The 52,830-nt window shown below is 60.0% G+C and carries 48 protein-coding genes, 3 tRNA genes and 1 pseudogene; 18 read left to right on the top strand and 34 right to left on the bottom strand.

All coding sequences use genetic code 11. From position 1 onward, the window contains the following. The 16 genes from VF285_RS01130 to VF285_RS01205 all read right to left on the bottom strand — a co-directional run. On the bottom strand, positions 1-813 hold an 813-nt coding region (locus tag VF285_RS01130), incomplete at its 3' end, for an elongation factor Tu (RefSeq protein ID WP_346950774.1). A gap of 42 nt (positions 814-855) precedes the next feature. Beyond that, positions 856-930: transfer RNA gene (locus VF285_RS01135), tRNA-Thr, on the bottom strand. Between the two features lie 34 nt (positions 931-964). Further along, positions 965-1,038 (bottom strand) — tRNA-Gly (locus VF285_RS01140). Positions 1,039-1,082: 44 nt separating this feature from the next. Next, positions 1,083-1,169, bottom strand: a tRNA-Tyr gene (locus tag VF285_RS01145). Between the two features lie 130 nt (positions 1,170-1,299). Continuing rightward, positions 1,300-2,064 (bottom strand): GntR family transcriptional regulator, encoded by a 765-nt coding sequence (locus VF285_RS01150; protein ID WP_346950775.1) that lies wholly within the window; start codon positions 2,062-2,064, stop codon positions 1,300-1,302. Positions 2,065-2,142: 78 nt separating this feature from the next. Then, positions 2,143-3,198, bottom strand: a complete 1,056-nt coding sequence (locus tag VF285_RS01155) for a PdxA family dehydrogenase (protein WP_346950776.1) — start codon at positions 3,196-3,198, stop codon at positions 2,143-2,145. 5 nt (positions 3,199-3,203) lie between these two features. After that, positions 3,204-4,595, bottom strand: coding sequence for an amidase (locus VF285_RS01160; RefSeq protein ID WP_346950777.1), 1,392 nt, complete (start codon positions 4,593-4,595; stop codon positions 3,204-3,206). Positions 4,596-4,636: 41 nt separating this feature from the next. Further along, positions 4,637-5,917 (bottom strand): TRAP transporter large permease, encoded by a 1,281-nt coding sequence (locus VF285_RS01165; RefSeq protein ID WP_346950778.1) that lies wholly within the window; start codon positions 5,915-5,917, stop codon positions 4,637-4,639. 70 nt (positions 5,918-5,987) lie between these two features. Continuing rightward, positions 5,988-6,479, bottom strand: a complete 492-nt coding sequence (locus tag VF285_RS01170) for a TRAP transporter small permease (RefSeq protein ID WP_346950779.1) — start codon at positions 6,477-6,479, stop codon at positions 5,988-5,990. Positions 6,480-6,516: 37 nt separating this feature from the next. After that, a complete protein-coding gene (locus VF285_RS01175) occupies positions 6,517-7,509 on the bottom strand; it encodes a DctP family TRAP transporter solute-binding subunit (protein ID WP_346950780.1) in 993 nt (330 codons plus the stop codon). 60 nt (positions 7,510-7,569) lie between these two features. Beyond that, positions 7,570-8,943 (bottom strand): MmgE/PrpD family protein, encoded by a 1,374-nt coding sequence (locus VF285_RS01180; RefSeq protein ID WP_346950781.1) that lies wholly within the window; start codon positions 8,941-8,943, stop codon positions 7,570-7,572. Positions 8,944-9,187: 244 nt separating this feature from the next. Continuing rightward, on the bottom strand, positions 9,188-10,105 hold the full coding sequence (locus tag VF285_RS01185; protein WP_346950782.1) for a ParB/RepB/Spo0J family partition protein: 918 nt from the start codon (positions 10,103-10,105) through the stop codon (positions 9,188-9,190). Positions 10,106-10,115: 10 nt separating this feature from the next. After that, complete coding sequence (locus VF285_RS01190; RefSeq protein WP_346950783.1) at positions 10,116-10,925, bottom strand: AAA family ATPase; 810 nt, start codon at positions 10,923-10,925, stop codon at positions 10,116-10,118. After that, positions 10,918-11,589 carry a 16S rRNA (guanine(527)-N(7))-methyltransferase RsmG gene (rsmG, locus tag VF285_RS01195; RefSeq protein WP_346950784.1) on the bottom strand — a complete coding sequence of 224 codons (672 nt, stop codon included), beginning with the start codon at positions 11,587-11,589 and terminating at the stop codon, positions 10,918-10,920. Before rsmG ends, VF285_RS01190 begins: the two co-directional genes overlap by 8 nt. Further along, complete coding sequence (gene mnmG, locus VF285_RS01200; RefSeq protein ID WP_346950785.1) at positions 11,586-13,502, bottom strand: tRNA uridine-5-carboxymethylaminomethyl(34) synthesis enzyme MnmG; 1,917 nt, start codon at positions 13,500-13,502, stop codon at positions 11,586-11,588. The genes rsmG and mnmG overlap by 4 nt, the downstream gene beginning before the upstream one ends. A 348-nt stretch (positions 13,503-13,850) precedes the next feature. After that, a complete protein-coding gene (locus tag VF285_RS01205) occupies positions 13,851-14,057 on the bottom strand; it encodes a cold-shock protein (protein ID WP_346950820.1) in 207 nt (68 codons plus the stop codon). Between the two features lie 308 nt (positions 14,058-14,365). On the opposite strand from VF285_RS01205, the gene VF285_RS01210 reads away from it, so the two are divergent. After that, positions 14,366-15,583, top strand: coding sequence for a methionine aminotransferase (locus VF285_RS01210; RefSeq protein WP_346950786.1), 1,218 nt, complete (start codon positions 14,366-14,368; stop codon positions 15,581-15,583). Positions 15,584-15,967: 384 nt separating this feature from the next. Here the strand turns inward: VF285_RS01210 and VF285_RS01215 are convergent, their stop codons facing one another. Continuing rightward, positions 15,968-17,029, bottom strand: a complete 1,062-nt coding sequence (locus VF285_RS01215) for a metallophosphoesterase (RefSeq protein WP_346950787.1) — start codon at positions 17,027-17,029, stop codon at positions 15,968-15,970. A gap of 178 nt (positions 17,030-17,207) precedes the next feature. Here VF285_RS01215 and VF285_RS01220 point away from each other — a divergent pair, with 178 nt between their 5' ends. The 3 genes from VF285_RS01220 (at position 17,208) to VF285_RS01230 (ending at position 21,025) form a co-directional block, all read left to right on the top strand. After that, on the top strand, positions 17,208-17,870 hold the full coding sequence (locus tag VF285_RS01220) for a class I SAM-dependent methyltransferase (RefSeq protein WP_346950788.1): 663 nt from the start codon (positions 17,208-17,210) through the stop codon (positions 17,868-17,870). Between the two features lie 66 nt (positions 17,871-17,936). Then, positions 17,937-19,673 (top strand): ABC transporter permease subunit, encoded by a 1,737-nt coding sequence (locus VF285_RS01225; RefSeq protein ID WP_346950789.1) that lies wholly within the window; start codon positions 17,937-17,939, stop codon positions 19,671-19,673. 8 nt (positions 19,674-19,681) lie between these two features. Next, positions 19,682-21,025: a nitrate/sulfonate/bicarbonate ABC transporter ATP-binding protein gene (locus VF285_RS01230; protein ID WP_346950790.1), complete on the top strand. Its 1,344-nt coding sequence runs from the start codon at positions 19,682-19,684 to the stop codon at positions 21,023-21,025. Between the two features lie 58 nt (positions 21,026-21,083). Here VF285_RS01230 and VF285_RS01235 read toward each other — a convergent pair whose 3' ends face one another. The 3 genes from VF285_RS01235 to VF285_RS01245 are packed head-to-tail and all read right to left on the bottom strand — an operon-like array spanning position 21,084 to position 22,271. After that, positions 21,084-21,509 carry a DUF6691 family protein gene (locus tag VF285_RS01235; RefSeq protein ID WP_346950791.1) on the bottom strand — a complete coding sequence of 142 codons (426 nt, stop codon included), beginning with the start codon at positions 21,507-21,509 and terminating at the stop codon, positions 21,084-21,086. A 10-nt stretch (positions 21,510-21,519) separates the two neighbouring features. Continuing rightward, a complete protein-coding gene (locus VF285_RS01240; RefSeq protein ID WP_346950821.1) occupies positions 21,520-21,954 on the bottom strand; it encodes a YeeE/YedE family protein in 435 nt (144 codons plus the stop codon). Next, positions 21,948-22,271 (bottom strand): metalloregulator ArsR/SmtB family transcription factor, encoded by a 324-nt coding sequence (locus VF285_RS01245; RefSeq protein ID WP_346950792.1) that lies wholly within the window; start codon positions 22,269-22,271, stop codon positions 21,948-21,950. Before VF285_RS01245 ends, VF285_RS01240 begins: the two co-directional genes overlap by 7 nt. Before the next feature lie 92 nt (positions 22,272-22,363). Between VF285_RS01245 and VF285_RS01250 the strand changes: the two genes are divergently transcribed. Beyond that, on the top strand, positions 22,364-23,221 hold the full coding sequence (locus VF285_RS01250) for an MBL fold metallo-hydrolase (protein WP_346950793.1): 858 nt from the start codon (positions 22,364-22,366) through the stop codon (positions 23,219-23,221). On the opposite strand, the gene VF285_RS01255 is transcribed toward VF285_RS01250, so the two are convergent. From VF285_RS01255 to VF285_RS01280, 6 genes are all read right to left on the bottom strand, one after another. Further along, on the bottom strand, positions 23,205-26,363 hold the full coding sequence (locus tag VF285_RS01255) for an efflux RND transporter permease subunit (protein ID WP_346950794.1): 3,159 nt from the start codon (positions 26,361-26,363) through the stop codon (positions 23,205-23,207). The two genes, VF285_RS01250 and VF285_RS01255, sit on opposite strands and share 17 nt — an antisense overlap. Beyond that, on the bottom strand, positions 26,360-29,497 hold the full coding sequence (locus VF285_RS01260) for an efflux RND transporter permease subunit (protein ID WP_346950795.1): 3,138 nt from the start codon (positions 29,495-29,497) through the stop codon (positions 26,360-26,362). The genes VF285_RS01255 and VF285_RS01260 overlap by 4 nt, the downstream gene beginning before the upstream one ends. Then, the gene (locus VF285_RS01265; protein WP_346950796.1) at positions 29,494-30,747 is read right to left on the bottom strand and encodes an efflux RND transporter periplasmic adaptor subunit; all 1,254 of its coding nucleotides are present in this window, start codon (positions 30,745-30,747) and stop codon (positions 29,494-29,496) included. Before VF285_RS01265 ends, VF285_RS01260 begins: the two co-directional genes overlap by 4 nt. Positions 30,748-30,813: 66 nt before the next feature. Next, a complete protein-coding gene (locus tag VF285_RS01270; RefSeq protein WP_346950797.1) occupies positions 30,814-32,196 on the bottom strand; it encodes an ATP-binding protein in 1,383 nt (460 codons plus the stop codon). Next, positions 32,172-32,837, bottom strand: a complete 666-nt coding sequence (locus tag VF285_RS01275) for a response regulator transcription factor (RefSeq protein WP_346950798.1) — start codon at positions 32,835-32,837, stop codon at positions 32,172-32,174. The genes VF285_RS01270 and VF285_RS01275 overlap by 25 nt, the downstream gene beginning before the upstream one ends. Positions 32,838-32,848: 11 nt before the next feature. Further along, the gene (locus tag VF285_RS01280; RefSeq protein ID WP_346950799.1) at positions 32,849-33,451 is read right to left on the bottom strand and encodes a cytochrome b; all 603 of its coding nucleotides are present in this window, start codon (positions 33,449-33,451) and stop codon (positions 32,849-32,851) included. Positions 33,452-33,750: 299 nt separating this feature from the next. On the opposite strand from VF285_RS01280, the gene VF285_RS01285 reads away from it, so the two are divergent. Beyond that, on the top strand, positions 33,751-35,742 hold the full coding sequence (locus tag VF285_RS01285; protein ID WP_346950800.1) for a multicopper oxidase domain-containing protein: 1,992 nt from the start codon (positions 33,751-33,753) through the stop codon (positions 35,740-35,742). A gap of 109 nt (positions 35,743-35,851) precedes the next feature. Further along, positions 35,852-36,811 carry a site-specific DNA-methyltransferase gene (locus tag VF285_RS01290; RefSeq protein WP_346950801.1) on the top strand — a complete coding sequence of 320 codons (960 nt, stop codon included), beginning with the start codon at positions 35,852-35,854 and terminating at the stop codon, positions 36,809-36,811. Here VF285_RS01290 and VF285_RS01295 read toward each other — a convergent pair. Together VF285_RS01295 and VF285_RS01300 are read right to left on the bottom strand one after the other, a co-directional pair. Beyond that, positions 36,795-37,529: a hypothetical protein gene (locus VF285_RS01295; protein ID WP_346950802.1), complete on the bottom strand. Its 735-nt coding sequence runs from the start codon at positions 37,527-37,529 to the stop codon at positions 36,795-36,797. The genes VF285_RS01290 and VF285_RS01295 overlap by 17 nt on opposite strands. Next, positions 37,495-37,755: a helix-turn-helix transcriptional regulator gene (locus tag VF285_RS01300; protein WP_346950803.1), complete on the bottom strand. Its 261-nt coding sequence runs from the start codon at positions 37,753-37,755 to the stop codon at positions 37,495-37,497. Before VF285_RS01300 ends, VF285_RS01295 begins: the two co-directional genes overlap by 35 nt. 84 nt (positions 37,756-37,839) lie before the next feature. Between VF285_RS01300 and VF285_RS01305 the strand changes: the two genes are divergently transcribed. Next, positions 37,840-38,478, top strand: coding sequence for a DNA-3-methyladenine glycosylase 2 family protein (locus VF285_RS01305; protein WP_346950804.1), 639 nt, complete (start codon positions 37,840-37,842; stop codon positions 38,476-38,478). A gap of 58 nt (positions 38,479-38,536) precedes the next feature. Here the strand turns inward: VF285_RS01305 and VF285_RS01310 are convergent, their stop codons facing one another. Both VF285_RS01310 and VF285_RS01315 read right to left on the bottom strand, forming a co-directional pair. After that, positions 38,537-39,133 carry a hypothetical protein gene (locus VF285_RS01310; protein WP_346950805.1) on the bottom strand — a complete coding sequence of 199 codons (597 nt, stop codon included), beginning with the start codon at positions 39,131-39,133 and terminating at the stop codon, positions 38,537-38,539. A gap of 31 nt (positions 39,134-39,164) precedes the next feature. Beyond that, the gene (locus VF285_RS01315) at positions 39,165-40,139 is read right to left on the bottom strand and encodes a LysR family transcriptional regulator (RefSeq protein WP_346950806.1); all 975 of its coding nucleotides are present in this window, start codon (positions 40,137-40,139) and stop codon (positions 39,165-39,167) included. A 183-nt stretch (positions 40,140-40,322) separates the two neighbouring features. Between VF285_RS01315 and VF285_RS01320 the strand changes: the two genes are divergently transcribed. The 10 genes from VF285_RS01320 (at position 40,323) to VF285_RS01365 (ending at position 49,948) form a co-directional block, all read left to right on the top strand. Beyond that, on the top strand, positions 40,323-41,666 hold the full coding sequence (locus VF285_RS01320; protein WP_414648039.1) for an MFS transporter: 1,344 nt from the start codon (positions 40,323-40,325) through the stop codon (positions 41,664-41,666). Between the two features lie 82 nt (positions 41,667-41,748). Then, entirely contained in the window at positions 41,749-42,270 is a 522-nt protein-coding gene (locus tag VF285_RS01325; protein WP_346950808.1) for a cupin domain-containing protein, read from the top strand. Between the two features lie 188 nt (positions 42,271-42,458). Continuing rightward, complete coding sequence (locus tag VF285_RS01330; RefSeq protein WP_346950809.1) at positions 42,459-43,595, top strand: ABC transporter substrate-binding protein; 1,137 nt, start codon at positions 42,459-42,461, stop codon at positions 43,593-43,595. A 1-nt stretch (position 43,596) separates the two neighbouring features. Next, positions 43,597-44,469: a branched-chain amino acid ABC transporter permease gene (locus VF285_RS01335; protein WP_346950810.1), complete on the top strand. Its 873-nt coding sequence runs from the start codon at positions 43,597-43,599 to the stop codon at positions 44,467-44,469. Positions 44,470-44,482: 13 nt separating this feature from the next. Next, positions 44,483-45,367 carry a branched-chain amino acid ABC transporter permease gene (locus tag VF285_RS01340; protein WP_346950811.1) on the top strand — a complete coding sequence of 295 codons (885 nt, stop codon included), beginning with the start codon at positions 44,483-44,485 and terminating at the stop codon, positions 45,365-45,367. After that, positions 45,364-46,125, top strand: a complete 762-nt coding sequence (locus VF285_RS01345; RefSeq protein WP_346950812.1) for an ABC transporter ATP-binding protein — start codon at positions 45,364-45,366, stop codon at positions 46,123-46,125. The genes VF285_RS01340 and VF285_RS01345 overlap by 4 nt, the downstream gene beginning before the upstream one ends. Then, positions 46,122-46,835: an ABC transporter ATP-binding protein gene (locus tag VF285_RS01350; RefSeq protein WP_346950813.1), complete on the top strand. Its 714-nt coding sequence runs from the start codon at positions 46,122-46,124 to the stop codon at positions 46,833-46,835. Before VF285_RS01345 ends, VF285_RS01350 begins: the two co-directional genes overlap by 4 nt. Before the next feature lies 1 nt (position 46,836). Continuing rightward, positions 46,837-48,438, top strand: a complete 1,602-nt coding sequence (locus VF285_RS01355; RefSeq protein ID WP_346950814.1) for an AMP-binding protein — start codon at positions 46,837-46,839, stop codon at positions 48,436-48,438. Continuing rightward, positions 48,435-48,899, top strand: coding sequence for a MaoC/PaaZ C-terminal domain-containing protein (locus tag VF285_RS01360; RefSeq protein WP_346950815.1), 465 nt, complete (start codon positions 48,435-48,437; stop codon positions 48,897-48,899). Before VF285_RS01355 ends, VF285_RS01360 begins: the two co-directional genes overlap by 4 nt. Positions 48,900-48,913: 14 nt before the next feature. Continuing rightward, entirely contained in the window at positions 48,914-49,948 is a 1,035-nt protein-coding gene (locus tag VF285_RS01365; protein ID WP_346950816.1) for a cyclase family protein, read from the top strand. A gap of 52 nt (positions 49,949-50,000) precedes the next feature. Here the strand turns inward: VF285_RS01365 and VF285_RS01370 are convergent, their stop codons facing one another. From VF285_RS01370 to VF285_RS01385, 4 genes and pseudogenes are all read right to left on the bottom strand, one after another. After that, on the bottom strand, positions 50,001-51,224 hold the full coding sequence (locus VF285_RS01370; protein ID WP_346950817.1) for an ABC transporter substrate-binding protein: 1,224 nt from the start codon (positions 51,222-51,224) through the stop codon (positions 50,001-50,003). An 85-nt stretch (positions 51,225-51,309) separates the two neighbouring features. After that, positions 51,310-51,948, bottom strand: a complete 639-nt coding sequence (locus VF285_RS01375) for a 3-oxoacid CoA-transferase subunit B (protein ID WP_346950818.1) — start codon at positions 51,946-51,948, stop codon at positions 51,310-51,312. Continuing rightward, positions 51,945-52,625: a 3-oxoacid CoA-transferase subunit A gene (locus VF285_RS01380; RefSeq protein WP_346950819.1), complete on the bottom strand. Its 681-nt coding sequence runs from the start codon at positions 52,623-52,625 to the stop codon at positions 51,945-51,947. Before VF285_RS01380 ends, VF285_RS01375 begins: the two co-directional genes overlap by 4 nt. A gap of 64 nt (positions 52,626-52,689) precedes the next feature. Beyond that, positions 52,690-52,830, bottom strand: a pseudogene (locus VF285_RS01385) (electron transfer flavoprotein subunit alpha/FixB family protein); the annotation flags it as partial.

A 52,830-nucleotide genomic window follows, 5' to 3' on the forward strand; every position in this document is an offset into this window, starting at 1 on the left:
CTGGTCCAGCAGCTTCCTGAACATCTCCACGCCCGTGCACGTCGTCTTCTGCGTGTCGTGAATCCCGACGATCTCGATCTCCTCGCCCACCTTGATCACCCCGCGCTCGACCCGGCCCGTCACCACCGTGCCCCGACCCGAGATCGAGAACACGTCCTCGACCGGCATCAGGAACGCCCCGTCGATCGCCCGCTCCGGCGTCGGAATGTAGCTGTCCAGCGTCTCGGCCAGCTGCATGATCGCCTGCTCGCCCAGCGGCCCCGTGTCGCCTTCCAGCGCCAGCTTGGCCGACCCCTTGATGATCGGCGTGTCGTCGCCCGGAAAGTCGTACTTCGAGAGCAGCTCGCGCACCTCCATCTCGACCAGCTCCAGCAGCTCCTCATCGTCAACCATGTCGCACTTGTTCAGGAACACGATGATGTAAGGCACACCCACCTGGCGGGCCAGCAAGATGTGCTCGCGCGTCTGCGGCATGGGGCCGTCTGCGGCCGAGACCACGAGGATTGCGCCGTCCATCTGCGCCGCACCCGTGATCATGTTCTTGACGTAGTCCGCGTGCCCCGGGCAGTCAACGTGCGCGTAGTGACGGTGCTCGGTCTCGTACTCCACGTGCGAGGTGTTGATCGTGATACCACGTGCCTTCTCTTCCGGCGCGTTGTCAATCTGGTCGTAGCCCTTGGCTTCGCCGTGGCCGCTCTTCTTGGCCAGCACCGTCGTGATCGCCGCCGTCAGCGTCGTCTTGCCGTGGTCTACGTGCCCAATCGTCCCCACGTTCACGTGCGGTTTGGTCCGTTCAAACTTGCCTTTTGCCATGGCTGACTCCTGACTGGGGAAATTGAGCTAATGAGAAATGTGTGGTGCCCATGATGCGGATCGAACGCATGACCTCTCCCTTACCAAGGGAGTGCTCTACCACTGAGCCACATGGGCGGTGTTCCTATCGCTGCCGTCGTGCCCTGCCCGCTGGAGCGGGTGAAGGGAATCGAACCCTCGTCATAAGCTTGGAAGGCTTCTGCTCTACCATTGAGCTACACCCGCGGGTCGGTCTTGACAGCCCCCTGTTCATTCAGCCAGGGGTCGCTTGGTGGTGGGGGTTGGATTCGAACCAACGTAGGCGCAAGGCCAACAGATTTACAGTCTGCCCCCTTTAACCACTCGGGCACCCCACCGAAGCGAATCTCGAATTATGAATATGCGCAGCGGCTTTGTCAAGCGGGCCACGAGTCTTGGGGGGAGCGCGCTTCCAGCCCCTGGCGGACCTCGCAAGATGCACACCACAGACGCCTTCGTACACGCGCGTCAAGAACGAGGGAATTCATCCTTGATATCTCTGACAGATCGGGCGAGTCGCTCCCGCGCAGAGATGACATGGTGTTCCATTTCGCGCGCTGCGCGCTCGCCGTCCCCCGCTTCAAGCGCCTGCATGATGCGCAGGTGCTGCTTGTTCGATTCCGCAATGCCACCATGTGCCAGTCCGAAATGCCGAAAGAGCTTCTGCTCCCGGGTGTAGCGTTCGTAGAGTTCGAGCAACCGGCCGTTGCCGCTGGTGCGGTGGATCAGTTCGTGGAAGTCAAGATTGGTACGGAAATACTGTTCCGTGTCGCCCCGCTCGAAAGCATCGTTCATTTTCGTGGCGTACTGCCGCAGCTGCACCAGCACCTCCGGTGTCATGTTGCGGCTGGCCGCCAGCACCCCCGCGCGCTCCACGGCCGCGCGCACCTCATAGATTTCCATGATGTCATCGAAGTCGATGGCGCGCACAAACGCCCCGCGATAGGGGACGATTTCCACCAGGCCGACTTCCGCCAATCGTACCAGCGCACTGCGAACCGGACCGCGGCTCACTGAGAATGCGCGGGCAAGCCTGGAATCGTTCAGGCGCTCGCCGCCCTTCACCTTGCCAGAAAGAATAATGGCCTCAATACGCTGGTAAGCAAGATCGGCCAACGACGCAGGGCGCAGCGGAACGGCATCGTCTCCCTCGAGTAACTCCAGGTTCGATCCAGCACTGACGCTTTCGATCAATGTTGATTCCCCCGTGCGAATAGTGGAACGAGCCTTCATTGAGCGATACGAGTAGTTTTGAGGGATCGGCGCTGCGCTGAAAAGCCAAAGCGCGCGCTATGGGCGGGCCCCATCATTCTACATCGACGGTCTGGCGTCAGACGCCTCGCCGGTATCCTGGAGGCCACGTGCGAGGCGGCGACTGACCGCCATGGTAGACGCAATACGCAGCGCCTGTTCAAGCGCGCCGGTATCCGCCACACCGTCCCCGACGATATCAAATGCCGTGCCATGCGCGGGCGTTGTAAACACCGTGCTCAGCCCCGCCGTCACCGTGACGCCACGATGGAAGCCAAGCAGCTTGGTCGCAATCTGCCCCTGGTCGTGGTACATCGTGACCACACCGTCGAATTCGCCTTTCTGTGCCCTCAGAAACAGGGTATCGGCAGGAAACGGCCCCGCACAATCGATACCGGCCGCTCGAGAAGACTCAATGGCAGGGCCGATGATCTGAATCTCTTCATTGCCAAACAGCCCCCCCTCGCCCGCGTGGGGGTTGAGCGCGGCGACCACAATACGCGCATGCTCCGTCCGCAGCTGCCTCAAGGACGTGCGCGCCAGCGCGATGGCAGCCATGACACGTTCTTTCGTGATGAGCGTCAGCGCATCGCGCAAACTCATGTGCGAGGTGACCCGGAACGTGGCAAATTCCGGGATGACATTCATCTCGCCGAAAAAACCTTGGTGCGATGTCAGGTGCGCAAACAACTGGTGTTCGTCATTGAAATTCCATCCGCCCTGATGCAACGCCGCCTTGTTCAGCGGAGCGAAGCACACAGCCTCTATTTCCCCCGCCAGGGCACGCGTCACCAGCTCGCGCAGCGTTTCACCCGTCAGCCGGCCGGATTCCGGCGACACCTGTGCACGCCGGATTCCGGATGGGTCGATATTGCCCAAATCGATCAAGGGGACGTCAGACCTGGCCCAATCGACGTCAGCAATCGTGCGGTAGACCCGCACGCGCGGCTGCACGTGCGCATCGTCACACCCCAAATGAAACACTCGTGCGTCACCGACCACGACGATTCTCGCCACGTCACGCAGGCGCCCCGAATCGAGCAGGCGTGCGCAAATCTCCGGGCCTATGCCCGTCATGTCGCCCAGCATCAGGCCAACAATCGGCAAACTTTCCATGCTCCTCACCCCGCCAGACCAGAACCGTGCCCAGGCGCCGCTGCGGCATCGCAGGCATGCGCGCCCACCCACTGGGCAAACCGCAAGAGCAAGTAGTCGGCACCATCGGCCCCGATGAGCTGCAGACCGAAGGGCAGACTGTCAACTTGCATCACCGGCACACTGACCGCCGGCAAGCCGGTAAACGACGCATACATCAGCATCGTGCGTGACCCCGTGTATGCCAGCCCCTCGGGTGCCGGGCCGGACGAAGACGGCAGCACCAACACGTCGAATCCGCCGAACAACGCTGCCAATTTTCGCCTTGTGTGCTCGCGAGACAACAACAACTCGCCATAGCGATTCCTCGTAACGTGCCGCCCCTGCTCAACCAGGCCAAGAACACGCTCACTGAGTTTCCCGGGGTATCTTTCGGCGTATTGGGAGAACCGCGCCTGCATCTCATAGGCCAGGACCTCCAGGGAACGATCCCGCACGCTATTCAGGTCATCGACCACAGACTGCAGTGCCGAATCTCCTGTGGGCTCGACGACGGACACTCCTGCCTTCATCAGCCGTTCAAGCTGACCGTCGAACACCTGGAGACTGGTGGCATCCAGTTCGTCGAACCCTCTGGTCCGCAGCACGGCCACCCGGCCGGGCGAGACACCCGAGACGTCCTCCGCCAGCGGCCCTGCAAGCCCAAGCCCTCCCTTCTGGGGGGCTATCTCAGAAACCCAGCGCGCCAACCACCAGGCATCCGTGACCGAACGAGCGATTACACCCAGATGGTCGTTAGTGCGAGAAAGCGGATGAACACCCTCGGTGGATAACCTGCCGATCGTGGGTTTGTAGCCCACGACACCACAGAAACCGGCCGGCCGCAGGATAGACCCGTTGGTCTGCGTGGCGAACGCCGCCGCCACCATGCCGCTTGCCACACCGGCCGCCGACCCCGACGACGAGCCACCAGGCGTGTGTCTCACGTCATGGGGATTCGCGGTCGGGCCCGGACGACCAATGGCGAATTCGGTGGTGACCGTTTTCCCCAGGATCACGGCCCCGCCGGCGCGCGCAGCCCAGACAGCGGGCGCATCGATCATCGGGGTATAGCCATCGTAAATTTCACTATTCATGCGCGTGGGCATGTCGACCGTATCGATGATGTCTTTGACACCAATCGGCATGCCGTCAATGGCCGACAGCGGACGGCCCCCTCGGTAGCGCTGCGTCGCCGCATCGGCCTGCTCCCGGGCGCGCGCCAGATCCAGATGCGTGAAGGCCTTGACGTCGGATTCAGCATGCGCGATCGCAGCGATACAGGTTTCAAGATACGCGCGCGGCGTCGAAACCCCCTGCAGGAATTCTGTCCTCTTTCTACTGAACGGGGGCTCCTGTGCAATAAAGTCAGCAACCATTGATGACATACTCCGAAAACTTCCGTGACCTCTTCCACCGATCACATGTAGTGAAGCAGGAACAGCGACAGGCCTGGCCACACGGCAATGATGACGAGTACGGCCAGCATGACGACGATGAATGGAATCACTGCCCTGATGACCTCCTCCAGCGGTTCATTGCAGATGCCACTGACCACAAAGAGGTTGAGTCCCACGGGCGGCGTGATCATGCCCAGTTCCAGGCTGACCACCACGAAGATCGCGAAATGGTAAAGATTGACCTGCAGCGCATGCAGGGTCGGCAGGAAGATGGGGATCGTGATGATGACGATGGACGCTGCATCCAGGAAGGTGCCCAGGATGAAGAACATCACGCCTGTCACGATGAAGAACCCGACCTTGTCCAGATGGCTGGAAATGACCCAGCCGGCAATCCCCTGCGGGATCTGGTTAAAGCTCAGGAACGTACCAAAGATCACCGCAGACGCGATGATCATGTAGATCATCGATGTGATCTGCACCGTTTCGGTCAGAATCGGTCGGATATCCTTCCACTTCAGTTCCTTGTGGATGAATGCCGCGACGATGACCGCATAGAAGCCCCCGATCACGGAGGTCTCCGTGGGCGTCGCCACGCCGTCATAAATACAGAAAATGATCAGAACGGGCAACAGCGTGCCCCACAATGCGCGCCGGCTGGCCTGCCATCTTTCCGCCCAAGTGTAGCGATGGCTATCTTTTGCCTGACCAAATCCGTACCTTTGGGCGTAGTAAATGGCGACGACGATCAGGACGCCCGCCAGAAAAATGCCGGGCAACACACCTGCCACGAATAGCTTCGAGATCGACGTCTGCGTTTCGACGCCATAGAGAATCAGCGAAATGCTGGGAGGGATCAGGATGCCCAGCGTGCCGCCCGCAGCAACCAGCCCCATCGCGTATCGCTTGCTGTAGCCCGACTCCACCAGACCGGGAATCGCAACAGACCCGATGGCGGCGGCCGTTGCCGGGCTGGAGCCCGACACCGCCGCAAAGATCGCACAGGCCATGATCGTGACGATCCCCATGCCGCCGGAAATATGGCCTATCCACGCATTCAGCCCCTCCATCAGGTACTTCGAGATCCCACCACGCGCCATCACGACGCCTGCGAACACAAAGCCGGGAATCGCAATCAGAGGGATCAGGGTGAGTGCCGAGAACATCCTCTCAGGGATGCCCACCAGGTTGAAGCCCTCGTACAGAAAGGCGACGACAGAGGAAACCCCTAGGGAAAATGCAATGGGGATGCGGAACAGAAACAAAAAAATGAACAGGCCAAATAATATGACGGCACTCATGAAAACATCCCTATTTCGACAGCGCAATGCTTTGAACGCCACACCCGACCTTCAACTCCAGACAGGGTGGTCATGAGGTCCGCTCGCCCGATTCGGTTCCCGTTGTGAACAGGTGAAACATCCGGATCAGCATTCTGATCATCATCAATATCCCGGTCAGCGGCAACACCAGATACGCAATCCAGAGGGGGAACCCATCCAGCGAATCCTCTCCGGTTGCGAATCGAGCCGCGACCAGCTGGGTGCCGTAATAAAAGATGAACAGGAAGAATCCGAAAGACACGAGATTCGCGAAGACATCGATCCACTTCTGGAATCTTTTGGGGATGTAGTCGTAGAGGATGTCCACCCGAATGTGCTTGTTGTCCCGCAGAGTCGTAGACGCGCCTATCATCGCGCCCCAGACCACGAAATACCCTGCGGCCTCGTTTTGCCATGTCGACGAGGCATGGAATATGTACCGCAGCACCACGCCATAGAAGAGCAGTGAGAGCGAAGTGAGTATCAAGAGGCCCGGGACCCAATCCTCAATGGCTCTGACGGTTTTGACAAATCTATTCATGATCGCATTTCACCCGACACCAGCTCCTCGATGGCCATCAATGCATTGCTTGTGCAGCCTTGATGTATTCCTCGCCGATGATCGGGCTGTACTTCTTGTACAGCGGCTGGAATGCTGTCTTGAACGCAGCGACCTGCTCGTCGTTCAGTGTGGTGATCTGCATCTTGCTGACCTTCTTGACGTGGTCCAGTGCCTCCGCATTCAGTTTCACGCTGAGCTCATTTTCATGTTCCTGCACTTTGTCCATGATCTGCTCCAGCTTCGTTCGAATGTCGGCCGGCAGTTTGTTCCAGAAGCCCGGGTTGGTCAGGACCAGATACCCCAGAAAGCCCTGGTTCGAGATGGTCAGATACTTCTGGACCTCGTAGAACCGTTGATTGTCGATATCCGTGAACGGATCGGAAAACCCTTGGACGGTCCCCTGCTGCAAGGCGGTATACAACTGGTTGTAAGGGATCACCGTTGCGCTGGCGCCCTGGCTCTTGAACACATCGGCCGCCAGCCCGCTGGACACCACCCGGAAGGAGATCCCCTTGTAGTCTGCCGGCTTGCTGATCGGACGTACGCTGTTTGTCAGCTGTTTGAAACCATTGGGCCACAGCGACAGTACCGACAAATTACTTTTCTCCAGCGGTTTGTATAGTTTCCGTCCCTCGGCGCTCTTCGAGAATCCTTCGACCTGCTTGATGCTGCCAAACAGGAACGGCAGTGAATAAATCTGCATGGACTTGTCAAAGCCTTTCAGCTTCGCAGGGTCTGCGGCAATCATCTGAATGTTTCCGGCCTGCAGGGCCGCAATGCCATCGGGCACATTGAACAGCGAGCTGTTCGGGTAGACGACGACCTTGACCTTGCCCTTGAGCTGTTCGTCAACCAGCTTCGCAAACAAGGTTGCCCCCTGACCTTCCGGGGACGTCGCAATGGCGTCGTGCACGAATTTGATCGTTATCGGCTCTGCCGCTTGCGCAACAGCACAAAATCCCGCCGTCATGACGAGGACGCCACCGGCAATTTTGGATATCAGTCTCATCTCATCATTCTCCTTGTGTGAATTGGCCCCGAATCACGTGGCCGGATCTCGTTGCACGCGTCACGGGCAACCCGCGCGGAACAACGCAACCAGATTTGGCTGTTCCGACAGATTCCAGCAGACGTCCCGAAGCGAGGCTGCTTTGGTGGAGCCCAGCACGGGCTCGACCAGACCATTGAACTTGGCATCCAGCTGAGCATCGGTCATCGGGTTCTCTGTGCTTCCTATTGCGTGCTCGACCAGCACGTGGAGCTTGCGCCCGTCGGTGCAGGTAATCAGCACATCAGCAGCCGACTCGGCAATCGAGTTGTCGACGACTGCATGAATTCTGTCCCTCAGAGCCATCACATCGGGGCGCTTGACCATGGCATCCGAGTATTCCGACTCCCCTGCTGCACCGAACATCAGTCCAACCGCGCAGCTGTGGTAGACGCTGAATTTTCCTTCCAACCCGGTGCGAGGCGTCTTTTTCCCGGTCAGCTCCAGCACCAGGCCGTGCACCTTCAGATCGACCTTTGCAATCTGATCGGGTTGCAGGCCATGCGCGTTGCGCAGACGCACACAGCCATCAATACTGGGGTGGATGACAATCCCACAGGCGAAGGGCTTGAAGGTATTGAATGAGATTTCGAAGCGCTTGCCCAGCTCATCGGTTGCCTCGTTCCAGTCCACCTTCGTCGAGATCGTTTGCGCATAGCCGCGCGGAGCCTCGATTGCATGCGGCGACGCAGTGAATCCATGGGCAGCCAGCAGTGCCGACATCAGGCCGGCGCGCGCCGCCGCCCCAGGGTGCATGGGCTTGGTCATGGTGCCGAACTGCTCGCGTAGCCCCACCGGCTGCGAGGCCGCGATACCCAACGCCATGACCGTATGAGCGACGTCAAGGTTGAGCAGCCGAGCGCACCCGGCTGCCGCACCAAGCATGCCGGTCGTCCCCGTAATATGCCAGCCCCGGTCGTAATGGTCCGGATAAATCATATTCCCGATCCGGCACGAAACGTCCACGCCTAGAACCAGGGAGTCGAGAAGATCCCGGCCCGATGACCGCTGCTTTTCAGCAAGCGCCAAAATCGCGGACGCCACAGGCCCTGCGGGGTGAATAATGGTTTTGAGATGGGTATCGTCGAAATCGAACGTGTGCGACGAGATGCCATTCAGGAACGCAGCACTGGCAATATCCACCCGTTCCATGCGTCCCAGCACCGAAGCCTGCGACGACGGCTCAAGATCAGCCACCGCTGCCAATGCGGCAGCCAGCGTGGGGTGGCCAGACGCACCGATCGCGCAGCCCAACCAGTTGATGAAGGTTCGATGCGCCGCATGATCAACGTCCGCATCCCACCCCTGCGAGGGGTGACTCACCACGAACTCGGCCAACCCCTGCGTCAAGAGCGGCGCATCCGTACACGCCTTCGCGAATGTATTCACAGTCATGAGGATAAATATCACTCCAGGTTGCTTGGAGGACAGTCGCCAAGTCACCTTTGTGGTAAATCGCGAACTGTTAACAGTTTATAGTTTACATGTCGACTCGAGATATGCAAGGAATTTTTCACAGACAGGCCGGCACACGGCCGTCCGAACAGGCGCAAAAAAGCTCGCCGAAGCGAGCTGAGGTACGGAATCAGAAACTTATGTTTCGCGCTGCTGTGTCGCTTTTGCGGCGAGGCACGCGTCGCTATTCATTCGCCAGCACGGCCCCCAGCCCCTGGCGCTCCAGCAGGGCGTCCAGGTGGTCCCAGTCGGTGAAGTCGATCACCAACTGGCCACCCTTGCGGGCGCCGGTCTTGATGCGGACTTTGGTGGCCAGATGGTCGGACAGGGCCTTTTCCAGGCGTGTGAGGTCGCCACCATGAGCAGCAGGCGATGCACGGCGTGCCGAAGCGGACAGCGCCTCATCCTGCTCCCGCAGTGCGCGAGCAACGCGCTTTTCGGTTTCACGCACCGACAACCGGCGGGCGATGACTTCGTTGGCTAGCAGAATCTGCTGGGCTGCGTCGGTAGCCAGCAGCGCGCGGGCGTGGCCCATGTCGATGTCGCCGGCAAGCAGCATGACCTGGACGGGGCCGGCGAGGTTCAGGAGACGCAACAGGTTGGTGGTGGCCGAACGTGAACGGCCGATGGCGGTGGCCGCCTGTTCATGGGTCAGTCCGAACTCGTCGAGCAGACGACGCACGCCCTGGGCTTCTTCCAGCGGGTTGAGATCCTCGCGCTGGATGTTTTCAATGAGCGCCATGACGGCGGCGTTTTCGTCGGCGACTTCACGAACGAGGACCGGGATATGGTCCAGACCAGCCAGCTGAGCTGCGCGAAAGCGGCGCTCACCGGCGATGATCTCGTATTGGCCCACGCCCTCTGATGGCAAGGGACGCACGAGGATCGGTTGCATGACGCCTTGCGTGCGAATGGAATCGGCCAGCTCGTTGAGCGCACTCTCGTCCATGTGCGTACGAGGCTGATAGCGCCCCGCATGGAGTGCAGACATCGGCAGCTGGCTGGGAGTGTCTCTGCTGCGTCCGACACCGTTCAGTGCGTCGGTATCGGCGCCCAGAAGTGCGTCCAGACCGCGGCCCAAGCCTTTTTTTCGTGTTGCCATGATGAATTCCTTAATTTGCCAGGGGGCTGCGATGAGGAGTGCGCACGCGGCGGATGAGTTCGTCACCAAAGGCCAGATAAGCCTTGGCGCCACGCGACGACCGGTCGTAAATGACGCCTGGCATGCCATGGCTGGGCGCCTCGGCCAAACGCACGTTGCGCGGCACGATGGACTTGAATACCTTGTCGCCAAAATGCGACTCAAGCTGATCGGACACCTGCTGCTGCAAAGTGACACGCGTATCGAACATCACGCGCAGCAGGCCAATGAGCTCGAGATCTGGATTCAGGTTGCGATAGATGCGCTTGATGGTGTTGACCAGGTCGGACAAGCCTTCGAGTGCAAAGTACTCGCATTGCATGGGGATAATGACGCCGTGCGCGCCGGCCAGGCCGTTCAGCGTCAACAACGAAAGAGTGGGCGGGCAATCGATCAGAATGAAGTCGTAGTCACCACTTACCTGCTGCAGCGCCTGTTTGAGCTGCCCCTCGCGATGCTCCATCTGCACGAGGTCGATTTCGGCGCCGGACAGTTCACGGTTGGACGGCACCACGTCGTAGCCCCCCGATTCGGAATGCACGGTAGCCTCCCGCACCGTGGCTTCGCCGATGAGCACCTGGTAGAGATTGATTTTGGCGCCATTTTTGTCAATGCCGCTTCCCATGGTGGCATTGCCCTGGGGATCCAGATCCACGAGCAAGACTCGCTTACGGTGCTGAGCCAGAGCCGCCGCAAGATTGATGGCCGTGGTCGTCTTCCCTACCCCTCCCTTCTGATTGGCAATGCAGAAGACACGGGCTTGGGCGGTAGGTTCAGTCATGGATATCCTTGGGACCGAGTTCAAGCAGGCAACGGTGTGCGTTCATTTCTGGGACCTGCAGCGGCAAAGTACGAAGCACACGCCACGGCGTGTCGGATTCCAGGGCCCGTTGTTCCTCTTGTGGAAACTGGCCCTTCATGGCAAACAGGCGGCCTGTGGGTGCGCAATGATGCGAGGCCACATGGATGAAATCTTCGAGTGAGGCAAAGGCCCGGGAAATCACGACATCCGCCTGCAGGCTATCCAGCGTCTCGGCCCGAGCGTGTACCGCCTTCACGTGAGGCAAGGCCAGTACGCCCGCTGCCTGGCGAATGAAGGCGGTCTTCTTGCCCACGGCGTCGACGCACACCACGGTCCACTGCGGTTCACAGATCCCCAGAATGATACCCGGTAAGCCGCCTCCTGACCCGATGTCTGCAACATGAAGGACGCGCCCCAAGGCAAAGGCTCTCAACTCGGGAACGACTGAGAGGCTGTCAAATACGTGCTGCACCAACATCTGTGATGGATCGCGCACTGCGGTGAGGTTATAGGCTCGATTCCAGCGCTCGAGCTCAGCCAGGTAGTGCAACAGGGCCGGAATACGCGGCTCGTCGCCCTCCATCCCCAGTTCACGCAGCGCGCTGGCCAGTCGGTCTCTGAAGACAGGCTGTGAATCGCTCATGCCGCCTCACGTCGGCGCTGCAGGCGCTTGAGATACACGAGCAACAGCGAGATGGCCGCTGGCGTGACACCGGAGATGCGACCTGCCTGACCCACAGTCTGCGGGCGCCCCAGCTTGAGCCGCTGCCGGACTTCGATCGACAGGCCGGTCACGACATCGAAATCAAAATCTGGCGGGATGACCTGATCGGCATGGCTGCGTTGGCGCTCGATATCGGCGAGCTGTCGGTCCACATAGCCCGCATACTTGACCTGAACGCTGACCTGCTCTGCCAGCACGGAGTCCTGCAGACCTGGCCCTGCCAAGGGTTGACCGGCCGTGTCTCGCACGCTCATGAGCTGAGCGTAATCGACGTCAGGGCGCTTGAGCAGATCAAACAGGCTGGGATGGCGATCTACGCGGTGAACCGATAGATTCTGCTGTGTCTGTGCGTCCAGCACGGCAGGGTTGACGTGCACGTCACGCAGACGCTCGATCTCGGCAGCCACCGCGTCACGCTTGCGGCAGAACGCTCCCCAGCGTTCATCGTCTACCAAACCCAGCTTGCGACCGATTTCAGTCAGACGCGCATCCGCGTTGTCTTCGCGCAAGCTGAGTCGGTACTCGGCACGCGACGTGAACATTCTGTATGGTTCTGTGACACCTTTTGTTACAAGATCGTCGGCAAGAACGCCCAGGTAGGCTTGGCTGCGTTCCAACAACCAGGGTTCATCCCCCCTCACCTGCAAGGCCGCATTCGCGCCTGCAAACAGGCCTTGGGCAGCAGCCTCTTCGTACCCAGTGGTGCCGTTGATCTGACCCGCGAAAAAAAGCCCCTTGATGTCACGCGTCTCAAACCACGGATGAAGGTGGCGCGGATCAAAGTAGTCGTACTCAATGGCATAACCAGGCCGCATGATGCGGGCGTTTTCAAGCCCTGGCAGGCTTCTGACCAACCGATATTGGATGTCAAAGGGCAAGCTGGTCGAGATCCCATTGGGATAAATCTCGCAGGAAGAAGCTCCCTCAGGCTCAAGGAAAACCTGATGACTCTTTTTATCGGCAAACCGATGAATTTTGTCTTCGATGGACGGACAGTACCTGGGCCCTATTCCCTCAATCGTGCCTTGATCGCTATAAAGCGGTGACCGATCCAGTCCTGACCTGACGATATCGTGAGACTGCTCTGTCGTATGTGTGATCCAGCACGGTACTTGTTCAGGGTGCATCCGGGCTGACCCCAGGTACGAAAATACAGGAACAGGATTCGAATCTCCGGGTTGAACTTCTGTCTTGGAAAAATCAATCGTCTTGGCATCAATACGAGGAGGTGTCCCAGTCTTCAGGCGCCCTTGCGGCAGCTTCAGCTCCTTCAAACGTTGGCCCAAGCTCGTTGCAGGTGGATCACCAGCACGACCGGCCGCATAGTGCTCCAAACCCACGTGCATCAACCCATTAAGGAAAGTGCCTGCTGTCAGCACAACAGATCGAGCCCTGAAATCCAGACCCACTTGTGTTCTGGCACCCACAACCTGATCACCTTCCAGCAGAAGATCAACAACAGCCTGCTGAAAAATCATCAAATTCTTCTGGCCTTGAAGAATCATACGAATCGCTCGCCTGTACAACGAACGATCGGCTTGAGCTCTGGTTGCCCGGACTGCCGGCCCTTTGGACTGGTTCAGAATTCTGAACTGGATGCCGGCCAGGTCAGTTGCCCACGCCATAGCGCCACCCAGAGCATCGACTTCTTTGACCAAATGCCCCTTGCCAATTCCCCCAATGGAGGGATTGCAGGACATTTGACCCAAGGTATCCATATTGTGGGTCAAGAGGAGAGTGGAGGCACCCATACGGGCTGCTGCCAATGCAGCTTCGGTACCCGCGTGGCCACCACCAATCACGAGCACATCAAAATTTTCTGGATAAATCATGAAATCACATCAGGAGTCTGACGAAATTATAAAGCCATGGTCTTAAGAGGTGTTTCACGTGAAACACAACACGCATTTCGCAAGCTCAACGCGTTCAAAAGTATTGTTCCACGTGAAACACCAAACTAGTACCCATAGTAGGGGATAAAGCTGTGGACAAATGCGGTACAACCAGCGTACAACCAATAGAAGATGTATGCCTGACAACAGTCCCGACAGCCGCGACACAACCACACAACAGTGCGCCAGACCCGTGCCGCAACCTCTTGAATTCACGCAATGAAAGTTCCAGCTTCCGAAATGAAAAAGGGCACCCCGAAGGGTGCCCTTTCTGAGATGCCCGAACCCTTACAGGGGCCGGATCTCAGCGGCTTGGGGGCCTTTGGGGCCGTCCTTTACCTCGTACGAAACGGCTTGGCCTTCGTTCAGGCTGCGGTAGCCGCGGCCTTCGATGGCGGAGAAGTGTGCGAACACGTCGGAACCACCTGCGTCAGGGGTAATGAAACCAAAACCCTTTTCAGCGTTGAACCATTTAACTTTGCCCGTTTGAGCCATGATCTGAAACGTCCTAAATAAGTGAAAAAAACAATGAATCAAGAACGCTGAAACGATACAGATCATGCCGGGTGAATAAGCCACAGGGCCAATCGGTGCGAAACGTGCGTGCTGCTTGAATTGCATTGCAACAGGGAGCATAACCACGTGTTAACAAAAGTCAAATCATAGTTAACCCCTAGACGGAATTGTATCCGCCTCTGGCCAAAGCTGCAGAAAGAATCGCAACAATTCACAGAAATTCAGCCAATAAACAACACGCTACGCCATAACCCCTCCATTGCACACCATCTGACAGACACGCACCCATGCAAGCTACCCCGCAATTCACGAGAAAAAACTCGCTCATCCAATCAAAGCTCCCCGCGATCGGAGACACCATCTTCAGTGAGATGAGTGAGCTCGCAAAAGAAACAAACGCAATCAACCTGGGACAGGGATTTCCGGACTATCAACCTGACCCGCGTCTTCTCGACGCCGTGGCCGACGCCCTACGAAACGGCAGCAACCAATACGCGCCCATGACAGGGCTTCCTGAACTCCGGCAGGTGATCGCCGACAAGGTTTACCGCCAACATCGTGTTCGCTATTCGACAGAGTCCGAAATTACGGTGACTTCGGGAGCAAGTGAGGCCTTGATGAGCAGCTTCCAGGCACTGATCCACCCTGGTGACGAGGTATTGCTCATCGACCCGTCGTACGACCTTTACGCACCCGCCGTGACTCTGGCCGGCGGAAAGATCGTTCGTATCGCCATGCAAGCACCCACCTCCGCACGACCTGAGTTCGTCGTCGACTGGGACGCTCTGAACGCCGCCTTTACCTCAAAGACTCGGGCCCTGGTGCTGAACTTCCCACATAACCCGACTGGCGTCGTCCTGCATGAAGCCGACCTGGACACCTTGGAAGACATCCTTGCTCGACACCCAAAGTGCCTGATCGTCTCTGACGAGGCCTATGAACACATCATCTTCGATGGCGAAGAGCAGCACAGCGTCGTTCGAAGGCCAGCCCTTCAAAGCCGAACAGTCCTGATCTCGTCGTTCGGAAAAAGTCTGCATGCCACCGGCTGGAAGATTGGATACTTTTGTGCTCCTGCTGACCTGACCGCCGAGATTCGGAAGGTCCACCAGTTTGTGGTGTATTCCGTCAACACACCCATGCAAGCCGGCATTGCCCGCTACCTGCGCAACCAGCCGCAGGTTCTGGACGCGTTGCCCAAATTTTACCAAAGCAAGCGTGATCTTTTGGCCAACGGCTTGAGCGCCACATGCCTGAAACCGCTGCGTTCCTCCGGCACCTTTTTCCTGGTTGCGGACACGAGTGCTTTGGGATCACACCTCGAGAAGGACTTGGCAATCCAGCTGACCAGGGAGGTGGGCGTGGCCAGCATTCCCGTGTCGGCGTTCTATCCTGACTCGAATGCCCCGGAGGCCAACCACTCATTGCTGAGACTGTGTTTCGCGAAGGAGGACGCCACATTGGAACAGGCGGTGGAGAAACTTTCAAAGTTGAAGCCTTGCTGATGGCTCCGTGTTGGCGCGGGGAAGGGTCGCCTACGAGCGTTCTCCCCGCCGTGTTGCTGAGATGCTTCGGTTTTACTTCTATCTTCTATATCTGAATGATAAGAATGATGGGAGCCTGTGGATAACTCGAACAACTCGATTAGTTGTTTTATATCAACCAGTTACGAACAAATTTTCGGTGTCTTACTATGTGAATCCTCGAAGGACAGTTTGGGGATGACTTTTATGAACGTCGTCATGATGTGTGTTGTCAACATGTTGTGGACATGAAGCGCACAGCCGGACGTAGCAGAGCTTATCCACAGCCGGGTGGGGTGCAAAAAATGAATGCCGGGAGTCTCAGCATCGTGTTCAGCAATAGCGCTTGCGAACCCGTAATGCGTGTCAGTCTTGCTGAAACAGCTGGGTTTGACAGCGTTCTCCGTTGTCGAACACCAGGGACCGTTCAGGCCAGAGCATGGCGGCAAGGTGAAACCGGCTGGTAGGCGGTGTCTTGCCGTGGTCCTTGCGTTCTCGCCACCGTGCACCCACCGAGTAATCGACACAGAATGCCTGATGGTGGCACCCGTGCCAGGCGGTGGGTGCCACCCCATTGAACAGGGCCCCATAGCGCCAATTGTTTGGGTTGGCCTCAAAGAGCCGCCAGTAGTGGCCTACCAGTACGGGAGTAGGGTCCGGATCTTGATCCCACCAGGCGGTGCGGTCAGAGTAGCGCCAGCGGTTGCCCGAGAAGAAAGGATGCGCGCTGCGGGCCTCTATGCCAGACGTAAGGCGCTTGATGGGGTTGATGCGCTGTTCCAGTGTTTCGAAGTCGGCCACGGCGTCCAGGTAAGGCGGCGGGTCGTTGTAGTCTTCGATTTGCTGTGACCAGCGTTCGATCTCGGCCCTGTAGCGGGCGTACAGGTTGTCCTTGCGCGCTTCTTCCTGGACACGAAGGTGCCAATCGTGAATGAGTTCGAGGACGTTGCCGCACGAAATATCGGCAATTGCAGCGATGGAGGTTGGGTCCCAGGCTGCGTGTACGATACGCAGGCCGGGCATCTGGATTGCGAGCGGCAAGCTGCAGAGAAATTCGCGAATGGCGGGCCGTTGAACTGCCGTCGCGCGCGAGAATGGGGCATAGTAGGGGGTATCGGATGTTTCGCGGCTGTCGAAGAACCACCCCGATCCGTCCTTGGCATCGTTGGCGAGCAGGTTGATTTCGTGATTGCCCAGGATGGCCAGTGCCCGCCCTTGCGCGACCAGTTCGTGGACCTTGTGGATGACACCTACGCTGTCCGGGCCGCGATCACAGAGATCGCCAATGAACACCAGCAGTCGGTCGCGTGTATCAGGCGCGTGCTCCAGATGTGCAAGCAAGGTACCCAGTGCCTCGCCTTCACCGTGGATGTCACCGATCACGGCCAGGGGCTGGTCCGGCAGCGTATGCAGAAGTGTGCGGGTCATACTCCATTTTGCGTCGTACGGGGGTTCAGGACAATGGGCAATAACGTGCAGGTTTGCGCCGGGAACGCTCGGATTTGATCCTGCTTGTGCAAATTGTCATGCGCTTTGGCAGTTTGCAGCCTTAAAATTGCGCTGAACCATACGCAGTATCGTCAGAAAAAATCTTGGGAGATTCTTCATGCTGAAGATGACAGGCATGGGCACTGTCCAGCTTCTCGAAGGTTTACGCACGTTGCAGGCATATTCCGTGACCGGAATCCGGGGCCTTCGACGGGTGGTGGGGAGCACTTCACCAGGTCTGTTCCTGCACGAGTGGCTGGCTCAGCCAGGTATCGTGGGGTCGGTATGGCCAAGTTCGCGCGGTCTCGCGCGCCACATGGTTCAGTCCATCGACCCCCACGGAGATGGACTGGTGGTCGAGCTGGGTGCTGGTACGGGTGCAGTGACTCAAGCCTTGATCGACCATGGCGTTTCGGTCGACAGATTGCGCGTCGTGGAGCGCTCGCCCGCGTTTGTGCAACATCTGCGCAAGCGCTTTCCGGCAGTGACTGTAGTGCAAGGAGATGCTACAGAGCTTGATGCTCTTTTGCCTCAAGGGATTCCCGTGGATGCCGTCGTGTCCAGCTTGCCGCTGCGTTCACTGAATGTCGATGATGTTCGGGCGATCGAGGATCAATGGCGCGCGCTGGTCCGGCCCGGGGGGTTGGTTACACAGTTTACGTACGCCTTGCACGGTAGAGCACCTGACTTCGACGGGGACTTTGTGCAATGTGGCCGTGATTTCGTTCTTGGCAATCTGCCGCCTGCCAAAGTGATGACCTTTGTGCGTCTGGCGCGGTGATCGTCTCTCTGTCAATTCTGTAGCCGATTCGGCTGCCCCGATCCACTTTCATTCGGGTTGTAATGCATGGTTGTTCGTCACCCGGCAATGGAAGCGGGGAGCCCCCGCCGGTACGTCCCCAACCTGTGGGACGTGTTCGCGTTCGCGCTCATCCTGACATTGCTCATTCTGATCTACAAAGGAAGCCGAGAAGCTTTTGCACCGCTCGCTTCCTTGCAGCAGCACCCGGTTTCTCTTGATCCGCACAATCTGCCTGAATATGCACTGCGAACCACGCTGCGCATGCTGGCGGCCATGGTGGCCTCGCTGTTGTTTACTTTTGTCTACGGGTCTCTGGCCGCCAAGAATCGCCGCGCAGAGCGGATCTTGATCCCACTGCTCGATATTTTGCAGTCGGTGCCGATTCTGGGGTTTATTTCTTTTACGGTGGTCGGCTTCATGGCCTTGTTTCCGGGCCAGGTGATGGGCGCCGAGCTGGCGGCCATCTTTGCCATTTTCACCAGTCAGGCCTGGAACATGACTTTCAGCTTCTATCAGTCGCTGAAGACAGTGCCGGCCGATCTGCTCGAAGCATCACAGAGTTTTCGGCTTTCGCGCTGGCAGCAGTTCTGGCGACTGGAGGTTCCCTTTTCCATGCCGGGGTTGGTGTGGAACACCATGATGTCGATGTCTGGCGGCTGGTTTTTCGTCGTGGCGTCTGAAGCGATCTCGGTGGGCAACACGACCATTGTTCTTCCGGGAATTGGCTCGTACGTGGCACTGGCCATCGAGCATCAGGATTTGCATGCCATTGCGTGGGCTGTGGGTGCCATGCTGGGGGTTATCCTGCTCTACGATCAGCTGCTGTTTCGGCCATTGGTGGATTGGAGTCGCAAGTTCAGAGTGGAACTGACCACGACCGACTCCGGTGAACACTCGTGGCTGCTGGTCATGATTCGCCGTTCACGCCTGGTTTCCGCGGGTTTGGGGCCTTTGGTTACCTTGAGTGGCGCGTTGTTGCGCCGGCGTGCCCCCAAGCACAGGGTGGCGCCTTCTCGGCCTCGCTTTGGCGCCGCCACGGTTTGGGCAGACCGTCTCTGGCAGCTGGGTGTGGGCCTGGGGTCGCTTTTCATGCTGTGGCATATCGCAACCTTTGTTTCGGAGGGGGCCTCTTGGGCGGAAGCCAGTCGGGTATTCGGGCTTGGGCTCATTACGTTGTTGCGCGTGGTGGTGCTGACGGTGCTGGCGTCGCTGGTGTGGGTTCCTGTGGGGGTCTGGATAGGCTTGCATTCGCGGGTTGCTGAGCGGGTTCAGCCTCTGGCGCAGTTTCTGGCGGCGTTTCCGGCCAACCTGATGTTTCCGTTTGTGGTCGTGGCCATTGTGCGCTGGCACCTGACGCCTGACATCTGGCTCTCGCCGCTGATGATTCTGGGAACCCAGTGGTACATCTTGTTCAACGTCATCGCCGGTGCCAGCGCCTTTCCGGGCGATCTCAAGGAGGCTGCGTCGAATTTTCATGTGGGCGGCTGGAGCTGGTGGCGCAAGGTGATATTGCCTGGCGTGTTTCCCTATTACGTCACGGGGGCCATCACGGCCACCGGGGGGTCCTGGAATGCTTCCATCGTGGCAGAAGTCGCCAGTTGGGGTGACACCACGTTGAAGGCGCACGGCCTGGGTGCTTACATTGCCGAAGCCACCAGTGCCGGTGATTTTCCTCGTGTGGTGCTTGGCATCGTGGTCATGACCCTGTTCGTGACCCTGCTCAACCGTACCGTCTGGCATCCGCTGTATCGCTACGCGCATCGCCAGCTTCGTCTTGGTTAGGATTGTTCATGACGTCTGATTCGCTCCCACATTCCAACTTGGCAGAGCCACTGTTGGTCGACCTCCAAGGGGTCCGGCAGATCTACCACAAGAGCGACAAGCCCGATCTTGTCGTGCTCGATGACGTCACCATGAAGGTGCAGGCTGGAGAAATCGTCGGGCTGCTCGGGCGGTCCGGGTCCGGAAAATCCACCTTGTTGCGTATCATTTCGGGTTTGCTCACACCCACGAGCGGTGTGGTGCGCTGGTGTGGTGAACACGTGTCCGGCCCGTGCGAGGGCCTGTCCATGGTGTTTCAAAGTTTTGCACTTTTCCCTTGGCTCACGGTACTGGCCAATGTGGAAATCGGCCTGGAAGCGTTGGGCGTTCCCAAGGACGAAGGGCGCCGTCGCGCGCTGCAGGCCATCGATCTGATCGGTCTGGATGGTTTCGAGAGCGCCTATCCCAAAGAGCTGTCGGGCGGCATGCGTCAGCGCGTGGGCTTTGCACGTGCGTTGGTCGTTCACCCCAGGCTGATGCTCATGGACGAGCCGTTTTCGGCGCTGGACGTATTGACCGCCGAGACGCTCAGAACCGATATCGTTCAGCTGTGGATGTCGGGAAAACTGCCGATTCAATCGATTCTCATGGTCACGCACAATATCGAAGAAGCCGTGCTCATGTGCGATCGTTTGCTGGTTTTCTCGGCCAACCCGGGACGGGTGGCAACCGAGATTCGCGTAGATCTGCCGCGCCCTCGCAACCGCCTGAGCTCGCAGTTTCGTGAGCTGGTGGACGACATCTACGGATTGATGACACAAACGGTGCCGGGAAAATGGCAGGGGCGGCGTCAAGGTGAAGCCGTGGTGGCAGGCAGCCTGAGCATGCCGCTCACCAGCGTATCGACAAACCGCCTGGCTGGCATGATGGAGACTCTGACCGCTGCGCCGTACGAAGGACGCGCTGATCTTCCAGATCTGGCCGGGCGTCTGCAGATGGAAGCCGACGAATTGTTTCCCGCGATGGAGACGCTGCAGCTGCTGCAGTTTGCCACGATGGACCAGGGGGACGTGCATCTGACGGACAGCGGCAAGCGTTTTGCGCAGTCCGACGTGGATGCGCGCAAGCGCCTGTTCGGGCAGCAGTTGTTGGCCCACGTACCCCTCGCGGCCCTGATTGGCCGGGTTCTTGAAGAGCGGCCCAGTCATCGCGCGCCTTTCGTTCGGTTTTCAGCCGAACTCGAAGACACCATGTCGGAGGATCGTGCCGAAGAAACCATGCGGGCGATCATTTCCTGGGGCCGCTACGGTGAGTTGTTTGGCTACGACGAGCAGGCGCAGGAATTCAACCTTGAAAATCCGGGCGAAAACTGAGGCCTGGTCGCGGTGCGCGGGCGTCCGGGTCTTTCAGACGGCAGGTTCGTAGGGGTGATCAGCGGGGCTTGGTGCCGGTGCGCTCGATGAGTTCGTAGATTCCCATCCCGGCCAGAAGCGCCAGAACGAAGACGAATGCCTTGAGTTCACCAGTGCCCAGATCCACCAGTGCCGGTCCTGGACAAAGCCCGGCGATTCCCCAACCCACGCCAAAGATCAGGCTGCCGGCCACCAGTCGCCGGTCGATGTCGTGTTTCGTGGGCAGATTCATCTGAAAACCCAGCAATGACCGGGTCCGTCGGCGTGCGATCGCAAAGGCGACGACGCCAGCCAGAATTGCACCCACCATGACTAGGCCCAGCGATGGGTCCCAGGCGCCTGCGAGGTCCAGGAACCCCAGTACTTTGGTGGGCAGCACCATGCCTGAAATCCATAGGCCGATACCGAACACCAGCCCCGCCACGAACGCTGCAATCGTCCCCATGATGTGGCTCCTAAAGACCAAGCAGATGGCGCACGACATAGACTGTGGCAAAGCCAGCTGCCATGAAGCAGGCCGTGGCCACCATGGACCGGGGGGAGAAGCGTGAAATGCCGCACACGCCGTGCCCTGACGTGCATCCCGACCCGAGGCGTGTGCCGATACCTACGAGGAGGCCCGCCAGGATCAGTGCACCGTAGCTCGACTCCATGGGAACGATGAGGGGGTGTCCGAAAACTGCCAGCATCACAGGGGTGACGACAAGCCCGGCAATGAAGGCGACGCGCCAGGAAATATCGGCGGGGTGGGGGCGCAGAAGCCCGCCCAGCACGCCACTGACACCCGCGATGCGGCCGTTGAGGAGTACGTAGAGAGCCGCTGCGCAGCCAATGAGCAGGCCGCCGCCCAGAGCGGACCACGGAGTGAAGGTGTTCCAGTCGATCATGATGTGGCTTCTTGGGGGCAGTACAAGGAATAGAGAGTGGCCAGAAGGGCCAGCAATTTTTCGTCGGCCACGCGGTAGTAAATGCGCTTGCCTTCGCGGCGAGTCAGTACCACACCTTCGGTGCGCAACACCCCCAGCTGTTGGGACAGCGTGGGCTGGTGGATGTCGAGTGCGGCTTCCAGGTCTGAAACGCAGCGCTCGCCCTGCGAAAGCTCGCAGAGCAGCAGCAGGCGTTCGGGGTTGGCGAGCACCTTGAGCTTTTCGACTACCTGGGCGGCGGTATCGCGCAGGATGGAGGGATTCAATGCGGTGTGGGTCATCAGCAGATCATTTAATTTGTAGATATCATATTAATTAATATAATATTTGTCAATTGATTGTTATTGGCCTGGCACATTGGATGGAGAACCTCATGAAAGCCCACATTCAGGCGTTTTTCGAGTCTGTATCGGATACGGTGAGCTATGTGCTTTCCGACGGAAAGTTCGCTGCTGTCATCGACTCTGTACTCGATTTCGATGCAGCGAGTGGCCGCATATCGACCAAGACTGCTGATATGTTGCTTGCCTATCTCCGTGACTCCAATCTGACCCTGCAATGGATACTGGAAACGCATGCACATACCGATCACCTTTCAGCCGCGAGCTATCTCAAAAGCCAGGCGGGAGGCCGTACGGCCATCAGCGAACATATCTGCGCCGTGCAAGCCCATTTTCAGCAGCTTTACAACCTCGGATCCGGCTTTGCACCCGACGGCCGACAGTTCGATCGCTTGCTAGGGGATAATGAGATCCTGCTGCTTGGTGGTCTGCAGGTCAGGACTCTTCTGGTTCCAGGGCATACCCCTGCGGATCTGGCCTATCAGGTGGGTGACGCGGTGTTCGTGGGTGATACCCTGTTCATGCCGGATGTGGGTACTGCGCGTACGGATTTTCCAGGGGGCAGCGCACAGACGCTTTATCGCTCCATTCAGCGATTGTTGGCGCTGCCAGACACTATGCGGCTATTGCATTGTCACGATTACCCGCCCGCCGGGCGTCGGCCTTCGTGGGAGAGCACCGTTGCCGCGCAGCGGGCACGGAACATCCATGTGCATGACGGCATATCAGAGGCGCAATTCGTTGCTTTGCGTCAGGCGCGTGACGCCACGTTGCCCGTGCCAAGACTCATCCTGCCCGCGTTGCAGGTCAATATTCGCGCAGGCAGCCTGCCACCCAAGGAATCCAATGGCATCTCGTACCTGAAGATACCTGTCAATGCATTGGGCTGAGGTCTCTGGTGCCCGAGGCAGGCCGGTGGCGGAATTTGTCGAGTGCGAGGTAGACCACGGGGGTAGTCAGCAGGGTCAGGATCTGGCTGGCGACCAGGCCGCCGAAGATGGCGATGCCCAGGGGGCGGCGTAACTCTGCGCCATCGCCGAAGCCGACCGCCAGCGGCAGAGCGCCCAATGCAGCGGCCAGCGTGGTCATGAGGATGGGTCGGAAGCGCAGCAACGAGGCCTCCCGGACTGCCTCCACCGGTGTCAGTCCCCGGCGTTCGGCTTCCAGCGCAAAGTCGATGATGAGGATGGCGTTTTTCTTCACGATTCCGATGAGCAGGATAATGCCGATGAGCGAGATGATGTCGAATTCGCCGCCGGTGACGATGAGTGCGATCATGGCACCGACGCCCGCCGACGGCAGCGTGGACAGCGCCGTCAGGGGATGGATGGCGCTTTCGTAGAGCATGCCCAGCACGATATAGATGGCCACCAGCGCCGCGAGGATGAGTGTGGGCATGCTGCTGGCTGTTTGCTGGAACACCTTTGCGGTGCCGCCAAAGGCGCCATGTACGGTGGCGGGAAGCGCCAGGCTGGCTTGTACGTTGGCAATGGTCTGCGCCGCCTGACCCAAGGTGCTGCCGGGAGGGAGGTTGAATGAAATCGTGGCGGATGGCTCGCCATCCGAATGGTTCACCGATGCGTTAGTCGAGCCGGTGGACCAGGTTGAGATGGCTGAAAGCGGCGTCATCGTGGCGGCCGAGGTTCTGACGGCCTGGCCCGAGGCCTGTGCCGATCCCCCATTGGCCGTGCCGCCGCTGGTGCTGCCTGCAGGATTTGTGCTGTTTGCGGTAGGCACGTAAATGTTGGCCAGCGCTTGCGGAGAACCGTTGAACCGGCGAGCCGCTTCCATGACGACGTGATATTGGTTCAGTCCCGAATAGATGTTGGCCACCTGGCGCTGGCCGAAAGCATCATAGAGCGTGGCGTCCACCGATTGCATGGACACTCCGAGGCGCGCTGCCGCATCACGATTCACGTTCACGAATGCGTCGGCGCCGCCATTTTGTTCGTCGATGTCCACGTCCGTCACGTCGCTTTGCTGCTTGAGCGCACTGACCAGCTTTTCGCCAGCGTCTTTCAGCGTTTGCGGATCTTCAGCCTTGAGCACGTATTGGTAGGTGCTGTTGGTGGAGCGCCCACCAACCCGCAGATCCTGCACCGGATTGAGGAACAGGCTCACTCCTGCAACTTGTGCAAGTTTGGGGCGCAGGCGGGCAATTACGGCCTGGGCTCCCGGTCGCTGCGAGCGCGGAACCAGTGTGGCAAACAGGAACCCGCCCCCGGCACGCGAGCCGCCGGTGAAGGCCACGACCGAAGCGACGGACGGGTCGCTCTTCACGATGCCCACGATCTGGGTGAGCTTGTTCTGCATGTCCAGAAACGAGATGCTCTGGTCAGCCCGCAACCCCCCGTTGATGCCGCCCGTGTCTTGCTGCGGGAAGAAGCCTTTGGGGGCGATGACCATGAGATAGGCGTTGAGTAGCACGGCCCCCAGCAACAGGGCGAGTACAGTGCCTCGATTGGCCAGCGCCCAGTCCAGCGAGCGGGTGTATTGCGCCTGTGCCCAGTCGAAGCTGCGCCTGGCGGCCCGCATCAGCCGGTTTTCTTTTTGCGGCGCGGCCAGAATCCGGGCTGCCATCATGGGCGTGGTGGTGAGGGACACCACCAGACTGATCATCACCGCCGTAGACATGGTGAGTGCGAATTCACGAAACAGCCGGCCCAGCAAGCCGCCCATGAAGATGAGCGGGATGAAGACGGCAATCAGGCTCAGGGAAATGGACAGCACCGTGAAGCCCACCTCGCGCGCGCCTGTGAGCGCAGCCTGCAAAGGCTTCATGCCGGCTTCCACGTGCCGGCTGATGTTCTCCACCACCACGATGGCATCGTCCACCACGAAGCCGGTGGCGACGGTGAGCGCCATGAGCGACAGGTTGTCCAGTGAAAACCCCGCCAGGTACATGACGGCGAGGGTTCCCAGAATGGAGGCGACGACCGCGACGGCCGGGATGAGCGTCGCCCGCCAACTGCGCAGGAAGAGGCTGACCACCAGCACCACCAGCAAGGTTGCGATCAACAGCGTGATTTCCACTTCCAGCAAAGAGGCACGAATGGTCAGGGTCCGGTCCGACGCGATGTCCAGGTGGATGTCGGGCGGAACGATGGCGCGTAGTGCCGGGAGCTCTGCCTTGAGCGCATCCACCACCTGGACGATGTTGGCACCCGGCTGGCGGCTGATGAGCACGGGCACGGCCTTCTGGTTGTTGAACAGGCCCATGGTGCGGATGTCTTCAGGGCCGTCTTCCACGTCGGCAATATCCGAAAGCCGCACGGCAGCACCGTTGCGCCAGGCGATGACCGTATTGCGGTAGTCGGCGGCGTGCAACCCCGGCTGGTCGGAGTAGATCTGCCAACTGGTCTTGCCCGAGTCGACGATGCCGCGTGGCCGGTTGGCGCTTTCGGACTGCAAGGCCGTACGCACGTCCTCCAGCGTGATGCCGTAGCGCGACAGCGCCAGCGGATTGACCTCGACACGGACCGAGGGCAGGGCCGCACCACCCAGTTCCACGTTGCCCACACCCGGCACCTGCAACAGACGCTGCTGCACGACGGTGGACACCTGGTCGTAGATTTCCGAGGGACTGCGAGTGGCCGAGGTGAGCGCGAGGATGAGTACCGGCGCTTCGGCCGGGTTGACTTCACGGTAGGTGGGGTTGGATTTCAGCGTAGCCGGCAGGTCGGCCCGCGAGGCGTTGATGGCGGCCTGTACATCCCGTGCCGCGCCGTTGATGTCGCGTGACAGGTCGAATTGCAGCACGATCTGGCTGGAGCCTACGCCCGAACGCGAGGTCATCTCCGAGACGCCGGCAATGGTGCCCAGGTGGCGCTCCAGCGGCGCCGCCACGCTGGATGCCATGGTAGAGGGGCTGGCCCCCGGCAGGCTGGCCTGCACGATGATGGTGGGAAAGTCCACCTGGGGAAGCGGTGCGACCGGCAACAGGAAGTAGGCGCCCACGCCCGCCAGCATCAGCCCGAGCGTGAGCAGAATGGTGCCCACCGGGCGGCGGATGAAAGGCGCCGAAATGTTCATGAGAGCCGCAGGTCGGCTGCAGGGTGCCGGCGCAAGTACCGTTCACGCCAGCGTTCGAGCACCAGGAAGATCACGGGAGTCGTGAACAGCGTCAACACCTGGCTGAAGATCAGGCCCCCGGCAATGGCGATGCCCAGCGGCTGGCGCAGTTCGTGCCCCATGCCGGTCCCGAAGATGAGCGGCAAGGCCGCAAACAGCGCGGCAAAGGTCGTCATCATGATGGGGCGGAAGCGCAGGTGTGCTGCCTGGCGGATGGCGTGCAGCGCGTCGGCGTGCTCGTCCCCCCGCATGGCGTCCAGTGCGAAATCGATCATCATGATCGCGTTTTTCTTGACGATACCAATGAGAAGCACGATGCCGATGATACCGATGACGCCCAGCCCCGATCCCGTAAACCAGAGGCCGAGCAGGGCACCGATGCCAGCGGATGGCAGGGTGGACAGGATGGTGATGGGGTGGATGAAGCTTTCGTACAGCACGCCCAGCACGATATAGACCACAAAGATGGCGGCCAGGATGAGCCACAGCTCATTGCCCAGGGAAGACTGAAAGGCGCTGGCTGCGCCCGTGAATTGGGTGGTGACGGCCACCGGCAGGGAAATGGCCTGTTCGGTTTGCTGGATGCTTGCGATGGCCTGTTCCAGCGATATGCCGGGCGCCAGGTCGAAGCCGATGGTGGCGGCAGGGAACTGCCCTGCGCGTGAAACCACCAGCGGCACGTTGCCGGTGCGCAGGGTCGCCACGGTCGACAGCGGGATGCTGTGGCCGCCGGCCAGCGGAATCTGCAGATTGCCCAGCGCTGCCGGGTCGGTGAATGCCTGTGGCCGCGCTTCGAGGATCACCCGGCTCTGGCTGGACTGGGTGTAGATGGTGGAGACGATTCGCTGCCCGAAGGCGTCGTACAGGGCGTTGTCGATGGCCAGTGCGCTCAGGCCCAGTCGCCCAAGCAGGTCCCGATTCACGTCCACGATGATGGAGCGGCCACTGTGGAGTGCATCCGAGCTGACGTTTCTGAGGGCGTCGTTCTTCTGCAGCGCGCGTGCGAGCTTTGCAGCCCAGTCATTGACCAGGGCCTCGTCGGCTCCTTGCAGCGAGAACTGGTAGGCGTTGACGCCCGTGGTAGTGTCGATGGTCAGGTCCTGCACCGGGCGGAAATACACATGCAGATCAGGGATGTTCGCGGTCGCCTGCTGCAGCGCGGCCAGCGTGTCGGTCAGGTTGCCCCGGTCACCGATGGGCTTCAGATTCAGCAGCATGCGGCCCTGCGACAGCGTGGGGTTCTGTCCGTCGACCCCGATGGCAGAGCTCAGGCTGGCGACGGCCGGCACTTTCAGAAGAGCCTGCGCGGCCTGCTGCTGCAACTCGGCCATGCGGGCATAGCCGATGTCCTCGGGGCCCACGGTCGTCACGGCGATCTGGCCCGTGTCCTGTTCCGGAAACAGGTTCTTGGGGATGGCGACGAAGAGCAGCGCGGTGGCAAGCAGCGTTGCCGCAAATACGGCCATCGTGAGCCGTTCGTGAGCGATGACCCAGTCCAGCGCGCTCATGTAATGGTCGGACAAGCGCGAAAACCAGTGCTGGGTCAGTGCCGCCACACGATGCTCGCGTTCCTCTTCGCGCGGTTTCAGCCAGCGCGCCGACAGCATGGGCGAGAGCGTGAGCGCCACGACGGCCGACAGCAGGATGGTGACGGCCAGCGTAATGGCAAATTCGCGGAACAGGCGCCCCACCACGTCGCCCATGAACAGCAGCGGGATCAAAACGGCGATCAGGCTGACCGTCAGGGAGATGATGGTGAAGCCGATCTCGCCGGCCCCTTTGAGGGCAGCGGCAAAGGGGGCCATGCCCTCTTCGATGTGTCGTGAGATATTCTCGAGCACCACGATGGCATCGTCCACCACGAATCCGGATGCGATGGTGAGCGACATGAGCGTGAGGTTGTTGATCGAAAACCCCAGGAAATACATGGCCGCGAAGGCCCCGATGAGCGACAACGGCACGGCAATGCTGGCGATCAGGGTCATGCGCCACGAACCCAGAAACAGGAAGATGGCCAGGGTCACCAGCAGCACGGCCAGGACCAGTTCGAGCTGTACGTCGGTGACGGAGGCGCGGATGCCTGCCGTGCGGTCGGTGAGCAGGGTGACGTGGATGTCCGCCGGCAGTTGCGCCTGCAGGTCGGGCAGGGCCGCCTTGATGGCATTCACGGTGCTGATGACGTTGGCGCCCGGCTGACGCTGCACGTCGATGATGACGGCCGGCGATCCATTCATCCAGGAACCCTGGCGTACGTTTTCTGCTGATTCGACCACGGTGGCGACGTCGCGCAGGCGCACCGGACTGCCGTTGACGAAGCTCACCACCAGGTTGCGGTAGCTGTCGGCATCCGCCAGCTGATCATTGGCATCGATGGTCCAGCTGCGGGTCTTACCATCGAAGCTGCCCTTGGCGGCGTTCGCGTTGGCGTTCCCGATGGCGGTCCGGATGGATTCCAGCGACAGTCCACGTGCGGCAAGCGCCGCCACGTTGACCTGGATGCGCACCGCCGGCTTCAGGCCCGCCGAAAGCGAGACCAGCCCCACACCCGGCACTTGCGCGATCTTGTTCGAGAACTGCCGCTCGATGATGCCCTGCACTTCGTTGAGCGGTCGTGTCGCCGAGGTGATGCCCAGCGTGAGAATCGGTGCGTCAGCCGGATTGACCTTGGCGTAGGTGGGGGGGGACGGCAAGTCAGTGGGCAAGAGCGAGCTGGCCGCATTCATCGCCGCTTGTACCTCCTGTTCTGCCACGTCCAGTGACAGGTCCAGGCCAAACTGCAGCGTGATGACGGAGGACCCGGAAGAAGAATTGGACGTCATGCGGGCCAGGCCGGGCATCTGGCCAAACTGACGCTCCAGCGGCGAGGTGACAGTCAGGGCCATCACGTCGGGGCTGGCGCCCGGGTAAAGCGTGGTCACCTGGATGGTCGGAAAATCCACTTCAGGCAGCGCCGAAAGCGGCAGTACCCGATAGGCCACCAGCCCCGCCAGCAGAATCGCCACCATGAGCAGCGTGGTGGCAACCGGGCGCAGGATGAAGAGTCGGGAGGGTCCGCCCGGTTGAGGCGTGGCCGCTTCTTCGTCGGTGTCACTCATGCTTGTGGCGCCTTGGAACCGCTGGGGGGATTGGCCGGCGTCGTCTTGCTACCCGCCCTGGGGCTGGCTGCAGATGTCGGCATTTCAGGCAGGCGGATGGCCGAACCGTCTTCCAGCCCGTCTGCGCCTTCGGTCACCACCGAAGCGCCCACTGCCAGGCCCGAGAGCACCGAGATCGTGTCGTCCGTGCCCGGCCCGGTTTTCACCGGGGTGAGCTTGACGGTGTGGTTGGGTTGCGCCACGAATACGAAGTCTCCCGGAGCCCCATGACGGATGGCCGATACTGGAACCGTCACCACGTTGTGCAAGGTTTTCACCTGAACCGAAATGTTGACGAACTGATTGGGGAAGAGCCGGTTGTGGGCATTGTCAAAGCGGGCTTTCGCAAGGACGGCCCCGGTGCTGACGTTCACCTGGTTGTCCAGCGTCAGGAACTTGCCGGTGGCGAGCAGGGTGTCGTTGTTCTGGTCCCTGACCTGGACCGGCAGGCCGGCGCCGCTGCCCGCGGTCGCGCCAATTTCAGAGATTTGCGATTGCGGCAGCGAAAAGCTGACGTCGATGGGATCGAGCTGAGTCACGACCACGATGCCGTTGGTATCCGAGGGCGTGAGGTAGTTGCCGATGTCCACCTGCCGTATGCCGGCCCGCCCGCTGATGGGCGACGTGATCTGCGTGTATGAAAGATTCAGCTGTGCCGTGTCCACGTTGGCGTGGTCGGCGGCAACGGTGCCTTGCAGCTGGCGCACGGTGGCGCGTTGGTCATCCACCTGCTGCGCAGCGATGGAACTTTGCCGAAGAAGGGTCTCGTAGCGTTTGAGATCTGCCTGTGCCGAGGCCAGTTGAGCCGAGTCGCGCGCGAGATTGGCCTTGGCCTGCTCCAGCGCGATCTGGTAGGGGCGCGGGTCGATCTGCGCCAGCACCTGGCCTTTCTGCACCATCTGTCCGTCCTGGAACAGCAGCTTGAAAAGCACCCCCGATAATTGCGAGCGCACAGTGGCGGTGACCAGGGGCTGAACGGTGCCCAGCGCAGTGACGGTGACGGGGATGTCGGTCTGGGTGGCCGTCGCGAGATTGACGGCCGCAGCCGGGCGTCCTCGGGGGCCCTGGCTGCGACTGTGCAAGAAGTTCCGGGTCGCGAACACGACCGCAGCCAGCACGATGACGATCAGCAACAAGTTGCGCAAAAGGTGTCTGGCGGGAAGTGCCGCCGACGAAGGGGTGATGTCGGGCGTGCCTTTGTCCGCAGCCATTGTTTTGTCGTCCTCTGCCGGTGCAGAAGCCATCGGCGTAAATGTCTGAGATCGTCTGCGGTGATCTTAGTTCCGTAGACGATGGATTGGAAAGTGCACGCGTACGTGCAGCCCAACCTGCCGGCCAGGGTCGGTGTAATCCAGTGTGATGCAGGCCCCCATCCGCTTCACCAGCGTGTGTACGATCGCCAATCCCAGGCCGGAACCCGTCTGGCCACTGCCCAGGATTCGGTAGAAGGGGTCGAACACGCGGGTTCGCTCAGCGGGTGCGATGCCCGGCCCCGTGTCAGCCACGTGCAGCGTGACACCATTTGGCTCGCGGGTAATGGCCAGGTCAACCCGACCGCCCTCAGGGGTGTAACGAATCGCGTTGTCCAGAAGGTTCTTCACCAGGGTGGTGAGGTCGAGGTCGTTGACTTCGATCCGGGCATCTTCGTCGCCCTCCAGCCCTACGTCGATGCGCCGGGCCTCGGCTTGGGGCATGAGGTCTTCCAGCACCTGTCGGTAAACTTGCTGGATGGATACTTCCGCAGATGGCCGCGAAGCGCTGGAGGACTGGACGTGCGCCAGCGCCAGCAGCTGGTTCAGGAGCTTGCGCACCCGTTCGATGCCGGTGCGCAGTTCGGTGAGCCGTTCAGTTGCGGCGGCGGGCATGTCGCTTTGCGCCAGGCGTTCGGCCTGCAGGGACAGCGCCGTCATGGGCGAACGCAGTTCGTGTGCGGCGTCGGCGACGAAGCGGCGTTGTGCTTCCATGGATTGAGACACTCGGCCCAGGAGCCGGTTGATGGCACGTACGAAGGGCCGCACTTCAGTGAGCAGTGGCCGGTCGGAGATCGGTCGCAAATCTTGTTCGTCTCGGCCATCGATCTGAGCCGAGAGAGTCTTCACGGGGCGAAACATCTGGCGCACCAGAAAGATCACGATCAGGACCAGGATGGGCACGAAAATCAAAAAGGGCGTCACGGTGCGCAGCGCGCTGTTCAGGGCGATCCGGTCACGAAAATGGATTTCCTGCGCCACGGCGACGCGCTGGCCGCCATCGTTCTGGCGCACCATGACGCGGTAGGTCTCGTTACCCAGCGTCAGCGTATGCCGGCCGTTGCTCAGGTTGTTGGGTAGTGGAAGTGCATCACGATGATCCTTGCGCACGGTCAGTTCCGGCTGGTCGGGCCGAAGCGGCCAGACGACGATCTGCGAGTCGTCGTCGTGGTCGCGCAGCTGCAGCACGTGCACCAACGGCGCGGGCTGCAGCTGCATGGTTCCTGCGATCTGGTAGAGGATGTTGTCCTGCAGCTTGTGCGCTTCGTGCAGCGCCGACCGGAACGAAAATACACCGGCCACCACGGCCATCGCAAGGATGACCAGCGACAGGATCAATGACAGCCGGAACTGGATTGAGCTCCTGATGCTTTCGCGCAGATCTTTCAGACGGGTTTTGAAACCAGCCATCCCAGCCCCCTGACGTTTTTGATGACGTCGTTGCCCAGCTTTTTACGCAGGCCGTGGATGAGGAATTCGACTGCGTTGCTTTCGACTTCTTCGCCCCAGCCATAGATACGGTCTTCAAGCTCGCGGCGCGAGAGGATCGCCCCGGGGCGCATCAGCAATGCTTGTAACAGTGCAAATTCACGTGCAGAGAGGCAGACCGGCTCTTGACCTGTGACGGTGGCCAGCTTGGTGACCGGATCGAGCGTAATGTGGCCGTTACCCAGTGCCGGCGAGGCTTGCCCGGCCTTGCGACGCAGGACTGCGCGCATTCTCGCGAGCAGTTCAGCCATCTCGAAGGGCTTCATGAGGTAATCGTCGGCACCGCCATCCAGCCCTTGCAGGCGATCGTCCAGTGTGTCGCGCGCGGTGAGGATCAGCACTGGCACCACGTTACCCGCCGCGCGCAAGGTGGCCAGGACCTCCATGCCGTCCTTGCCCGGCAGGCCCAGGTCGAGCAGTACGAGGTCATAGCGCTGGTTCTGCACCGCCGAGAGCGCCTGTTGCCCGTCCTGGACCCAATCTGCTGCGTAGGAAGCGTCTTTCAGGGCGGCCTCAACGGCCGCACCGATCATGGGATCATCCTCGACCAGCAGTACCCGCACGGTGCATTCCTTCAGATCTTGTCGGCCCAGCGCTGCGGCAGCATGCGCCGCAAGGTATTGTCGCGCATCCAGTAGTGATGAAAGAGGGCGGCAGCAGCGTGCAGCCCGATCAGGTACAGCCCGATATTGCCGATGGTTTCGTGGATGTCCTGTATCGTGCGACCGAGTTGTTTGTCGGGCCCGATGAGGGAAACCAGGTGCAGGCCCATAGGCAGATCCAGCTGCCCCTTGGCGCTCAGGGTCAGCCAGCCCAGCAGGGGCATTGCGACTAGAAATGCGTAGAGCAGGACGTGCATGACGCGCGCCAGGGTGTGTTGCCATGCCGGCGGGTCGGGAATGATGCGCGGCGTCTGGTCATAGATGCGTCGCACAATCAGACGCAGGATGACCAGGCCGAAGATCGTGAGGCCGAAGAATTCGTGCCACTGCTTTACGACGGTACGGGCATCGCTGCCCTTCGGGAAATAGCCTTTGATTTCAATGAAGGTATACACCACCGCGATGACGGCCAGTATGAGCCAATGCAGCGTGATGACGGCGGTGTGGTAGCGGTCGCTGGACGGTGTGGCGAGCGCGACGCTGGGTTCCAGCGCGGGTTTGAGGGTACTTGGCATGCAGTTACTCCGCGAATGCGTGTTCATTTTCAGAGAGAACGATACCCGAGCCGACTTAGTGGGGACTTAGCTTCGTCCGGCCGCTTCTGGCAGTGCAGCAAAGTGGCTCGATCTGTTTGAAGGGTTTCCTTGATTTCTCGCAATTTTCCTTGCCACGCGGGGCTGCGCTTTCTCCGGGATCGCGCTAAAACTGCGGGTGAAGCACGAACCCCGTGCCTGCCAAGCCACGTGCCACAGACAGCCCCGCCGTCGAGCCGGACGTGACCTGACCAAGCACTCATCTGGCAGGAGACTTTTGCATGTCCAGCGTACCGAAAACCGAACACGCATCCTGGCCGTCCATGGCCAGCGCCGCCCTGCGCGTGGCCTTTGGCATCATTTGGGTGGTCAATGCCGCCTTCACCTGGACGGACCAGTTTGCCGCCCACTATGTGGGCTACCTGCATAACGCTGCGCAAGGCCAGCCGGCCTGGTCCGCGTTCTGGTTCAACAACTGGATTGCCATTGTCACGCCCAACGCCGGACTCTTCATCTGGCTGACACGCATCATCGAAACGGCTCTGGCGCTCGCGCTGGTGTTGGGGTTCGCTCGCAAGACAGTGTACGTGGCCGGAGCACTCTTCAGCCTGCTGGTCTGGAGCACGGCAGAGGGCTTTGGCGGGCCGTATGCCGTGGGGGCCACCAACATGGGCATTGGCATTGGTTACGTGCTGATTTTCATTGCCCTCATTGTTATCAATTACCGCTTTGGCTCCAGCCCTTATAGTCTGGATTATCACATCGAGCGGCGTTGGCGTGGCTGGCGCTGCGCGGCCGAATGGAACCCTGATCCAGCCGTGGCGGGTGCACATCCCGTGTCTTGGCGCATTCAGGGTTCGGTGCTCTTTGGCATTGCGCTGTTGCTGTTCTTTCTGATTGCCGGCTTGCACAGCAGCCTGAATGTGCACGCGCCGTCTCCAGCTGCTGCGGCTGCCGCCGTTTCTCCGTTATCGTTGGCCTCGAACAAGCCCATCGCCAAGGCGCGTGATGCGACCCTGCCGCCGGTGCAAGAAGGCCCCGAGGCCACCGTTCACATCGAAGCGACAGATCATTCTGTCGAAATCGCCAGCGGGGTGCAGTATCAGGCCTGGACCTTTGGCGGCAAGGTGCCGGGGCCGGTCATTCACGTGCGGCAAGGGCAGACGGTGAACGTGGTGTTCACCAATCGGGGCACCATGCAGCATTCGATTGATTTTCATGCGGCCATGACCCCGCCCAGCCTGCATTTCGTCGACATCCAGCCAGGTGAGAGCATCAAGTTTTCGTTCGTAGCCAAGGTGCCGGGCGCCTTCATCTACCACTGCGGCACGCCGCCCGTGTTGCTGCACATTGCCAACGGCATGTATGGCGCCATCATCGTCGACCCTGCTACACCCCTGCCGCCTGCACAGGAAAGCTACGTGCTGGTCCAGGGCGAGTGGTACACCCAGCAGATCTCCGGCAACGTGATGGGAGCCGATTTCAACAAGATGACCAAAGAGCAGCCTGATGAGGTCGTCTTCAACGGGGCGGCCTTCCAGTATCGAGATCATCCCCTGGTGGCCGAGCCTGGCAAGCGCGTGCGCCTGTACATGGTGAACGCCGGCCCCAGCCTGTGGAGTTCCTTCCATGTGATCGGCGCCATCTTCGACAAGGTCTATCCAGATGGCGATGCAGCGCATGCCTTGAGCGGCTTGTCCACCTACACAGTGGGGCCGGGTGCCGGGGCGGTGTTCGACCTGGTCATTCCGGATGCAGGCAAATATGCCTTCGTGGATCACTCCATGGCCCATGAGATCATGGGAGCGCAGGGCATTCTGGACGTGCAGGCCCCAGGTGGCGCGCCGACGGAAAAGCCGCCCATCGAGAAAGCGGCTGCCCAGCCTGTCTCCGCTGCTGCTGCGACCGCCGTGCCGGCGGCACCCGCCGGCCCGTACGTGTTCAACGCCGAGCGCGGCGCAGCGCTCTACACGGCCAATTGCGCGGCCTGCCATCAGGCGACTGGTACCGGCCTGCCTGGTGCCTTCCCGCCGCTCAAGGGCAACCCGGTGGTGCTGGATGCCGACGCCAGCAAGCACATTCACGTCGTGTTGCACGGCCTGCATGGAGAACCGGTGATGGGAGTGACCTACCCCAGCCCCATGCCGGCCTTCGCAGCCTCGCTGAAAGACGCCGATATCGCGGACATCGTCAACCACGAACGCACGTCCTGGGGGAACCAGGGTAAACAGGTGACGGCCGACCAGGTCGCCAAGTTGCGGGCACAGAAGTAGGGGTGTATGCGCAAGTAAGGGGTGCTTTGTCCCTTACTTGCGCTACACAGGGCGTTCTCCGGGTGATCGATTTGCTACCGTGGGCTTGTGTTGCTCGTCAGACGCTGTCATGATGATGACTATGATACCCATTTTAGAAACGCCGCACGGGCGGCTCTTTCAGGCCGATTGCCTGGATTTCTTGGGCTCGCTGGATTCCGAGTCTGTTGATCTGGCCTTCGCCGATCCTCCTTTCAATCTGGGAAAAGAGTATTCCTCAAAGATTGACGACAATAGAAGTCGTGAGGCCTATCTCTATTGGTGCGTGAGGTGGCTGGATGAGATGGTCCGCTCACTTAAACCAGGTGGAGCGTTGTTTCTTTGGAATCTGCCGATGTGGAATCTTCAATTGGGGGCCCATCTTGCCAGCAAATTGACGTTCAGGCATTGGGTGGCCGTGGACCTCAAGTATTCATTGCCAATCAAGAATCGGTTGTATCCATCGCATTACTCGCTGTTGTATTTCGTGAAGGGAGAGAAGCCGGCTGTCTTCCATCCAGACAGAACCCCTGTCCCGTGCTGCCGACATTGTGGTGGGGAGCTTCGGGATTATGGCGGTTACAAGGATAAGATGAATCCCGAAGGAGTTAGCCTGTCTGACGTGTGGACGGACATATCCCCTGTGCGCCACGCGAAGTACAAGAAACGTCGGGCAAACGCGCTCCCGCTGAAGCTGATGGACCGAATCGTGTCGATGGCAAGCGATGAGGGGTCTCTGGTACTGGATCCCTTCGGGGGGTCGGGAACGACTTACGTTGCTGCAGAGCTGACCAGAAGGCAGTGGGTTGGTTGCGAGCTCGAGTGTTCAGCGATTCTCGATCGCTTTGATCGGATTGATCTCGATCGTGAGCATCTGGCCGATATTCAGGAAGACAAGAACACGCTCTTCACCGATGCGGATCTGGAGCGGCGGGTTCGGGCTGGGCTGCCTTTGTCACCCAAATACAAGTTGAAGTCAAAGGACGGAAGGTGCACGTGTCCTTCGATGACCTCATCGTCTTCGCTGGAGTTGTTTACTTCAGATGTGTAGAGTCTTTCTTCGCCAGTTTGGCCCTCCCTTCTCTTGCCCGACCGTCTTTCCCGACAGGCAGATAGTTGATTTCGATGCTGTCGGTCAATTGATCGTGCTCGACGACGGTAATGGCCAGAAGGCCGCGTTTCACCCCCTCTTTCAACCCGTTCCACATAGCAAGATATCCAGATAGTTCACCTATGTTTCCGATTCTGTCGGTCAGGTGTTCATATAGATCCCTGCTCGGGACGATCAGGACGCCAATTTCCAGAACCCCAGTCCGTAATGCGATGGCCAATTTATTCATGCTTCGATGCGACGAGGAGATGTTGCCGGTTTCCCATTCGATAGCAGCGCGTATGCCGCTGACAGTTTTGGTCATGAAATCGAAGCCGCCGAAGTTTGACGTGATGGGTTCCTGATAAGCCTCGAGTGAGGGATACAGCAACATGGGCGGCTGTTGTCTATCCTTATCCAGTGGTACGTCGCTTTCGGCGTCCCAGCCCTCGGTGGTCGTCATTGATTTGAGGAATCTGCTTTTGAGGTAGCTGACGCCGTTGCGCTTCCATTGTTTGCCCGGGAGTTGAAATTTCTTGCGGATCGTCAGTGAGCCAGATCCCTCAGGATAATCTATGCTTTGAATTGCTCTGACGTAGCTTTCGTGCAGCTTCTTCCATTCATTGGAAGAAATCACGTCGCCTTCATTGAATAAAACTATCGTTCTGACCCATTTCATGCCGTGCATCCGGAATGTTGTTCGTGAGAGTGGCAATGTCGCAGTGCATCGCCGTGCAAATCTGGCAAAGCACCGTGAATGAGAGATTTCGCTGACCTCGCTCGACGCCGCCGATGTAAGACCGGTCTATGTCAGCGTTATCTGCCAGCTCTTCCTGGGTCCAGCTGAGGCTCTTTCTTGTTTGGCGGATACGTTGCCCCAGCAGTTCTAGATCGGTCTGTTTCATATGGAGAGGGTGCCGTATATGATGACGATGAGTCCACGGACTAAAATACCCATTTTCCCTTTTCATGTAGAGTAGGCACTGTTTTTGAGACAAGACATCCAATCTTCTGCAGGAGTCCGGTGCGACCTCAAACGGTTGCTCGCGCTGGATGCGCGGCTGGTGCCCGTCAGCCGGGTGGCGGGCGAGGTTCTGCCGCGCACGCGTCCGGCCGGGTTCGAGGGACTTGCGCGCATCATCTGCGGTCAGCAGCTCTCAGTGCAGAGCGCCGACGCGATCTGGGGGCGCCTGGTGGAGCGCCAGGGCACGCGCTCGGCGCAGGCGTTTCTGGCACTGGACGAAGGGGTCGCGATGGGAGCCGGCTTGTCGCGCACGAAATATGCCTATCTGAAGATTGCCGCGCAGGCCGTGGTTAGTGGCGAACTGAATCTGGGCGGTGCCGTGCGATTACCGGCACAAGACGCGATAGCAGCCCTCACGCGGCACAAAGGCATAGGGCCGTGGACGGCGGAAATCTACCTGATGTTCTGTGCGGGTCATCCCGACATCTTTCCCGTGGGCGATCTAGCGCTACGCAAGGCTGTCGCCGACGCTTTCGAGCGAGAAGATCTTCTTGATGTGCGCAATTTGGTGGCATTGGCTTCGCGCTGGGCACCATACCGGTCCACGGCCGCTTTGCTGTTTTGGCGCTTTTATGCAGCAACCCGTCGCCGCGAGGGCGTGTGAAGCACGGCTGTTCCTCTTGCTGATGAAGCGGCTTGCGTGTGTAACTGGCGTTGTCCGCCTATAACGGCGGCACCAGCCCGTTCACCCCGACTGTGACGTGGGCGGCGGTAATCGCCCCATCCGCACGTCGCGTGGCGTTGAACGATACGTGATCGCCGCGCTTCAGCGCACCGCGATCACTGGGTGTGAGCATCACGATGGGCACGTTTGCTGGAACCATGACTTTTTGCTCGCCACCCTTGTAGCGCAGGGTCAGGGTTCGGTCGTGGACGCCACTGACGATGGACTCGACGGTGGCGTTAGTCATGGTGTTGCCTTGCGTCATGGGGCGATGGCCTTCACCCGTGCCGCGCATGCTGTCGGCGAAGATATGCACTTCGATGGCAACCAGGGCGCCGTCCGGTCCTCCGGGGTGAGCCGCCGTGCCGACGAACTTGCCTGGCTTGATGTCTGCCAAGGTGGCGGCCGTCATTGCTGTTACGGTGGTGTCTTTGGCCAGTTGGATCTTGAGCACATCGCCGGTCTGGGCTTTGACGGTGAGTACGGAGTGGTCGAGCTGTTCGATGGTGCCGTGCACCCGCGCTTCTTGTGCAAAGCTGGGAACGGCGGCCACGCTCAGGACCAGTGCGGCAACGACATGGACGGATTTCATCATTCGGGCCTCTGCGACAATTGGCGGCAGTTCTTCAAATACTACGCCTGCGTCCCGGTACTTTGGAAGCCGCCACGGCGGTTGTGGGAGGGCGGTGTGGAACTGCAGTCGTGACGAATTGACCCTGGCTCATTCGTGACTGTCGGGCGAGCTCGATCAGGGCCTGCGAAATAGGCGACTGAGCAGTGCTCGGTCCGCTGATGCACACCACCCAGCGGCGCAGGTCAGGCAGCAGGATGGGTTGCCTGCGCAGCTGCATGCTCAGAAGCTCCGCGTCGGGGATCAGGTCAGGCAGGACGCAGACCCCCAGTTTGCAGGAAACGAGGCGCAGCATGGTGTCGACGGTTTCCACCTCGGCAATGACGTTCCGGTCCAGCTTTGCTCGGTGCAGCATCTGGCGCAGCGCGTAGTACTTCGGAAAGGTGATCAATGGCTCGCCCCAGGCGCGCGAAGCGTCGGTGGGCAGTTCCACTTGCGTGTCTTGGTGGTGGACCAGGCACATGTGCTCCTCGAACAAGTGGTCGATGGTCAGCCCGTCCACGGTGACGGCCACGTCGTACACGAACCCCAGGTCTGCCTTGCCAGAGCTGACCAAGTCCACGACGTCGGGTGATCCACGGCCAAGCAGGTAGGTGTTGACTCCGGGGTATTCGGCGTGAAACCGCGCCAGCAACCGCGGCAGGAAGTAGTGGCTCAGGGTGTGGACCATCGCGATCCGGATGGAGCCTTGCATGGCGCCCGTTTCCAGGCGCAGCAGCTCGAGCGTGCGGTCTATGGTGGCGAACGCCGGTCGGATGGCCCGGTCCAGTCGGGTGCCTATGTCGTTGAGTTCCACGCCCCGGCCAGTGCGCATGAAAAGAGGTCGGCCGAGTTCGTCTTCCAGGTGCCGGAGTTGGCGGCTGAGGCCCGATTGAGAGATCCCCAGGGTCTCCGCCGCTTTTGAAAGCGATCCGGTTTCGGCGATGACCAGGAAGTAGCGTAACCGCTCGTCGATCATCGTCGTCTCCATTCGTTCTTCGGGATGAATGTGCTTTGCGCAGCCGCCCCACCGCACGCGTCTGTCGTCGGCGCATATCAAGTATGACTACAGGTTCATGGTTAATGTACTTCCAGTTCTCAATAATTTGGGTATCCGGTGACCGGATGTTTCGTAGGGCTCGCTGAATCAGCTTTGCGACTGATTGCGCACCCCATAAAAACTAGACCTATTCAGGAGGAAACAATGGAAACGAGCACCCCTGACAGTGCTGAAGGTAATCGAAAGGGCAAGCGGCAGGAGCATGTGACGGCCGCGCTGGCCAGCATGGCCGGCACGACGATCGAGTGGTATGACTTTTTCCTGTATGGCAGTGCGGCGGCACTGATTTTCAACAAGATATTTTTTCCGTCGTTCGACCCGCTGACCGGCACTTTGGCAGCGTTTGCGACCTACACCGTGGGTTTTCTGGCACGGCCTCTGGGCGGTATTGTGTTCGGTCACTTTGGTGACCGCGTGGGCCGCAAGTCCACTTTTCTGTTCACGCTGCTTTTGATGGGAGTCCCCACGATCCTGATCGGATTCGTCCCATCCTATGACTCCATCGGCTATTGGGCCGCCATCTTGCTGACGCTTTTGCGGGTTTTGCAGGGTCTGGCCATTGGGGGGGATTGGGGGGGCGCCGTCCTGATTGCGGTCGAGCACGCACCGAAAGGAAAGAAGGGCTTCTTCGGGAGTTTGCCGCAGACTGGTGTGGCGATTGGCTTGTTGCTGTCCGCGTTCGCATTGGCGCTGATTTCCAGGCTTCCCGAGGACGAAATGCTCAGCTGGGGCTGGCGTCTGCCGTTCATCGCGAGCACGGTGCTGCTCATCATCGGCTGGTATGTGCGGATTCGGGTCAGTGAGTCCCCGGCATTCAAGAAGATGAAGGCCGCAGGAGAAATTTCTCACTCGCCCGTCAAGGAAACCCTGCAAAAGCACATGGGCGCCACGCTCAAGGTGATGGGTGCCCGCTTTGGCGAGGTGACCTGGTTCTACACCGTGGCCACGTTCTCATTGGCCTACGCAACCCAGACCTTGGGGCTTTCGAAGGAACTGATTTTGCACGCGGTGATGTGGGGGGCGGCGGTATCCATCGTGACGATTCCGTTCTGCGGGCATATCGGCGATCGGATCGGTCAGCGCTGGGCCTTTGGTATCGGCGCCTTGGGCGTGGTTCTTTTCAGCGGCTATTTCTTCAGGATGCTGCGCACTGGGGATTCGCTCGTGATCACCCTGGCCATGATCGTGGCAATCGCGGTGGTGTATGCCTTGCTGTATGGCTCCGAGGGGGAGTTGTTCCCCAGCCAGTTCCCGCCCGAGGTCCGGTATACGGGGATTTCCATTGGTGTTCAAGTGTCCGGAGCCATTGGCGGTGGCCTGGCCCCGTTGATCGCGACAGGGCTGCTGAAGGTGGGCGATGGTGACCCCAAGTACGTGACGCTTTATCTGGTGGTACTGGGTGTGATCACGTTGGTCAGCAGCTGGCTGATGAAGAAGAGTGATCAGTCTCACCGTTGAGTTTTGTGCGTGGCTGGGGTGCCCATGCAACCCGGCCTGTGTGTTGTGACCATGATGTTTCAGTAGAAAAGGAGTCTGTAACATGACCAAGCCAGCAGCCAAACTTATCAATTACAAGGAGTTCCTCCAGAAGAGCGAGGAACCTGCGGTGCGTGCCAACATCTGGAAGTGGCGTGACATCGATCAGAAGCTGAAGGAGGTGTCGGCCAAGGATCCCCTGAGCGACGGCCGCTGGGCGGTGTCGCTGGTGCACGAAGACACGGGCAAGGCATTTGGTGTGAGTCCGAGCCTGAACATGCTGGTGCAGGTGTTTGAGCCAGGCAAGCATGCCAAGCGGCATCGGCATTCGAATTTTGCGATCTTCATTGTTCGGCAGGGCACGGGCTATTCCATCATCGATGGCGAAAAGATTGAATGGGAAGCCGGTGACGTGTTTTTTGCGCCGCCATGGGCGCAGCATGAGCATTGCAATACGTCGACGACCGAGCAGGCCGTGCTGTACACGGTGCAGGATGTGCCCACCGTCACCAGCAACGGAGTCTGGTTCTTCCAGGGTTCCGAGGGTACGGGGTTCCAGCATCGGGTGGCCGAAAGAAAGGAATAGGCGGGCTGCAGTGTTTCACGGGCGTCGCAAGATCTATGCGGGTTTTCCTCCATTAAGTCCTGCCTAACGGGCCGTTCGCAAAAAGCAAATTGTGCACTTGGTGTGCATGATTGAAACTCGTTGGCAATTGCCGTGATGCCGGGCGCGCTTTGGCGCGTGCCGGGGTCCGGTTATCCAAGGAGACGAACGTGAAACTCAAACATCTGTTGTCGGCGGGTCTGTCTGCGCTGGCGCTGGCCTCGGCGCCGGCCTTGGCCGCCAACGTGACGATCGGCGCACTGTTCCCACTAACTGGCCCCAATGCGGCCTATGGGCAGATCTTCGGTACCGGCGCCAATCTGGCGGCTGAGCACATCAACGCCGACAAGATGATTCAGGGCACGCTGAAGATCCAGTACGAAGACAGCCAGGCCTTGCCGCAGCAAGGCGTCATCGGCATGAACAAGCTGGTCAACGTCGACAAGGTGCCGTATGTCATGTCGGCCTTCACGGGGGTATCCAAGGCCATCTCTACCATTGCCACGCGTACCAAAACGGTGGCCATCAATGGGGGTGGGGTGGGACCGGATCTGGCCGACTTGGGGCCTTATTTCTGGAACATCATCCCCTTGGCCAACGACGAAGTCCGGGCGGTGTTGCCCTATCTGGTCAAAGAACGGCACCTCAAGCGCTTCGTCCTCATCTACGTCGATGATCCCCTGGGAGCCGGCGTCAAGAAAGAATTGGACGCCACGCTACCCAAAGTCGGTGGCGAACTCGTGAACTCGTTCTCCGTTCCGGCGTCTTCGCAGTCGTTTGGCGGCGTGGCAGCACAGGTTCGTGCGGCACGCCCCGATGTCATCTACGTAGCGTCATACGGGGCCCAGCAATCGCAGATCGTCAAGCAGCTGCGCGACAACGGTGTCAGCCAGCAGATCGTCAGTTACTCTGCTTTCTCGATCCCCGAAATCAACGCACTGCCTGAAGCCAAGGGCGCGCTCTACACCACACAGAACATCGACTGGGCGTCCACGGACCCCATCACCAAGCGTTTCGTGGATGACTACAAGGCCAAAAACGGCAAGATGCCCACAGCCTACGTCGCCAACTACTACAACTCGGTGCTGCTGTTTGGTCTGCTCGCGCACGAGCTCCAGGCCCAGGGCAAGCCCATCACCGGCGAAAACCTTCTGGCGCAGCGCCTGGCAACGGGTACCTTCAAGTTGGTCGGGGGTAACGTGCACTTCAACAAGGACGGCACCGTGGTGAGCCCGATGCAGATCAACGAGATCACCGGCGGACCCAGCAAGGTGGTGCAGGTCATCAAAGAATCGGCCGCGCACTGAGATGCTGTTTCTGCAACTTCTGGTCAACGGCATTCAGGTCGGTGCGCTGTACGCCCTGATTGCCGTGGGCTTTTCGCTGATCTTCGGGTCGACGCGGATCTTTCACTTTGCACACGGGGCGACCTTCACCATAGGCGCCTACATCTTTTACTACCTGTATTCGGTGGCGGCTGTGCAGCCGATCGTGTCTATGGTGGTCGCTTCGGCGGCGACCATGGTCTTCGGGGTGTTCATGGATCGCTGTGTCTATGCCCCCATCCAGCGCCACGAAGGCTCTTTCTTCACCATATTCGTGGCGTCACTGGGTATCGGCATCATCGTCGAGAACCTGATCGGCGTGGTCTTCGGGCGCAGCTTTGTGTCGGTGTCCACGCCCTTGTCCATGAGCGTTCAGGTGGCTCCTGGCCTGTACGTGGCGCCGCTGGCAGGGATCGCGGTGGTCTGCGCTCTGGTGTTCTTTCTGGCGCTGCACTTTTTCTTCACGAAAACGCACCTGGGCATGGGGCTGCGTGCACTATCCGAAAGCCCGGAACTCATCCGGGTGTATGGCATGAGTCCGCGCATGCTCTCCACGATCGCGTTTGTGATTGGTTCGGTTCTGGTGATGCCGGCCGCCATCCTGACGGCCGCCAGCTCAGGGATGAATCCTTCCATCACGCACCACGTCATGCTGATCAGCCTGGCGGCCACCATCGTGGGCGGGGTGGGCAGCCTCCGGGGTGCGGCTTTTGCCGGGCTGTTGCTGGGCATTGTCGAGAACCTGTCGCTCATGTTCCTTGGGTCTCAATGGAGCGAGGCCGTCACCTTCGTCGTGCTTTTCCTGTTCATCATCTTCAGACCCACGGGCTTCTTTGGCCGTGCGATGGCATCTTGAGGCACCGAACATCATGCTCGCGTACATACTCAACCTCGTCACGCTGATTTCCATCAACGCCATTCTGGCGATCACTCTGAACTTCATCATGGGGTATGCCGGAATTTATTCCATGGCACATGCCGTGTTCTTTGGGGTGGGCGCCTATGTGGCCGCGTACTTCGCTCTGCATTTCAGCGGCCTGTTCTTCCTGGCCGTGCCTGTGGCGATGCTGGTGACGGCAGCCCTGTCGTTGATATTGGCCTTGCCCGCGTTGCGGGTCCGTGGCGAATACTTCGTTGCGGCATCGTTGGGGCTGCAAGTGCTGGGCGTCACGGTCTTTGCCGAATGGAAGTCGTTCACCGGGGGGCTGGGGGGCATCATCGGCATCCCGCCAGCCGACCTGTTCGGCCACGTACTCTCCGATCCAGAGGAATACGCGCTGCTTGCGGTGAGCTGTTTCGTCGTGGTGCTGCTCATCATTGCGCAACTGTCGCGTTCCAGTTTCGGACGCAGCCTGAAGGCCATTCGTGACAGCGAATCAGCTGCCTCGGCTTGCGGCAAGAACGTGGCGTTCATCAAGACGTTGTCGGTCGTCGTGTCGTCCGCGCTGGCAGCCATCGCGGGTGCCGTGTATGCCTTCTATCTGGGTTTCATCAACGTTGAAAGCTTCACTCTCAATACCTCGGTTCTGTTGATGGCGATGGTCATCATTGGCGGCACCGGAACGCTGCTTGGCCCGGTGGTAGGAACCCTGTTGTTGATGCTGTTGCCCAGCGCCTTCAGCTACATGTCATTCCTGCCGTCCACCGAGATCGGGGCGGTGCAGCAGATTGCTTACGGGGCCGCCATGGTGCTGCTGATGATCTTCCGGCCTAGCGGCCTGGTGGGCGCACATCGAAACAAGGCTGCGCGATGAGCCCGACGAACGACAACGTGCTGCTCAGTGTGCGCAATCTGCGCAAGAATTTTGGTGGTCTGAAGGTCACGCAAGACGTGACCCTGGACATGCGCGCCGGTATCGTCACGACCCTGGTGGGCCCCAACGGCGCGGGCAAGACCACGCTCTTCAATCTGATCACGGGGCACTTGCATCCCAGCAGTGGCGACATCCTGTGGATGGGGGAATCCATCGTCGGGATGCCCCACTGGAAGATCGCGCGCAAGGGCATCAGCCGCACCTTTCAGGATTTGCGCCTGTTTGACCAGATGACGGTCGAAGAAAACGTCCTGACGGTGATGGAACCGGGCTCGTGGCTGTGGCAACCGGGTGGCAAGGCCAAAATGGCGCAACGGCGTGAGCGTGTGCACGAGATCCTTGTGCGCACACGCCTGGTCGACAAGGCGGACGTGCGCGCCATCGACCTGGCCTATGCCGAGCGCAAGTTTCTGAGCCTCGCGCGCATCATGGCGACCGACAGCCAGATGTGGCTGCTCGACGAACCGGCCTCCGGGCTGGACCGGCGATCTTACGATCATTTTCTGGGCCTTCTGCGTGACGAGGTCGAAAAAGGCGTGACGGTCTGCATCATCGAACACAATCTGGACATCGTGGTCGGGATTTCTGATCGCATTGCTTTCCTGGATCAGGGGCGTTTGTTGGCGGATGGCGATCCGCAGTCCGTGCTCAAGGATCCGCATCTGGCCGCCATCTACTTTGGGGAGCAATCCGCATGAGTGCTCCCGTGCTGCGAGCCGAAGGCTTGGTCGTGGGGTATGGGGGGCGTCCCGTCCTGGATGGTTTCAGCTTTGAATTGCGCCCCAACGAGGTGCTGTGTCTGATCGGGCACAACGGTGCCGGCAAGTCCACCCTGCTTAAAACACTGTTTGGGCTGATTCCCTATCAGGGCGGCAAGGTTTTCCGGGACGAGGCTGCACTGGGGGTCATCGACCCCCGTGCGCAGAGTGCCAGCGGCATTTCGCTGGTGCCTGAAGGACGTGGCGTATTCAAGGGCCTGACTGTCGCCGAGACCTTTCAGCTGAGCATGTGGTCGGCCAACATTCCCAAGGCAGACCGGGCCGATCGTCTCGACTGGGTCATGTCCATTCTGCCCGCGTTGAAGAACTTTTATCAGCAGCGGGCCGGTACTTTGTCGGGTGGCCAGCAGCAGATCGTCTCGATCGGGCGTGCCTTGCTCATCAAGCCACGCTGCATGCTGCTCGATGAGCCGTCCATCGGCCTGGCACCCAAACTATTTCAGGATTTGCTGTATCCCTTGCGCGATCTGCAGAAGGACACCGGGATGTCCATCCTTTTGGTGGAGCAGAACGTCAAAGAGGCCTTGAAGATTGCCGACCGTGTCATCGTCCTCAAGTCGGGCGTACTGGTCAAAGAGGCGTTGCCAGAAGAGCTCAGCGACAACGCAAAACTGATGGAACTGTATTGAGATGCAAGAGTTTTCTACCTGGAGTGAACTGCTTTCTGACCACCTTCGTGCAAGGCCTCATGACGTGGCCTTCATCGAAGACGACCACGAGGTCACGTACGCCGAGTTCAGCCGGATGTGTGATGGCGCATCCGCCTGGTTGAGCGCTCAGGGCGTGCGGCAGGGCGACATGGTGGCGGTGTGGATGGTGAACCGTCTGGACTGGCTGGTGCTGTACTTTGCACTGACCCGTCTGGGGGCCTCCCTCATGACGATCAATACGCGTTACCGCGCGCACGAAGTGGCCTACATCCTGGAACAATCGCACGCGTCGATGCTGGTGCTGGAACTCAATTTCCGCAAGATCGATTTTCCGGCCATCCTTGCCGACATAGATCCTGCATCAGTGCCCGATCTTCGGCAGGTGGTGGTCGTGCGAGCGGCCGCCAGCGAGCTTCCGGCCACGGTGTTGGGGCGCCCCACGGTGCCTTTCAACCTGGACGCATTGCCTGACGGTGCGGCTCCGGCGCACGAGACGGCCGACGGGCTCAACATTCTGTTCACCACCTCGGGCACCACCAGCGGCCCGAAACTCGTCATGCATTCGCAGCGCAACGTCGTGGTGCACAGCCAGCGGGTGGCCAAGGCCTACGGCCTGACGGACCCGCAGGTACGTTTGCTCGCAGCCCTGCCGTTTGGCGGGGTGTTCGGCTTCAATTCGGCGCTGGGTGCTTTTGCAGCGGGGCGCCCAGTGATTCTCATGGACACCTTCGATGGGCCGCGTGCGGCACAGCTGATCCGGCACCACGCAATCACCCACGTTTTTGGCAGTGACGAAATGTTCCGCCGCACGCTGGAGCAGGATGCGCAAGATACGCCGTTTCCCTCGGTTCGGGTGTTCGGATTTGCGGCGTTTCATCCTGGCATGAATGAATTCGGCCGCCAGGCCTGGAAGCGTCACGTGCCGCTCATGGGGGTTTATGGTTCCAGCGAGGTCCAGGCCCTTTTTTCGTTGCAACCGCGCGGTCTGCCGACTGACGAGATGCTGCTGGGGGGTGGGATGCCTGCCAACGCGGCCGCTCAAATCCGTATCCGCGATCTCGAAACAGGCCAGCTCGTGCCGGTGGGCGAGAGCGGTGTCATCGAGATCAAGGCCGACACCAACTTCATGGGGTATTTCAACCGGCCGGACGCCACGGCGGCCGTCATGGATGCCGAAGGCTATTTCTCAACAGGCGACATAGGCTATCTGCGCCCCGACGGGAGCTTCGTGTACGTCACGCGCAGAGGGGATGCCATGCGCCTGGCCGGTTATCTGGTCAGTCCGGTCGAGATCGAAGACGTGCTCAAGGAACAACCCGGCATTGTCGACGCGCAGGTGGTCAGCGTCGACCTTGGCGGCAAGCGCCGGTGTGTCGCCTTCGTCACGCTGCGTGACCCTGGGGTTCCGCCCGACGAAGAGGCGATCAGAACGGCGGTGGGGGCCACGTTGGCGGCGTTCAAGGTGCCGGCCAAGATCTGGCCCATCGATGCTTTTCCGACCACGCAAAGTGCCAATGGCGTCAAGATCCAGCGCGGAAAACTGCGCGATCTCGCCATGAAAAAACTGGGGTTGTCCGCATGAAGACACACTATTTCGAAGACTTTTCCGTCGGCCAGACTTTCGAAAGCGGTGGTCGCACGCTGACTGAGGCTGATCTGACGTTCTTTTCCATGCTTTCGGGCGATTGGAACCCTATCCATGCCGATGCGGAATACGCCGCAAGCACACGGTTCGGCAAACGTCTGGTGCATGGCGTGCTGGGCATGGCCGTCTGCACGGGCATGTTGCACGAGATGGGCATTTTTCATGGTTCAGCCATCGCCATGTTCGGCTTCGAAGACTGGAAGTTCACAGCACCGCTGTTTGTCGGTGACACCGTTCATCTGCGGCTCACCATTACCGAACTGTCTTTAGGCAAGAGTGGTCGCAGCGGCAAGCTGGGCCGCCGGTTCGAGCTGATCAATCAAAAGGGCGAGGTCGTGCAAGACGGCCTGAGCGGTTTGCTGGTACAGACACGGGCGGGTGCACAAGCCGCTCAATAAATTGGAGAATTGCCATGCCACGCTGGACGCAGCGACCCCACGGGGCCAACTGGGGGGATTTCGGACCTGACGATGAACTGGGCCGGCTGAACTGGTTGGGCCAGGAGCAGGTTCTGAAAGGGGTGCGAGAAGTTCGCGAAGGCAAGACCTTTTGTCTGTCCTTGCCGCTGGAGCTGCCCGGTGGCAGCGTACTCAACGTGCGTCGCAAGGCTCCCAGGCTTTTTGCCACGGAACGCGACGGCGCGGCCTACATGAATTTTTCAATGGACAGGCTCGAGCCCGACGCGGTCGACGTCCTGAGCGATGACGAGGTCATCCTGTCGCTGCAGTATTCCACGCAATGGGATTCGTTCGCCCACGTGGGGGCCCAGTTCGACGTCGATGGCAGTGGTACGGCGCAAAAGGTGTATTACAACGGGTTTCGCGCCGGGGCGGACATCCCCGAGGCTCTGCCGGGTACCGTCGATCATCATTGCCACGGCGGCCTGCTGGGGGCTCGCAAGCTGGGCATTCAGAACTATGCCGTCAAGGGCATGCAGGGTCGTGGTGTGCTGCTTGATTTCGTGCGCCATTTTGGCACTGGCCGAACCTTGATCGGGCTCGAAGAACTCCAGTCCGTACTGGCGGTCGATCAGATCCAGATCGAGCGGGGCGACATGCTGGTGTTGCGCACGGGCTTTGCCGAAAAAATCGTCGAGATGGCGGGGCATCCGGACGCAGAGGTGCTGGATCAGACGGGCGCCGTGCTGGATGGCTCAGACGAAGGACTGCTGTCCTGGATCAGCACGAGCGGCATCACGGTCCTGTGTGCCGATAATTACGCAGTCGAGGCCTACCCCGCCCGTACGTCCGGGCCGCATCATTCACTGCTGCCGCTCCATCACCATTGCCTGTTCAAGCTCGGTTTGCCGCTGGCCGAACTCTGGTATCTGCGCGAACTTGCCGACTGGTTGGCCGAGCACGGGCGGCATCACTTTCTGCTGACCGCCCCGCCGCTGCGGCTGACCGGTGCCGTCGGTTCTCCGGTGACGCCCATCGCCACCGTTTGAACCGTTTCTGTGCGATTGACCCGGCACGCGACAAGCCCCGCGGTCTTCCGGTCTATCCGTGCTTGACCAGCTTGCAGGTGGATTCTGATTCACCACCGTAGACGGATTCGGCGGGCAGTCGCTTGAGGATGCTGTAGTAATCCCAGGGGATGCTGGATTCGCCCGGCTTCTTGACCTGTGCGAGGAACATGTCGTGCATCATGAGGCCATCGGCACGCACATAACCGTTCTTCACAAACATATCGTTGATCTTGTGCGATTTCATGTATTTCATGATGCTGTCGCCATTGTCGGTGCCAGTGGCCTTGACGGCGTTCAGGTACGCCATGGTGGCGGAGTAGTCACCAGCCTGAAGGAATGAAGGCGCACGGTGGTATTTATCAAAGAAGGGCTTGGCCCAGGCGCGTGAGGCAGCGTCCTGATTCCAGTACCAGGCGATCGTCAGGTACATGCCTGCGGTGTTGTTCAGGCCCAGCGTGTGGATGCTGTTGATGAGCGCGAGCAGTGCGGCGATCTTCATGGTCTTGGAGATGCCGAATTCCTTGGCGGCCTTGACCGAATTGATGAAGTCGCCTCCCGCGTTGGCCAGCCCCAGAATCTGCGCGCCCGAAGACTGGGCCTGCAACATGAAGGACGAGAAGTCCGAGGTAGCTAACGGCGCCCGGACATTACCCAGCACCTTGCCGCCCGATTTTTCCACGACCTTGGCCGCGTCTTCTTCCAATGACTTGCCAAAGGCGTAGTCGGCCGTCAGAAAGAACCAGGTCTTGCCGCCCTGGGCCACGACGGCCGAGCCGGTCCCGCGAGCCAGCGCGACGGTGTTGTAGGCGTACTGAATGGTATAGGGTGTGCATTGCTCGTTGGTGAGCGCCGAAGTGCCCGATCCCACGACGAAGAAAGGCTTCTTGTGTTCGGCCGCGATCCCGGCCATGGCCAATGCCGTGGCGGAGTTCGTGCCACCGATGAGCATGTCCAGGTGGTCCTGGTCGAACCATTCGCGTGCCTTCGAGGCGGCAATGTCGGCTTTGTTCTGGTGGTCGGCAACGAGCAGCTCGATCTTTTTGCCATCGACCTGGCCGCCAAAGTTCTTGATGGCCTGGCGGATCATGTCGGCGCCCGCATTGCCGTCGTCGTCGGCGTACAGGCCAGACAGGTCACCAATGAAGCCAATGCGGACCACGTTGTTCGAGATGCCTTCGGCGGCCAGTGCAGACGTGCTGGCGCTTAGCCCGAGGCCTGCTGCGAGGAGTGCGGCGGCCAGTGTACGAAGTTTCATGAAGAGTCTCCTGAAATGGCCCGCTCTTGTCGTGGCGGGCTGGTGTTGGCCTGTCGGCGCGGCGTCGGCGGGCAAAAGGCGTGTGTCAGGGACGGTGCAGGGGGACGGCGGTGGCGGCCTGCAGGGCCTCGAACGGGATGTCGGCCAGAATTTCGCGGACGCACACCCCCTGTGCAGTGATGTCCAGTACGGCGAGGTCCGTGTAGACGCGGTGAACGCAAGCGACCCCGGTCAGGGGGTAGGTGCATTCGGGCACGATTTTGCTGGCACCTTGCTTGGTGAGATGGTCCATCATGACGAAGACGTGCCTGGCGCCCAGCGCAAGATCCATGGCGCCGCCTACCGCGGGGATCGCGTCGGGGGCGCCCGTGCTCCAGTTGGCCAGATCGCCGTGCGCGGAGACTTGGAATGCGCCCAGGACGCAGATGTCCAGGTGGCCGCCTCGGATCATGCCGAAAGAGTCGGCCGAGTGAAAATAGGCGCCGCCCGGCAGCAAGGTGGTGGGTTTCTTGCCCGCGTTGATGAGTTCCGGATCTTCTTCACCGGGGGTCGGTGCGGGTCCCATTCCCAGAATTCCGTTCTCGCTTTGCAGAATGACCTCACGGTCGGCTGGCAGATAGTTCGAGACCAGCGTGGGGGCGCCGATGCCAAGGTTGACGAAGGCGCCGTCAGGGATGTCTTGCGCCATGCGTTGTGCGACTTGTTCGCGGGTCAAGTGGTTCATGCGAGTTCCGGGGAGGTGTGCAGTTCAACCATGCGCTGTACGAAGATGCTGGGGGTCACGATGGATTCGGGGTCCAGCGCACCCAGCGGAACCAGTTCCTGGATCTGAGCGATCGTGCAAGCCGCAGCCGATGCCATGACGGGCGTGAAGTTGCGAGCCGACTTTCGGTAGACGAGGTTGCCCCAGCGATCACCGCGCAGGGCCTTGATGAGCGCGTAATCGGCGCGCAGGGCTTTTTCGAAGACGTAGTGCTTGCCGTCGATTTCGCGGGTTTCCTTGCCCTGGGCCAGCTGTGTGCCGTAGGCGGTGGGCGTGAAGAACCCGCCAATACCGGCGCCTGCAGCACGCATGCGCTCGGCTAGCGTGCCTTGAGGTACCAGTTCAAGTTCGACCTTGCCGGCCCGGTACAGGGCGTCGAATACGTAAGAATCGGTTTGTCGGGGGAAGGAGCAGATCACCTTGCGGACGCGCCCGTGCTTGAGCAGCGCTGCCACTCCGGTCTCGCCGTTGCCGGCGTTGTTGCTCACCAGAGTCAAGTCACGGGCACCCTGTTCGAGCAGCGCGTCGATGAGTTCGACCGGCATGCCCGCAAGACCGAACCCGCCTATCATCACGGTAGACCCGTCCTGAATGCCAGAGACGGCATCTGCGAGTGTTGTGCGGATCTTGTTGATCATTGTGGAGCGCTCTTCAGCAACAGAATGAAAAACGGACCTCAGAAGGTCCGTGTTGTGGTTTTAGTCAGAGGGCCTTGACCAGTTCGGGGACGGCCTCGAAGAGATCGGCCACCAGACCGTAGTCGGCCACCCCAAAGATGGGGGCTTCGGCATCCTTGTTGATCGCCACGATGACCTTGGAGTCTTTCATGCCCGCCAGGTGCTG

It is taken from the genome of Castellaniella sp., from assembly GCF_036379515.1.
In the GTDB taxonomy this organism is placed as follows: Bacteria; Pseudomonadota; Gammaproteobacteria; order Burkholderiales; family Burkholderiaceae_B; genus Castellaniella.

Coding starts and splice junctions, on each gene's coding strand:
- VF285_RS01345 (WP_346950812.1), top strand. CDS start 45,364: ATGAGCCCGACGAACGACAACGTGCTGCTCAGTGTGCGCAATCTGCGC.
- VF285_RS01340 (WP_346950811.1), top strand. CDS start 44,483: ATGCTCGCGTACATACTCAACCTCGTCACGCTGATTTCCATCAACGCC.
- VF285_RS01170 (WP_346950779.1), bottom strand. CDS start 6,479: ATGAATAGATTTGTCAAAACCGTCAGAGCCATTGAGGATTGGGTCCCG.
- rsmG (WP_346950784.1), bottom strand. CDS start 11,589: ATGAGCGATTCACAGCCTGTCTTCAGAGACCGACTGGCCAGCGCGCTG.
- VF285_RS01365 (WP_346950816.1), top strand. CDS start 48,914: ATGCCACGCTGGACGCAGCGACCCCACGGGGCCAACTGGGGGGATTTC.
- VF285_RS01300 (WP_346950803.1), bottom strand. CDS start 37,755: ATGAAACAGACCGATCTAGAACTGCTGGGGCAACGTATCCGCCAAACA.
- VF285_RS01185 (WP_346950782.1), bottom strand. CDS start 10,105: ATGGCAACACGAAAAAAAGGCTTGGGCCGCGGTCTGGACGCACTTCTG.
- VF285_RS01370 (WP_346950817.1), bottom strand. CDS start 51,224: ATGAAACTTCGTACACTGGCCGCCGCACTCCTCGCAGCAGGCCTCGGG.
- mnmG (WP_346950785.1), bottom strand. CDS start 13,502: ATGATTTATCCAGAAAATTTTGATGTGCTCGTGATTGGTGGTGGCCAC.
- VF285_RS01380 (WP_346950819.1), bottom strand. CDS start 52,625: ATGATCAACAAGATCCGCACAACACTCGCAGATGCCGTCTCTGGCATT.
- VF285_RS01285 (WP_346950800.1), top strand. CDS start 33,751: ATGTCCAGCGTACCGAAAACCGAACACGCATCCTGGCCGTCCATGGCC.
- VF285_RS01375 (WP_346950818.1), bottom strand. CDS start 51,948: ATGAACCACTTGACCCGCGAACAAGTCGCACAACGCATGGCGCAAGAC.
- VF285_RS01350 (WP_346950813.1), top strand. CDS start 46,122: ATGAGTGCTCCCGTGCTGCGAGCCGAAGGCTTGGTCGTGGGGTATGGG.
- VF285_RS01225 (WP_346950789.1), top strand. CDS start 17,937: ATGGTTGTTCGTCACCCGGCAATGGAAGCGGGGAGCCCCCGCCGGTAC.
- VF285_RS01295 (WP_346950802.1), bottom strand. CDS start 37,529: ATGAAATGGGTCAGAACGATAGTTTTATTCAATGAAGGCGACGTGATT.
- VF285_RS01165 (WP_346950778.1), bottom strand. CDS start 5,917: ATGAGTGCCGTCATATTATTTGGCCTGTTCATTTTTTTGTTTCTGTTC.
- VF285_RS01235 (WP_346950791.1), bottom strand. CDS start 21,509: ATGGGGACGATTGCAGCGTTCGTGGCGGGGCTGGTGTTCGGTATCGGC.
- VF285_RS01215 (WP_346950787.1), bottom strand. CDS start 17,029: ATGACCCGCACACTTCTGCATACGCTGCCGGACCAGCCCCTGGCCGTG.
- VF285_RS01250 (WP_346950793.1), top strand. CDS start 22,364: ATGAAAGCCCACATTCAGGCGTTTTTCGAGTCTGTATCGGATACGGTG.
- VF285_RS01270 (WP_346950797.1), bottom strand. CDS start 32,196: ATGGCTGGTTTCAAAACCCGTCTGAAAGATCTGCGCGAAAGCATCAGG.
- VF285_RS01265 (WP_346950796.1), bottom strand. CDS start 30,747: ATGGCTGCGGACAAAGGCACGCCCGACATCACCCCTTCGTCGGCGGCA.
- VF285_RS01205 (WP_346950820.1), bottom strand. CDS start 14,057: ATGGCTCAAACGGGCAAAGTTAAATGGTTCAACGCTGAAAAGGGTTTT.
- VF285_RS01245 (WP_346950792.1), bottom strand. CDS start 22,271: ATGACCCACACCGCATTGAATCCCTCCATCCTGCGCGATACCGCCGCC.
- VF285_RS01230 (WP_346950790.1), top strand. CDS start 19,682: ATGACGTCTGATTCGCTCCCACATTCCAACTTGGCAGAGCCACTGTTG.
- VF285_RS01255 (WP_346950794.1), bottom strand. CDS start 26,363: ATGAACATTTCGGCGCCTTTCATCCGCCGCCCGGTGGGCACCATTCTG.
- VF285_RS01355 (WP_346950814.1), top strand. CDS start 46,837: ATGCAAGAGTTTTCTACCTGGAGTGAACTGCTTTCTGACCACCTTCGT.
- VF285_RS01180 (WP_346950781.1), bottom strand. CDS start 8,943: ATGACTGTGAATACATTCGCGAAGGCGTGTACGGATGCGCCGCTCTTG.
- VF285_RS01335 (WP_346950810.1), top strand. CDS start 43,597: ATGCTGTTTCTGCAACTTCTGGTCAACGGCATTCAGGTCGGTGCGCTG.
- VF285_RS01280 (WP_346950799.1), bottom strand. CDS start 33,451: ATGCCAAGTACCCTCAAACCCGCGCTGGAACCCAGCGTCGCGCTCGCC.
- VF285_RS01190 (WP_346950783.1), bottom strand. CDS start 10,925: ATGACTGAACCTACCGCCCAAGCCCGTGTCTTCTGCATTGCCAATCAG.
- VF285_RS01155 (WP_346950776.1), bottom strand. CDS start 3,198: ATGGAAAGTTTGCCGATTGTTGGCCTGATGCTGGGCGACATGACGGGC.
- VF285_RS01175 (WP_346950780.1), bottom strand. CDS start 7,509: ATGAGACTGATATCCAAAATTGCCGGTGGCGTCCTCGTCATGACGGCG.
- VF285_RS01315 (WP_346950806.1), bottom strand. CDS start 40,139: ATGGAGACGACGATGATCGACGAGCGGTTACGCTACTTCCTGGTCATC.
- VF285_RS01290 (WP_346950801.1), top strand. CDS start 35,852: ATGATGATGACTATGATACCCATTTTAGAAACGCCGCACGGGCGGCTC.
- VF285_RS01310 (WP_346950805.1), bottom strand. CDS start 39,133: ATGATGAAATCCGTCCATGTCGTTGCCGCACTGGTCCTGAGCGTGGCC.
- VF285_RS01360 (WP_346950815.1), top strand. CDS start 48,435: ATGAAGACACACTATTTCGAAGACTTTTCCGTCGGCCAGACTTTCGAA.
- VF285_RS01325 (WP_346950808.1), top strand. CDS start 41,749: ATGACCAAGCCAGCAGCCAAACTTATCAATTACAAGGAGTTCCTCCAG.
- VF285_RS01150 (WP_346950775.1), bottom strand. CDS start 2,064: ATGAAGGCTCGTTCCACTATTCGCACGGGGGAATCAACATTGATCGAA.
- VF285_RS01260 (WP_346950795.1), bottom strand. CDS start 29,497: ATGAGTGACACCGACGAAGAAGCGGCCACGCCTCAACCGGGCGGACCC.
- VF285_RS01210 (WP_346950786.1), top strand. CDS start 14,366: ATGCAAGCTACCCCGCAATTCACGAGAAAAAACTCGCTCATCCAATCA.
- VF285_RS01220 (WP_346950788.1), top strand. CDS start 17,208: ATGCTGAAGATGACAGGCATGGGCACTGTCCAGCTTCTCGAAGGTTTA.
- VF285_RS01160 (WP_346950777.1), bottom strand. CDS start 4,595: ATGGTTGCTGACTTTATTGCACAGGAGCCCCCGTTCAGTAGAAAGAGG.